The sequence below is a fragment of the Mycobacterium dioxanotrophicus genome, from assembly GCF_002157835.1.
In the GTDB taxonomy this organism is placed as follows: Bacteria; Actinomycetota; Actinomycetes; order Mycobacteriales; family Mycobacteriaceae; genus Mycobacterium; species Mycobacterium dioxanotrophicus.
The window spans coordinates 2391746-2449225 of sequence record NZ_CP020809.1 but is presented as its reverse complement, the minus strand read 5'-3'; the positions used below and the strand labels follow the sequence as shown (position 1 = coordinate 2449225).

At 66.4% G+C, this 57480-nt stretch carries 51 protein-coding genes and 3 tRNA genes (1 of these 54 running past the window's edge); 19 read left to right on the top strand and 35 right to left on the bottom strand.

Going from position 1 to position 57480, the window contains the following annotated elements:
- On the top strand, window positions 1–2194 hold the 3' portion of the coding sequence (locus tag BTO20_RS11880; protein ID WP_087076058.1) for a helix-turn-helix transcriptional regulator. Its footprint begins 425 nt before the window's first position; only the last 2194 of its 2619 coding nucleotides appear in the window; its start codon lies off the left edge, out of view; it ends in the stop codon at window positions 2192–2194.
- Between the two features lie 79 nt (window positions 2195–2273).
- Here the strand turns inward: BTO20_RS11880 and BTO20_RS11875 are convergent, their stop codons facing one another.
- The 4 genes from BTO20_RS11875 to BTO20_RS11860 form a co-directional block, all read right to left on the bottom strand.
- Complete coding sequence (locus BTO20_RS11875) at window positions 2274–3092, bottom strand: ATP-binding cassette domain-containing protein (protein WP_087076056.1); 819 nt, start codon at window positions 3090–3092, stop codon at window positions 2274–2276.
- A 4-nt stretch (window positions 3093–3096) separates the two neighbouring features.
- A complete protein-coding gene (locus tag BTO20_RS11870; protein ID WP_083159451.1) occupies window positions 3097–4155 on the bottom strand; it encodes an ABC transporter permease in 1059 nt (352 codons plus the stop codon).
- A gap of 2 nt (window positions 4156–4157) precedes the next feature.
- On the bottom strand, window positions 4158–5144 hold the full coding sequence (locus BTO20_RS11865; protein WP_087076054.1) for a sugar ABC transporter substrate-binding protein: 987 nt from the start codon (window positions 5142–5144) through the stop codon (window positions 4158–4160).
- Window positions 5145–5375: 231 nt separating this feature from the next.
- A complete protein-coding gene (locus BTO20_RS11860) occupies window positions 5376–6113 on the bottom strand; it encodes a GntR family transcriptional regulator (RefSeq protein WP_087076051.1) in 738 nt (245 codons plus the stop codon).
- A 212-nt stretch (window positions 6114–6325) separates the two neighbouring features.
- On the opposite strand from BTO20_RS11860, the gene iolC reads away from it, so the two are divergent.
- From iolC to fdhD, 7 genes are all read left to right on the top strand, one after another.
- Window positions 6326–7333, top strand: coding sequence for a 5-dehydro-2-deoxygluconokinase (iolC, locus tag BTO20_RS11855; protein WP_087076049.1), 1008 nt, complete (start codon window positions 6326–6328; stop codon window positions 7331–7333).
- Entirely contained in the window at window positions 7326–8201 is an 876-nt protein-coding gene (locus BTO20_RS11850) for a Cgl0159 family (beta/alpha)8-fold protein (protein WP_087076047.1), read from the top strand. Before iolC ends, BTO20_RS11850 begins: the two co-directional genes overlap by 8 nt.
- Before the next feature lies 1 nt (window position 8202).
- Window positions 8203–9072, top strand: coding sequence for a 5-deoxy-glucuronate isomerase (gene iolB, locus BTO20_RS11845; RefSeq protein ID WP_087076045.1), 870 nt, complete (start codon window positions 8203–8205; stop codon window positions 9070–9072).
- A gap of 2 nt (window positions 9073–9074) precedes the next feature.
- A complete protein-coding gene (iolD, locus tag BTO20_RS11840) occupies window positions 9075–11027 on the top strand; it encodes a 3D-(3,5/4)-trihydroxycyclohexane-1,2-dione acylhydrolase (decyclizing) (protein ID WP_087076043.1) in 1953 nt (650 codons plus the stop codon).
- 12 nt (window positions 11028–11039) lie between these two features.
- Window positions 11040–11960 (top strand): sugar phosphate isomerase/epimerase family protein, encoded by a 921-nt coding sequence (locus BTO20_RS11835; protein WP_087076041.1) that lies wholly within the window; start codon window positions 11040–11042, stop codon window positions 11958–11960.
- A gap of 7 nt (window positions 11961–11967) precedes the next feature.
- Entirely contained in the window at window positions 11968–12996 is a 1029-nt protein-coding gene (locus BTO20_RS11830) for a Gfo/Idh/MocA family protein (RefSeq protein ID WP_087076039.1), read from the top strand.
- Between the two features lie 180 nt (window positions 12997–13176).
- Window positions 13177–14001 (top strand): formate dehydrogenase accessory sulfurtransferase FdhD, encoded by an 825-nt coding sequence (fdhD, locus tag BTO20_RS11825; protein WP_087076037.1) that lies wholly within the window; start codon window positions 13177–13179, stop codon window positions 13999–14001.
- Window positions 14002–14075: 74 nt separating this feature from the next.
- Here fdhD and clpX read toward each other — a convergent pair whose 3' ends face one another.
- The 5 genes from clpX to BTO20_RS11800 form a co-directional block, all read right to left on the bottom strand.
- On the bottom strand, window positions 14076–15356 hold the full coding sequence (clpX, locus tag BTO20_RS11820) for an ATP-dependent Clp protease ATP-binding subunit ClpX (protein ID WP_018599227.1): 1281 nt from the start codon (window positions 15354–15356) through the stop codon (window positions 14076–14078).
- A gap of 230 nt (window positions 15357–15586) precedes the next feature.
- Window positions 15587–16246, bottom strand: a complete 660-nt coding sequence (gene clpP2, locus BTO20_RS11815; protein WP_087076035.1) for an ATP-dependent CLP protease proteolytic subunit ClpP2 — start codon at window positions 16244–16246, stop codon at window positions 15587–15589.
- On the bottom strand, window positions 16243–16845 hold the full coding sequence (locus BTO20_RS11810; protein WP_064942710.1) for an ATP-dependent Clp protease proteolytic subunit: 603 nt from the start codon (window positions 16843–16845) through the stop codon (window positions 16243–16245). The genes clpP2 and BTO20_RS11810 overlap by 4 nt, the downstream gene beginning before the upstream one ends.
- 106 nt (window positions 16846–16951) lie before the next feature.
- Window positions 16952–18343, bottom strand: coding sequence for a trigger factor (gene tig / locus BTO20_RS11805; protein ID WP_087076031.1), 1392 nt, complete (start codon window positions 18341–18343; stop codon window positions 16952–16954).
- Between the two features lie 41 nt (window positions 18344–18384).
- Window positions 18385–18458, bottom strand: a tRNA-Pro gene (locus tag BTO20_RS11800).
- 138 nt (window positions 18459–18596) lie between these two features.
- Between BTO20_RS11800 and BTO20_RS11795 the strand changes: the two genes are divergently transcribed.
- The 4 genes from BTO20_RS11795 to BTO20_RS11780 all read left to right on the top strand — a co-directional run bounded on the left by BTO20_RS11795 (window position 18597) and on the right by BTO20_RS11780 (window position 21528).
- A tRNA-Gly gene (locus BTO20_RS11795) sits at window positions 18597–18670 on the top strand.
- 126 nt (window positions 18671–18796) lie between these two features.
- Entirely contained in the window at window positions 18797–19057 is a 261-nt protein-coding gene (locus BTO20_RS11790; protein WP_087076030.1) for a hypothetical protein, read from the top strand.
- Between the two features lie 392 nt (window positions 19058–19449).
- A complete protein-coding gene (locus BTO20_RS11785) occupies window positions 19450–20634 on the top strand; it encodes a serine hydrolase domain-containing protein (protein WP_087076028.1) in 1185 nt (394 codons plus the stop codon).
- A gap of 51 nt (window positions 20635–20685) precedes the next feature.
- Window positions 20686–21528 (top strand): DUF1542 domain-containing protein, encoded by an 843-nt coding sequence (locus BTO20_RS11780; RefSeq protein WP_087076026.1) that lies wholly within the window; start codon window positions 20686–20688, stop codon window positions 21526–21528.
- Window positions 21529–21599: 71 nt separating this feature from the next.
- On the opposite strand, the gene BTO20_RS11775 is transcribed toward BTO20_RS11780, so the two are convergent.
- A complete protein-coding gene (locus tag BTO20_RS11775) occupies window positions 21600–23285 on the bottom strand; it encodes a cation:proton antiporter (RefSeq protein ID WP_087076024.1) in 1686 nt (561 codons plus the stop codon).
- 37 nt (window positions 23286–23322) lie between these two features.
- Window positions 23323–24117 carry an Fpg/Nei family DNA glycosylase gene (locus BTO20_RS11770; RefSeq protein WP_087076022.1) on the bottom strand — a complete coding sequence of 265 codons (795 nt, stop codon included), beginning with the start codon at window positions 24115–24117 and terminating at the stop codon, window positions 23323–23325.
- A 96-nt stretch (window positions 24118–24213) separates the two neighbouring features.
- Here BTO20_RS11770 and BTO20_RS11765 point away from each other — a divergent pair, with 96 nt between their 5' ends.
- Window positions 24214–24777 carry a hypothetical protein gene (locus tag BTO20_RS11765; RefSeq protein WP_157680202.1) on the top strand — a complete coding sequence of 188 codons (564 nt, stop codon included), beginning with the start codon at window positions 24214–24216 and terminating at the stop codon, window positions 24775–24777.
- Here BTO20_RS11765 and BTO20_RS11760 read toward each other — a convergent pair.
- The 4 genes from BTO20_RS11760 to BTO20_RS11745 all read right to left on the bottom strand — a co-directional run bounded on the left by BTO20_RS11760 (window position 24764) and on the right by BTO20_RS11745 (window position 28228).
- On the bottom strand, window positions 24764–25723 hold the full coding sequence (locus tag BTO20_RS11760) for an isopenicillin N synthase family dioxygenase (protein ID WP_087076019.1): 960 nt from the start codon (window positions 25721–25723) through the stop codon (window positions 24764–24766). The two genes, BTO20_RS11765 and BTO20_RS11760, sit on opposite strands and share 14 nt — an antisense overlap.
- Window positions 25720–26160 carry a nucleoside deaminase gene (locus tag BTO20_RS11755; protein WP_083159408.1) on the bottom strand — a complete coding sequence of 147 codons (441 nt, stop codon included), beginning with the start codon at window positions 26158–26160 and terminating at the stop codon, window positions 25720–25722. The genes BTO20_RS11760 and BTO20_RS11755 overlap by 4 nt, the downstream gene beginning before the upstream one ends.
- Entirely contained in the window at window positions 26157–27551 is a 1395-nt protein-coding gene (locus tag BTO20_RS11750; protein ID WP_087076017.1) for a purine-cytosine permease family protein, read from the bottom strand. The genes BTO20_RS11755 and BTO20_RS11750 overlap by 4 nt, the downstream gene beginning before the upstream one ends.
- Window positions 27552–27619: 68 nt before the next feature.
- A complete protein-coding gene (locus tag BTO20_RS11745; RefSeq protein ID WP_029372930.1) occupies window positions 27620–28228 on the bottom strand; it encodes a mycothiol-dependent nitroreductase Rv2466c family protein in 609 nt (202 codons plus the stop codon).
- A gap of 257 nt (window positions 28229–28485) precedes the next feature.
- Here BTO20_RS11745 and BTO20_RS11740 point away from each other — a divergent pair, with 257 nt between their 5' ends.
- Window positions 28486–28878, top strand: a complete 393-nt coding sequence (locus BTO20_RS11740) for a DUF732 domain-containing protein (protein ID WP_087076015.1) — start codon at window positions 28486–28488, stop codon at window positions 28876–28878.
- A gap of 38 nt (window positions 28879–28916) precedes the next feature.
- Window positions 28917–31502, top strand: coding sequence for an aminopeptidase N (pepN, locus tag BTO20_RS11735; RefSeq protein ID WP_087076013.1), 2586 nt, complete (start codon window positions 28917–28919; stop codon window positions 31500–31502).
- A 221-nt stretch (window positions 31503–31723) separates the two neighbouring features.
- On the opposite strand, the gene BTO20_RS11730 is transcribed toward pepN, so the two are convergent.
- Genes BTO20_RS11730 through BTO20_RS11720 form a run of 3 tightly spaced genes read right to left on the bottom strand, consistent with a single transcriptional unit; the run spans window position 31724 to window position 33123 of the window.
- The gene (locus BTO20_RS11730) at window positions 31724–32206 is read right to left on the bottom strand and encodes a DUF5130 domain-containing protein (RefSeq protein ID WP_083159401.1); all 483 of its coding nucleotides are present in this window, start codon (window positions 32204–32206) and stop codon (window positions 31724–31726) included.
- Entirely contained in the window at window positions 32193–32426 is a 234-nt protein-coding gene (gene ctaJ, locus BTO20_RS11725) for an aa3-type cytochrome oxidase subunit CtaJ (protein ID WP_029372926.1), read from the bottom strand. Before ctaJ ends, BTO20_RS11730 begins: the two co-directional genes overlap by 14 nt.
- A 52-nt stretch (window positions 32427–32478) precedes the next feature.
- Window positions 32479–33123, bottom strand: a complete 645-nt coding sequence (locus tag BTO20_RS11720) for an HNH endonuclease (protein ID WP_083159399.1) — start codon at window positions 33121–33123, stop codon at window positions 32479–32481.
- Between the two features lie 202 nt (window positions 33124–33325).
- Here BTO20_RS11720 and BTO20_RS11715 point away from each other — a divergent pair, with 202 nt between their 5' ends.
- Complete coding sequence (locus BTO20_RS11715) at window positions 33326–33730, top strand: globin (RefSeq protein ID WP_198344350.1); 405 nt, start codon at window positions 33326–33328, stop codon at window positions 33728–33730.
- Window positions 33730–35268 carry a glycoside hydrolase family 13 protein gene (locus BTO20_RS11710; protein WP_087076011.1) on the top strand — a complete coding sequence of 513 codons (1539 nt, stop codon included), beginning with the start codon at window positions 33730–33732 and terminating at the stop codon, window positions 35266–35268. The genes BTO20_RS11715 and BTO20_RS11710 overlap by 1 nt, the downstream gene beginning before the upstream one ends.
- A 74-nt stretch (window positions 35269–35342) precedes the next feature.
- On the opposite strand, the gene BTO20_RS11705 is transcribed toward BTO20_RS11710, so the two are convergent.
- From BTO20_RS11705 to BTO20_RS11665, 9 genes are all read right to left on the bottom strand, one after another.
- On the bottom strand, window positions 35343–36005 hold the full coding sequence (locus BTO20_RS11705; RefSeq protein ID WP_087076009.1) for a hypothetical protein: 663 nt from the start codon (window positions 36003–36005) through the stop codon (window positions 35343–35345).
- A complete protein-coding gene (locus BTO20_RS11700) occupies window positions 36002–36415 on the bottom strand; it encodes an acyl-CoA thioesterase (protein ID WP_157680201.1) in 414 nt (137 codons plus the stop codon). Before BTO20_RS11700 ends, BTO20_RS11705 begins: the two co-directional genes overlap by 4 nt.
- Complete coding sequence (locus BTO20_RS11695; protein ID WP_087081975.1) at window positions 36412–41196, bottom strand: NAD-glutamate dehydrogenase; 4785 nt, start codon at window positions 41194–41196, stop codon at window positions 36412–36414. Before BTO20_RS11695 ends, BTO20_RS11700 begins: the two co-directional genes overlap by 4 nt.
- A gap of 181 nt (window positions 41197–41377) precedes the next feature.
- Window positions 41378–43051 (bottom strand): energy-dependent translational throttle protein EttA, encoded by a 1674-nt coding sequence (gene ettA, locus BTO20_RS11690; RefSeq protein ID WP_087076005.1) that lies wholly within the window; start codon window positions 43049–43051, stop codon window positions 41378–41380.
- A gap of 106 nt (window positions 43052–43157) precedes the next feature.
- Window positions 43158–43652, bottom strand: a complete 495-nt coding sequence (locus tag BTO20_RS11685) for a single-stranded DNA-binding protein (protein WP_198344349.1) — start codon at window positions 43650–43652, stop codon at window positions 43158–43160.
- Window positions 43653–43804: 152 nt separating this feature from the next.
- Window positions 43805–45826, bottom strand: coding sequence for a cytochrome c oxidase assembly protein (locus tag BTO20_RS11680; protein ID WP_087076000.1), 2022 nt, complete (start codon window positions 45824–45826; stop codon window positions 43805–43807).
- A 40-nt stretch (window positions 45827–45866) separates the two neighbouring features.
- Window positions 45867–48266 (bottom strand): glycerol-3-phosphate 1-O-acyltransferase, encoded by a 2400-nt coding sequence (locus tag BTO20_RS11675; protein ID WP_087075998.1) that lies wholly within the window; start codon window positions 48264–48266, stop codon window positions 45867–45869.
- On the bottom strand, window positions 48263–49855 hold the full coding sequence (locus BTO20_RS11670; RefSeq protein WP_087075996.1) for an HAD-IB family hydrolase/lysophospholipid acyltransferase family protein: 1593 nt from the start codon (window positions 49853–49855) through the stop codon (window positions 48263–48265). Before BTO20_RS11670 ends, BTO20_RS11675 begins: the two co-directional genes overlap by 4 nt.
- Entirely contained in the window at window positions 49852–51336 is a 1485-nt protein-coding gene (locus tag BTO20_RS11665) for a wax ester/triacylglycerol synthase family O-acyltransferase (RefSeq protein ID WP_087075995.1), read from the bottom strand. The genes BTO20_RS11670 and BTO20_RS11665 overlap by 4 nt, the downstream gene beginning before the upstream one ends.
- 135 nt (window positions 51337–51471) lie before the next feature.
- Between BTO20_RS11665 and BTO20_RS11660 the strand changes: the two genes are divergently transcribed.
- Window positions 51472–51544 (top strand) — tRNA-Arg (locus BTO20_RS11660).
- 48 nt (window positions 51545–51592) lie between these two features.
- On the opposite strand, the gene BTO20_RS11655 is transcribed toward BTO20_RS11660, so the two are convergent.
- Window positions 51593–52759, bottom strand: a complete 1167-nt coding sequence (locus tag BTO20_RS11655; protein WP_087075994.1) for a site-specific integrase — start codon at window positions 52757–52759, stop codon at window positions 51593–51595.
- Between the two features lie 523 nt (window positions 52760–53282).
- On the opposite strand from BTO20_RS11655, the gene BTO20_RS11650 reads away from it, so the two are divergent.
- Window positions 53283–53618 (top strand): hypothetical protein, encoded by a 336-nt coding sequence (locus tag BTO20_RS11650; RefSeq protein WP_198344348.1) that lies wholly within the window; start codon window positions 53283–53285, stop codon window positions 53616–53618.
- A 192-nt stretch (window positions 53619–53810) separates the two neighbouring features.
- Here BTO20_RS11650 and BTO20_RS11645 read toward each other — a convergent pair whose 3' ends face one another.
- The 7 genes from BTO20_RS11645 to BTO20_RS11620 form a co-directional block, all read right to left on the bottom strand.
- On the bottom strand, window positions 53811–54182 hold the full coding sequence (locus BTO20_RS11645; protein WP_087081971.1) for a putative phage holin: 372 nt from the start codon (window positions 54180–54182) through the stop codon (window positions 53811–53813).
- Window positions 54182–54391, bottom strand: a complete 210-nt coding sequence (locus tag BTO20_RS11640; protein WP_087075992.1) for a DUF7620 family protein — start codon at window positions 54389–54391, stop codon at window positions 54182–54184. Before BTO20_RS11640 ends, BTO20_RS11645 begins: the two co-directional genes overlap by 1 nt.
- A complete protein-coding gene (locus tag BTO20_RS11635) occupies window positions 54391–54684 on the bottom strand; it encodes a hypothetical protein (RefSeq protein ID WP_087075990.1) in 294 nt (97 codons plus the stop codon). The genes BTO20_RS11640 and BTO20_RS11635 overlap by 1 nt, the downstream gene beginning before the upstream one ends.
- A complete protein-coding gene (locus BTO20_RS39270; protein ID WP_157680199.1) occupies window positions 54681–54842 on the bottom strand; it encodes a hypothetical protein in 162 nt (53 codons plus the stop codon). Before BTO20_RS39270 ends, BTO20_RS11635 begins: the two co-directional genes overlap by 4 nt.
- 150 nt (window positions 54843–54992) lie before the next feature.
- Window positions 54993–55193 (bottom strand): hypothetical protein, encoded by a 201-nt coding sequence (locus BTO20_RS11630; RefSeq protein ID WP_087075988.1) that lies wholly within the window; start codon window positions 55191–55193, stop codon window positions 54993–54995.
- Between the two features lie 123 nt (window positions 55194–55316).
- Entirely contained in the window at window positions 55317–56297 is a 981-nt protein-coding gene (locus tag BTO20_RS11625; RefSeq protein ID WP_087075986.1) for an alpha/beta hydrolase family protein, read from the bottom strand.
- Window positions 56294–57043, bottom strand: a complete 750-nt coding sequence (locus BTO20_RS11620; protein ID WP_087081969.1) for a peptidoglycan recognition protein family protein — start codon at window positions 57041–57043, stop codon at window positions 56294–56296. The genes BTO20_RS11625 and BTO20_RS11620 overlap by 4 nt, the downstream gene beginning before the upstream one ends.
- Window positions 57044–57480: the final 437 nt, after the last annotated feature.

Sequence of the window (57480 nt, the reverse complement as noted above, 5' to 3'; positions counted from 1 at the left end):
CGTCACATCGCTGTGGAAGGACGGCTACCTGGAGCGCTTCGAACTCCTGCCGTTCTCCAAACAGCAGAGCATCGCACTCGTGGAATCGGTGCTCGGTGGGACGTTGGAGGGTTTGAGCGCCGACGTCATGTGGGACGCATCGGGCGGAAATCCGTTATTCCTCAGGCATCTGGTCGAAGGCGCGTTGGAGGCAGGCACCCTGGCCGACGTCAACGGCGTCTGGCAGTGGCGCGGACGCACGGTGGTCCCTTCGGGTTTGGCCGCGCTGATGAAGACGAGGCTCGATCACGCGGGCCCGGACGTGGTCAATGCGTTGACGTTGTTGGCGCTGTGCGAACCGCTAGACATCGACGCGCTCTACGAACTGGCCGGTGAGCAGGCCGTAGACGCCGCCGAGGCGCAAGGTCTGATCCGGCTCGCCCCCGACGGCTCCCGCATCGTCAACGCGCGGTTCAGTCACCCGCTGTACGGAGACGTCATCCGCGGCCACGTGCGGACCGGGGTGGCGCGCAAGCTTCGAGGCCGCCTCGTGCAGGTCCTGCGCGACCGCAAACTGGACACACCCGTCAGCCGCATCCGACTGGCGCAGCTCTACGTCGACAGCGATCAGCCCGTCGACACCGACCTTGTCGTCGCAGCGGCCAAGGACGCGATGTTCCTGTCCAACTTGCCGCTCGGTCAAGAGCTGGCTCGCACGGCGCTCGAATGCGGTGGTGGTCTCCGCGCGGCTGCACTCTTGTCGCGGGCACTGCTGTGGCAAGGCCACCCGATGCAGGCCGACGAGATCCTCGCTCGGTTCGATCCTGCGAGCCTGGACGAATTGCAGCTCGTCCAGTGGGGCATACCCCGTCTCTCGCTGCTCTTCTGGTCGATGGGCGATGTCACGCGGGCGCACGAAGTGCTGGACGTGCTGTGCGCGCGGGTCACCAATCCCAGCCTCAGGTTGATCGTCGATGCGACCGCGTCGGCGTTGGCGGTGCACGAGAACCGAATTGCCGACGGGTTGGCCGCAGCCGAGCGCATCCTCGCCGATACCAGCGCACCCGACCAGGCATTCGAATTCGCCGCATTCAGTGCGGGATTGGCCATGCCGGTCGCGGGCCGCGGTGGCGACTTCGAACCGATCGCGGCGAGGTGCCGTGCCGAGCAGAAGGCCACCGACGGCATGATCCGCATCATGGTCCGGTACTGCGACGTGCTGGCACTGACCTATGTCGGCCAACTGGATCTGGCCGACCGCCGCGCAGCCGATTACGTCGATTTCTCCTCACCCGGCCAGTTCGCGGGATGGGCGATCGCGAAGATCATCGCCGGGCTGGTCGCCACGTATCGCGGACATTTCCCGCAAGCCATATCGTCCATCGAGCAGGCGCTGGCGGCGCTCACCGCCGAAGCTTCGTTGCCGTGGCGGCTACCTGCGCGGCTGCTGCTGGCCCGGGCCTATGCCGCGCTGGGCAGGTCGGAGCAGACCGAACGGGTCCTCGACGACGCGATGGAGCACGCCGGAGCGTTCATGGCACTGCACGAACCGCAACGGTTGATCGCCAGGTCGTGGTTGGCCGCCGCGAAAGGCCATGATCGTTCGGCTGTCGAATTATCCTGTGCTGCGGCTGATCTCGCAGACCAGTCCGGCCAGTACGCGGTCGCGGCCGAGGCGCTGCACCATGCCGCACGATTCGGTGACCGCACCGCCGCGACGCGCCTTGCGGCACTAGCACAGCGCGTCGACGGACCGGTGGCGACCATCTACGCCCGCCACGCCGCAGCCCTCGCGGCCTCGGACGGCCAGGCCCTCGACACGGTCAGTGCGCAATTCGAAAAGGCCGGCCTGCTGTTGTCCGCCGCGGATTCGGCCGCCCAGGCCGCGCCTCTGCACGACCGCGCCGGGCATCGGCGGCACAGCGTCGAGTCGGCAGCGCGGGCCCTGCGGCTGGCAGCCGAATGTGGCGGGGCCACAACGCCTTCGATCAGATCCGCCGCGCATCCGCTGCCGGTGACCTCCCGGGAGCGGGAGATCGTGGCACTGGTTGCCGAGGGCCTGTCCAACCGAGAAATCGCGAAGCGGCTGACGCTGTCGGTGCGCACGGTCGAAGGACACCTGTATCGCGCATGCACCAAGCTCGACGTCACCGACCGCGACGAATTGGCGAAGGTGGTCCTGCATCACGCGGGGACGGCGACCGAACCGAACTGACTCGCCGAGACGACGCTTTCTGGTGGGAATTGGGCCGAATCCCGACACAAACCGTAGTTTCGACGTGGCTATGACTCGGCTACTTGCGGCCCAGCTCGTGGCTGAGGGCCTCCAGCTCGTCGCCACCGGCCATCTGCTGGGTGAGGTGCTCGAGCGTGATCTCGTCGTAGGTGCAGTCCAGCTTCTGCCTGCCGCGATTGAGCAGCACGAAGTGGTCGCCCACCATATGCGCATGGTGCGGGTTGTGGGTGATGAAGATGACCCCGAACCCCTGCTCCTTGGCGGCGGTGATGTAGCGCAGCACCATGCCCGACTGCTTGACACCCAGCGCCGCGGTCGGCTCGTCGAGAATGAGCACCCGCGCACCGAAGAAGACCGCCCGCGCGATCGCCACACACTGGCGCTGGCCGCCCGACAGCGACCCGATCGGTGCGTCCACGTCCGGCAGGTCGATGCCCATCTTGTGCAATTCGGAGATGGTGGTCGCCCGCATGGCACTGATGTCCAGGGATTTCAGCAGGCCCTTCTTCCGTAGCTCGTTGCCGAGAAAGAAGTTGCGCCACACCGGCATCAGCGACACCACGGCCAGGTCCTGGTACACCGTGGCGATGCCGGACTTGAGCGAGTCCTTGGGCGAGTCGAACACCGTGGGCTTGCCGTCGATGAGCAGCTCGCCCTCGGTGGGCTTGTGCAAGCCGGCGATGATCTTGATCAACGTGGACTTGCCCGCGCCGTTGTCGCCGAGCACGCCCGTCACCTCACCGGCACCCACCCGCAGGTTGATGTCTTTGAGAGCGATGATGTTTCCGTAGCTCTTGCCGACGTGCTTGAGCTCGACCAGCGGCACCTCGCCACCCGACGGCGTCTCGGCGATCGGTGCCTCAGCAGTTGTGCTCATCTACTTACCTTTTCGCTGCGTAGTTACGGACGACGTTGTTGGCGATCACCGCGAACAGCAGCATGGCGCCAAGGAAGAACTTGAACCAGTCCGGGTTCCAGCCGGCGTAGACGATGCCCTGGTTGGTCATGCCGAAGATGAATGCGCCGATCAAGGTGCCGACTGCGGTGCCGTAGCCACCTGTGAGCAGGCAGCCACCCACGACCGCGGCGATGATGTAGAAGAACTCGTTGCCGATGCCCTGACCGGATTGCACGGTGTTGAAGGCGAACAGCAGGTGCATGCCCACGAACCAGGCGCAGAAGCTGACCAGCATGAACAGACCGATCTTGACCTTGGTGACCGGGACACCGACCGCACGGGCACTGTCCTGGTTACCGCCGACCGCGAAGATCCAGTTGCCGATCCGGGTTTTGAACAACACGTACGTGGCGATGACGGTGAACAGGATCCACCAGATCACGGTGATGCGCACGGACACCCCGAAGAGCGTGAACGACGACGCGAAAACAGCTCGGCCGGAATCGAATCCCTGCATGTCCGACACGCTGGGGGTGGCGACCTGGCCGGAGAGCAGCTTGGTCACGGCCAAGTTGATACCGGTGAGCATGAAGAACGAACTGAGCGTGATGAGGAACGACGGAATCTTGGTCCGCATCACCATATAGCCGTTGAAGAACCCGACGGACAATGCGATCACCAGCGACAGCGCCGCTCCGGTCCACAGATTGAGGTGCAGGTTGTAGCTGAGCATCGACGCCGACAGTGACGCGGTGGTGACCGCGACGCCCGAGGAGAGGTCGAACTCGCCGCCGATCATCAGCACACCGACGCCGACCGCCATGATCCCGATGGTCGAGCTGGCGTAGAGCACGGTGGCCAGCGCCTCGGGGGTGCGGAACGGCGGAGCCACGATGAGGAACAGCACGAAGATACCGACGGCGCCGACGAAGGCACCCATCTCGGGCCGGATCAGTAACCGCTGCAGCCGGTTCTGTTCCTTCACCCGTTCGTCACGGACGACCTTGTGAGTCTCGAGATTGAGATCTGCCTGGGTACTCATGGCTAGCGTGTTCCGTTCTTCGCGTACTCGGCGACCGCGTCGATGTTCGACTTGTCGATGAACGACGGCCCGGTCAGCGTCGGCTGGCCGCCGCCGATGACGTTGCCGTTGTTGATGTAGAGCCACAGCGAGTCGACCGACAGGTAGCCCTGCAGGAACGGCTGTTGGTCAATGGCCCACTGCACATCGCCGTTCTGGATCGCACCGACCAGCGCGGCGTTGGTGTCGAAGGTGCCGACCTTGGCCTTGCTGTTGGCGTTCTTCACCGATTGCACCGCGGTCATCGCGAACGGCGCGCCGAGGGTGATCACGTAGTCGATGCTCGGATCCTGTTGCAGTTTGGCGGTGATGGTGGATTCGACCGACGGCATGTCCTTGCCGTTGACGTTGAGCACCTCGGCGCCGGGGAACGTATTCTTCACACCGGCACAACGGGATTCGAGTCCGACGTGGCCTTGTTCCTGGATGACGCAGATGGCCTTCTTGGCGCCTTCGGCGGCGACGCGCTTCCCGGCGCCCTGACCCGAGATGTACTCGTCCTGCCCGAAGAATTCCTTGACGCCCATGGCCTGCCAGGCGTCGGCGCCTGCGTTGAACGCGACCACCGGTATGCCCTTGGCCGTGGCATTCTCGATCGCGCCCTTCATGGCGTCGGGCTTGGCCAGGGTCACCGCGATGCCCTTGACCCCGCTGTCGACGGCGGTCTGCACGAGATTCGCCTGGTTGGGGGCCTCGGGGTCGTTGGAGTAACGGAGTTCGATGTTGTCTTTCTTGGCGGCCGTCTCGGCACCCTTGCGGACCAGGTCCCAGAACGAGTCACCCGGCACCTCGTGAGTGATCATCGCGATGGTCGCCCGCGGGGTGTCGGCCGTGCCCGAGCCCATGCCTCCGCCGTTGCTGGCAGGCTTGCCGCCGGTGCTCGAACATGCGCTGGCGCCGAGCACGAGCACGCTCGCCCCGGCCGCCGCGATGAGCCGACTGAACCTCATTGCTTCTCCTCGTCCTCGACATCACCGCGGGCCTGTCAGGCTGGATTCCAGTGGCAAGCGACACGGTCTCGCCCATGATGTAATACCGCTCACATCTGAAAGTCAATACTTTGTTCGGACATTAGGACTGCATATCAAATGCTCGGCAGGGCATGGCAAAACCGCCCACCGCCACGGCTGAGGCCGAGCACGACGCGAAATGTGTTTCCGCAGAACCGTTCTGGCGAGGTATTAGCGGTCGACCAGCGTGGTGTCGAAGTAGTACCGCGACGCGCGGTACACGTGGCTGCCGTATTCGACGATGCGGCCGGAGTCGTCGAACGCCGTGCGTTCCATGACCAGCAGCGGCGCCTTCGGCTTCTCGTCGAGCAGGCGCGCCTCGTCGCGGTCGGCGGCCTTCGCGCCGATGCGCTGACGGGCCAACCGGATGTGAACCCCACGCGCACGCAGCGACTGGTACAGCCCGAAATGTTCCAGGTCCGCCTCGTCGGGCGCCACCGCGGCAGGCAGATAGTTGGTCATGACCGCCAGGGGCTGACCGCCGGAACTGCGAAGGCGACGCATCATCACCACCTCGCTGCCGGGCGCGAGATTCAGCCGTTCCGCGATGTCGTCGGCGGCGGGACCGGCCACGTAATCCAGCACCCTGGTGGCCGGTTCCTGACCCGCCCGCGCCAGGTCGTCGTACAGGCTGGTCAGCTCGACCGGCCGGTGCACGGGTGTCTGCACCACCTGGGTGCCGACCCCGCGCTTGCGCACCAGGAGTCCCTTATCCACCAGCTCCTGGATGGCGCGCCGCGTCGTCGGCCGCGACAGATTGAGCCGGCTGGCGAGCGCAAGTTCGTTCTCGAAGCGGTCCCCCGGCTTGAGTTGCCCGTCCAGAATGGCTTTTTCGAAGACCTGGGCCACCTGAAAATACAGCGGTATCGGACTCGAACGGTCGAGTTCGACGGACAGCGTCGGGGTCACTCTCGCTCCGATCCTCGGGGCCTCCGCGCGGGTTCGCTGGAGTGACTACACAGAGTACCTGCAAATGACGGAAAGTAAGAATGTCCGAACAAAGTCTTGACAGCATGCGGTGACGGGGCGCACAGTCGACACCGACAGCAGACGCAACCGATCGTCGTGCGCGCCGTCGCGCCGAAACCGCATATGCCCACACCACACTCGGGAGTTCCCTCGTGACCGATACCCCCAACCAGGCCTTCGATGTCGTCGCCATCGGCCGCAGCGGCGTCGACGTGTATCCCCTCCAGGTCGGAGTCGGTTTGGAACATGTGGAATCACTCGGCAAGTTTCTGGGCGGCAGCGCCGCCAACGTGTCGGTGGCCGCGGCCCGGTTGGGCAACCGGGCTGCGCTGATCTCCGGTGTCGGCGCCGATCCCTTCGGCCGCTTCGTCCGCAACGAACTCGCGAGGCTCGGCGTCGACAACCGGTTCGTCACCACCCACGGCGAATACCCGACGCCGGTGACGTTCTGCGAGATCTTCCCGCCCGACGACTTCCCGCTGTACTTCTACCGCAAGCCGTCCGCACCCGATCTGCAGGTCCGGGCCGACGAACTCGACCTCGATGCTGTCCGCACCGCCCGGTTGTACTGGTCGACGGTCACCGGCCTCTCCGAAGAGCCCAGCCGCAGTGCTCATTTCGCGGCGTGGGAGGCGCGTGGGGCGAGCGCAGCGACGGGGAATGACGCAGCACGCAAGCCGCTGACGGTGCTCGATCTCGACTACCGGCCGATGTTCTGGGCCACGCCGGCGGCTGCCACCGAGCAGGTGCAGCGTGCCCTGCAGTACGTCACCGTCGCGGTCGGCAACCGCGAGGAATGCGAGATCGCCGTCGGTGAGACCAACCCGCACAAGGCCGCCGACGCGCTGCTCGACCTCGGCGTCGAGCTCGCCATCGTCAAACAGGGACCGCGCGGCGTGCTGGGCAAGACCAAGCACAGCGCGGTCACCGTGCCGCCGAACCAGGTTGACGTGATCAACGGGCTCGGTGCAGGAGATGCCTTCGGCGGCAGCCTGATTCACGGGCTGCTGCACGATTGGCCGCTGGAGAAGACGCTGCGTTACGCCAACGCCGCCGGTGCCATCGTGGCGTCCCGGCTCGAATGCTCAACCGCGATGCCGACCGCCGCCGAGGTGGCCGATCTCGCCGAACAAACCGCCGTGGAGGCCGTCAATGTCTAAATGCCGAGACTATGCCGAGGTGACCCAGCTTCGGGCCACGGAGCCCGGTGCCGTCGCGAAAGCCTGGCAGGAACGCACCACCCGCCCGACCACACGTGGCGACGGCAGACTGATGATCGTCGCCGCCGACCACCCGGCCCGCGGCGCGCTCGGCGTCGGCCCCAGGCCCACGGCGATGAACAGCCGCACCGATCTGCTGGACCGGCTGCGCGCGGCGCTCGCCGTCCCCGGCGTCGACGGCGTGCTGGCAAGTTCCGACATCCTCGACGATCTGGTCCTGCTCGGGGCGCTCGAGGACAAGGTCGCGTTCTCCTCGTTCAACCGCGGCGGCCTGGCGGGCGCCTCGTTCGAGCTGGACGACCGGATGACCGGGGCCACCGCCGCATCGACCGCCGCGGCCCGGATGAACGGCGGAAAAATGCTGTGCCGCATCGCTCTTGACGATCCCGGTACGGTCTCCACCCTGACGGCCTGCGCACAGGCGATCGACGATCTGGCCGCGCACGGTCTGATCGCGATGCTCGAACCGTTCATGTCGTCCCGCGTCGACGGCAAGGTCCGCAACGACCTGTCCCCCGACGCCGTGATCAAGTCGGTCCACATCGGTCAGGGACTCGGATCGACTTCGGCCTACACCTGGATGAAACTGCCGGTGGTCCCCGAGATGGATCGGGTGATGGAAGCCACCACCCTGCCGACGCTGCTGCTCGGCGGCGATCCCGCCGATCCCGACGAGGCGTTCGCATCCTGGGAGAAAGCGCTGGCACTGCCGTCCGTGCGGGGCCTGGTGGTGGGCAGGACCCTGTTGTACCCCAACGACGATGACGTCAGCGGCGCCGTCGCGACTGCGGTCAAGATGGTGCGCTGACATGCAGGACAAGTTGTACATCCCCGCCAACAGTGCAACCGCCCCGTACACCGTCGACATCACTCCGGAATCGGCAGGCTGGGCGGAATCCAGCCTGCACGTGGTGGACCTCGACGGCGTCGAGTCGATCACCCGCAGCACCGGCGACACCGAGGTGATGATCCTGCCGCTCGCCGGCGGCGGCAGCGTGGGGTGCGGTGACGAGACGTTCGAATTGTCGCCCCGTGCATCGGTGTTCGACGGCCCCGCCGACATGGTCTATCTCGGTACAGATCAGACCTACACGCTGCGCGGCCACGGCCGGGTGGCGATCTGCGGCGCCCGCGCCACCCACTCCTACCCCAACCGGCGGGTCGCCGCCGCCGACGTCGCAGTGGAGTTGCGCGGCGCGGGTAACTGCAGCCGGCAGGTCCACAACTTCGGCACGGCGACGACGTTCGAGGCCGACTCGCTGATCGCCTGCGAGGTGATCACGCCGGGCGGCAACTGGTCGAGCTACCCCGCGCACAAGCATGACGAGAACACCGACGTGGAGACGCAGCTGGAGGAGATCTACTACTTCGAGATCGACGACAGCCCAGCCGGGACACCGGGTTTCGGCTACCACCGCGTCTACGGCACGCCGCAACGTCCGATCGAGGTGCTCGAGGAGGTGCGCTCCGGTGACGTCGTTCTGGTGCCACACGGCTACCACGGTCCGTCCATCGCCGCACCGGGCCACCACATGTACTACCTCAACGTGATGGCCGGGTCCGGTCCCGAGCGCGCGTGGCGGATCTGCGACGACCCCGATCACACCTGGCTGCGCAGCAGCTGGGAACACCAGTCCGTCGACCCGCGCCTCCCCTTCACTGCATCCGAAGGAGCCTGAACATGGTTTCGACCGCACCCAAGTCGACCGAGAAGTACACCGACACCGAACCCACCGTGCGACTCACCGTGGCGCAGGCGACCATCCGGTTCCTCGCCAACCAGTACGTCGAACGCGACGGCGAGCGCACCAAGTTCTTCGCCGGCTGCTTCGGGATCTTCGGCCACGGCAATGTGGCCGGGCTGGGCCAGGCGCTGCTGCAGGATGAGGTCGAAGCCCACGAGGCCGGGCGCGAGCCTGGTCTGAAGTACGTGCTCGGCCGCAACGAACAAGCCATGGTGCACAGCGCCGTCGCCTATGCCCGTCAGAAAGACCGGCTGCAGGCCTGGGCTGTCACCGCCAGCGTCGGCCCCGGTGCCACGAACATGCTCACCGGCGCGGCGCTGGCCACCATCAACCGCTTACCAGTGTTGCTGCTGCCCGCCGACACGTTCGCCACCCGGGTCAGTGCCCCCGTACTGCAGGAACTCGAACTGCCGTCCTCCGGGGATGTCACCGTCAACGACGCGTTCAAGCCGCTCTCCCGCTACTTCGACCGGGTGTGGCGACCCGAACAGCTGCCTGCGGCACTGTTGGGCGCCATGCGGGTGCTGACCGATCCTGTCGAAACCGGCGCTGCCACAGTGGCGATCCCGCAGGATGTGCAGGCCGAGGCGCATGACTGGCCGGAATCGCTGTTCGCCGAACGCACCTGGCATGTCGCCTGCCCGCTGCCCGAGCGGTCCGTCATCGCGCGTGCCGCCGAGGTGATCCGCTCGGCACGCAAGCCGCTGATCGTCGCCGGCGGCGGTGTGCACTACTCGTTCGCCGAAGACGCACTCGCTGCGCTCTGCGCGCAGACCGGTATCCCGGTGGCCGAGAGCCAGGCCGGTAAGGGATCCCTGCGCTACGACCATCCCCAGTCGGTCGGCGCGGTCGGCTCCACCGGAACCACGGCCGCCAACGCCCTGGCCGCCGAAGCCGATGTGATCATCGGCATCGGTACCCGCTACAGCGATTTCACGTCGGCGTCGCGCACCGCCTTCAACAATCCCGACGTGCGGTTCGTCAACATCAATGTGGCGTCGCTGGATTCGGTCAAGCAGGGCGGCATCAGTGTCGTCTCCGACGCACGGGAGGCCATCGAGGCCCTGGGCCTAGCACTCGGCGACTACACCGTCAGCGACGAATACCGTTCGCGGGTCACCGAACTGGCCGCTGACTGGGAGGACACGGTGTCGTCGGTGTACGCCACCTCCGACGACGGCGCCGCGCTGAACCAGAACCAGGTCATCGGTCTGGTGAACACGCTGTCGGATCCGCGCGACGTGGTGGTGTGTGCCGCCGGCTCGATGCCGGGCGACCTGCACAAGCTGTGGCGAACCCGCGACCGCAAGGGCTATCACGTCGAATACGGCTACTCCTGCATGGGATACGAGATCGCCGGCGGCATCGGTGTACGGATGGCTGCGCCCGACCGCGATGTGTTCATCATGGTCGGCGACGGTTCGTACCTGATGATGGCCAGCGAGATCGTCACCGCCGTGCAGGAGGGCGTCAAGGTCATCCCGGTGCTGGTCCAAAACCACGGATTCGCTTCCATCGGAGGGCTTTCCGAATCGCTGGGCTCGCAGCGGTTCGGCACCTCCTACCGCTACCGCGGCGCAGACGGTCGGCTCGACGGCGCACTGCTGCCGGTCGACCTGGCTGCCAACGCCGCGAGCTTGGGCGCTGACGTCATCAAGGTCGGCACCGCCGCCGAGTTCACCGATGCGGTCAAGGTCGCCAAGGCGGCCGACCACATCACCGTCATCCACGTCGAAACCGATCCGCTGATCTATGCGCCGGACAGCCAATCCTGGTGGGACGTCCCGGTGTCCCAGGTGTCCACGCTGGAGTCCACCCAGACCGCCTATGAACGGTATGCGGACTGGAAGAAAGTGCAACGCCCCCTCATCAACCCGTCAGATCGTTAGAAGGATCCCGTAGTGAGCAAGATTCTCGTTGGTTCGGCCCCCGACTCCTGGGGTGTGTGGTTTCCCGACGATCCCAAGCAGACGCCGTACCCGCGCTTTCTCGACGAGGTCGCCGAATCCGGTTACGAATGGATCGAACTGGGACCGTTCGGCTATCTGCCGACCGATCCCCAGCAGCTCTCCGACGAGCTCGCCAAGCGCAATCTGAAGCTCTCGGCGGGCACGGTGTTCGAGCACCTGCATCAGTCCGGATCTCGTGGGGATGACGCATGGAACTCTGTGTGGACCCAGATCGAAGACGTCGCGCGCCTCACCGCCGCAGTCGGCGGCAAGCACGTCGTCGTGATCCCCGAGATGTGGCGCGATCCGGCCACCGGCGCGGTGCTGGAGGACCGCACCCTCACCCCCGAGCAGTGGCGCAAGAAGACCCAGGGCATGAACGAACTGGGTAAGGCCATGTTCGAAAAGTACGGTGTGCGTGCGCAATACCACCCGCACGCCGACAGCCACGTCGACACCGAGGAGAACGTGTACCGCTTCCTCGACGGCACCGACGGTGAGTTCGTCAACCTGTGCCTCGACACCGGCCACATCAGCTACTGCGGCGGCGACAACATCGCGATCATCCGCCGCGCCCCCGAACGCATCGGCTACCTGCACCTCAAGCAGGTCGATCCCGAGGTGCGGGCCAAGGTCGAGGCCGAGGACCTGCCGTTCGGTGAGGCCGTCAAGCTCGGTGCGATGACCGAGCCGCCGCTGGGCATCCCGGAAATGCCGCCGCTGCTCGCCGAGATCGAGAAGCTCGGCATCGACGTGTTCGCGATCGTCGAGCAGGACATGTATCCCTGCGAGGTCGACGCACCCCTGCCCATCGCCAAACGGACCCAGTCCTACCTCGGGTCCTGTGGTGTTCCGTCTGTGAAGTTCCGCTAGGAGAACAATGTCCGACCTGCGTATTGCCGTCCTCGGTGTGGGCATCATGGGTGCCGACCACGTCGAGCGGCTGTCCTCGCGCATCGCCGGCGCGCGGGTGGCCGTGGTGAACGATTTCCTCACCGAGAAGGCCGAATCCGTCGCCGCGGGAATCCCCGGTTGCCGTGCAGTCGGCGATCCACTCGACGCGATCGCCGACCCCGACGTGGATGCGGTGGTGCTGGCCACTCCCGGGCCCACCCACGACAAACAGCTGCTGGCGTGCCTGGATCACCGCAAGCCGGTGCTGTGTGAGAAGCCGTTGACCACCGACGTGGAGTCGTCGCTGGAGGTGGTCAAGTGGGAGACAGAACTCGGTGTGCGGCTGATCCAGGTCGGGTTCATGCGGCGGTTCGACGACGAGTACATGCAGCTCAAGGCGCTGATGGACGCCGACGAGTTCGGCAGGCCGCTGATGCTGCACTGCGTGCACCGCAACCCGGCCGTGCCGCCGAGTTTCGACAGCTCGATGGTGGTCAAGGATTCGCTGGTTCACGAGGTCGATGTGGCCCGGTTCCTCTTCGACGAGGAGATCACCTCGATCCAGATCATCAAACCGGCGACCAATCCCGGTGCACCGCAAGGTATTCAGGATCCGCAGATCGCGATCATGCGGACCAGTTCGGGCAAGCACGTCGACGTCGAACTGTTCGTCACCACCGGCGTCGCCTACGAGGTGCGCACCGAGCTGGTCGGCGAAAAGGGTTCGGCCCTCATCGGACTCGACGTCGGGCTCATCCGCAAACAGTCAGGGAGGTGGGGTGGCCAGATCACGCCCGGCTTCCGGGAGCGATTCGGCCGGGCGTATGACACCGAGTTCCAACGCTGGGTCAACGCTGTGCACCGCGGGCAGACCACCGGGGACTACACCGACGGGCCGGTCGCGTGGGACGGTTATGCCGCTGCCGCGGTCTGCGCCGCAGGCGTCGAATCCCTGCAGTCCGGCCGGCCGGTCGACGTGTCCATGGTCGACCGCGTCTCCATCCCCCGCGCCTGACGCGCTGCCCGCTCTGCCCCCTTTGCACCGCTCTGCCCCTTTGCACCGCGAACGTGCGTGTCTGTCCCTCGACACGCCGCTCGCGGTCGGCATTTTGCGCACGCTCGCAAGCGCCGACGGTCGCGGCCGGGCCCGGCGCGCGAAGGACTAAGTTGGAGCCATGAGCGGGAGGCGGCAACCGTGGGCCGGGTGACCACACGACGCCGGGCCACCCATCTGAACGCGACCGGGGTAGAGAAGCGGCCGGAGACGCTCGTCGTCGAAGAGCCGTTGGAGATTCGGCTCAACGGGACGCCCATCACCGTCACCATGCGCACACCCGGCTCGGATGTCGAGCTGGCGCAAGGCTTTCTGCTGACCGAAGGCGTCATCGGCACTCGCGACGATCTGCTGACGGTGCGGTACTGCCGCGGTGCGACGGAGAACGGCACCAATACCTACAACGTGCTCGACGTGACCTTGGCCCCCGACGTGCCTGCACCGGCGGTCGATGTCACGCGCAACTTCTACACCACCTCGTCCTGCGGGGTGTGCGGCAAGGCATCGCTGGAGGCGGTGCGGCTGATCAGCCGCTACTGCCCGGGTGACGATCCGTCGACCGTTGCGGCCGATACCCTCTCCGCCCTGCCGCCCCGGCTACGGGAAGCACAGAAGGTTTTCGCCAGTACCGGTGGCCTGCACGGGGCCGGCCTGTTCGCGACCGACGGCACCTTGCTGGTGGTACGCGAAGACATCGGCAGGCACAACGCGGTCGACAAGGTGATCGGCTGGGCGCTCGAACAGAACCGGATACCGCTGACCGGCACCGTGCTCTTGGTCAGCGGCCGTGCCTCGTTCGAACTCACGCAGAAAGCCGTCATGGCGGGCATCCCGGTGCTGGCCGCCGTGTCGGCACCGTCATCGCTGGCCGTGGACCTGGCCGCGCAATCCGGTCTCACCCTGGTCGCGTTCCTGCGGGGCGACTCGATGAACGTCTACACCCGTCCCGACCGGGTTACGCCCTGAATACTTCGTCGAAAATGCACTGAGGGTCGTGATCCGGCTGGGATCACGACCCTCAGTGCAAATTCGATGAACAGCTAGGCGCTCTTGTCGCGGCGCTCCGCCCGCGAGGGCTTGCGCGGCACGATGGTCGGCAGAACGTTGTCCTGCACGGTCTCCTTGGTGACAACCACCTTGGCGACATCGTCGCGGCTGGGGATGTCGTACATGACCGGCAGCAGCACCTCTTCCATGATGGCGCGTAGGCCACGAGCGCCGGTGCCGCGGTGGATCGCCTGGTCGGCGATGGCCTCCAGCGCCTCGTCGGTGAACTCCAACTCGACGCCGTCCATCTCGAACAGTCGCACGTACTGCTTGACCAGCGCGTTCTTGGGCTCGGAGAGGATCTTGACCAACGACTCCTTGTCGAGGTTGGTCACCGACGCCACGACCGGCAACCGGCCGATGAACTCGGGGATGAGCCCGAACTTGATCAGGTCCTCGGGCATGACCTCGGCGAAGTGATCCTGGGTGTCGATCTCGGCCTTGGACCGCACCTCGGCGCCGAAGCCCAGGCCGCGCTTGCCGACCCGGTCGGAGACGATCTTCTCCAGGCCGGCGAAGGCACCCGCGACGATGAACAGCACGTTGGTGGTGTCGATCTGGATGAATTCCTGATGCGGATGCTTGCGACCGCCCTGCGGGGGCACCGAGGCCTGCGTGCCTTCGAGGATCTTCAGCAGTGCCTGCTGCACGCCCTCACCGGAGACGTCGCGCGTGATCGACGGGTTCTCGCTCTTACGGGCGATCTTGTCGACCTCGTCGATGTAGATGATGCCGGTCTCGGCCCGCTTGACGTCGTAGTCCGCGGCCTGAATCAGCTTGAGCAGAATGTTCTCGACGTCCTCGCCGACGTATCCGGCCTCGGTGAGCGCCGTCGCGTCCGCGATGGCGAACGGGACGTTGAGCATCTTGGCGAGGGTCTGCGCCAGGTAGGTCTTGCCGCAGCCGGTGGGTCCCAGCATGAGGATGTTCGACTTGGTCAGCTCAACCGGCTCCGAGCGGGAGTCGCGGGACTTCTCGCCGGCCTGGATGCGCTTGTAGTGGTTGTAGACAGCCACCGCCAGGGTCCGCTTCGCGGTGTCCTGGCCGATCACGTAGCCCTCGAGGAACTCGCGGATCTCCGCAGGTTTGGGCAGCTCGTCAAGCTTGACGTCGTCAGCGTCGGCGAGCTCCTCCTCGATGATCTCGTTGCACAGGTCGATGCACTCATCGCAGATATAGACGCCGGGACCCGCGATGAGCTTCTTGACCTGCTTTTGGCTCTTTCCACAGAACGAGCACTTCAGCAGGTCACCGCCGTCTCCGATGCGCGCCATTCGGGGGGTCCTACTTCCTGTTCGCGGTCAGTCGTTTCGCCATTTCGAGGGTTTCCCCGGGCGTTAAACCCGACGCTACCCGTTCGCTCCTCCGCGGTGCGACCGATAAAGCCGAATCGCGTTGGTGATATTTACCTGTGCAGGAGAACATATCGTCTCCGGCGGCTCACGACCCGTCAGTGCGCTGACTGTTACACGGGCGTGTCGCTGCCGGAGACGATCGGTCTGGCCTACGACTTCTGCGCCGACAACTTCCGGTACTCCAGCACCGTGTCGATGATGCCGTAATCCTTGGCTTGCTCGGCGGTCAGAATCTTGTCGCGGTCGGTGTCCTTGCGGATGACCTCGGGATCCTTGCCGGTGTGCCGCGCCAGCGTGGTCTCCATCAGGGTACGCATGCGCTCGATCTCGGCGGCCTGGATCTCCAGGTCGGAGAACTGGCCCTGGATGACGCCACCCAGCGAGGGCTGGTGGATGAGCACCCGGGCGTTGGGCAGTGCGAGACGCTTGCCGGGGGTTCCGGCGGCGAGCAGCACCGCGGCGGCCGACGCGGCCTGACCCAGGCACACGGTCTGGATGTCGGCCCGCACGTACTGCATGGTGTCGTAGATCGCCATCAGCGAGGTGAACGAGCCACCCGGCGAGTTGATGTACATGGTGATGTCGCGGTCGGGATCCAGCGACTCCAGCACCAGCAGCTGCGCCATGATGTCGTTGGCCGACGCGTCGTCCACCTGCACGCCGAGGAAGATGATGCGTTCCTCGAACAGCTTGTTGTACGGGTTGGATTCCTTGACGCCGAAGCTGCTGTGCTCGATGAACGACGGCAGGATGTAGCGGGCCTGCGGCTGCACGCGGGCGTCCAATGACGGATGAATCTGGTCGGTCATTTGTCTAGTCCTGCTCCCGGTCCGGTGCCGTTGACGTTGGCGCTGGTGATGATGTGGTCGACGAACCCATACTCCAGGGCTTCCGGTGCGGTGAACCAGCGGTCGCGGTCCGAGTCGGCCTCGATGCGCTCGATCGTCTGACCGGTGAACTCAGCGTTGAGCCGGAACATCTCCTTCTTGATGACCGCGAACTGCTCGGCCTGGATCGCGATGTCGGCCGCGCTACCCGTGACACCGCCGAGCGGCTGGTGCATCAGGATGCGGGCGTGCGGCAGCGCGTAGCGCTTGCCCTTGGTTCCCGCGGCGAGGAGGAACTCCCCCATCGACGCGGCCATGCCCATCGCGTAGGTCGCGATGTCGCACGGCGCCAACACCATGGTGTCGTAGATCGCCATGCCCGCGCTGATGGAGCCGCCGGGCGAGTTGATGTACAGGTGGATGTCCTTGGTCGGATCCTCCGCCGACAGCAGCAGAATCTGCGCGCACAGCCGGTTGGCAATGTCGTCGTCAACTTGGGAGCCCAGGAAGATGATCCGCTCGGAGAGCAGTCGCTCGTACACCGAGTCGACAAGGTTGAGCCCTGCCCCGGCGCCACGCATGTCAGTCACGACTGGATACCTGCTTTCTCTTACGTCTTGGTACTGACGACATTAACCAACCTGCAACGCCGCGCACTCCCAGACAGGGGCGCGTTCGCTCACAGCGTCACTCGGCGCTGTCGGCGTCCTTGTCGGCCTCGTCGCTGCTGTCCTGCTCACCCTCGGCTTCGCCGTTGCCGACCGGGCCGAAGAGCTCGGTGGTGTCGACGACCGTGCCGTCGGTGTCGGTGACGGTGGCGGCGTGCACGACGGCGGCGATGGTCAACGCGCGCCGCACATCGGCGAACATGGCCGGCAGCTGGTTGTTCTGCTGCAGGAGCTGGATGAGCTGCTGCGGCTCGATGCCGTACTGACGCGACATCAGCACCAGGCGCTCGGTGAGGTCGTTCTGGCCCACCTGGACGTCGAGCTTGTCGGCGAGCGCGTCCATCAGCAGCTGGGTCTTGATGGCCTTCTCCGCGTGGGTGCGGTTGTCGGCGTCGAATTCCTCACGGCTGCTGCCCTGTTCGGTCAGCTGCTCGGCGAACTTGTCCTCGTCGTGGTCGAGGGCGTGGATCCGGTTGTGCAGGGTGTCGTCGACCTGGGCCTGCACGATGTTCTCCGGCAGCGGAACCTCGGTCTGCTCGAGCAGTTCCTCCAGCGCCTTGTCCCGGATCTGCTCGGCCTGCTGCACGCTCTTGACGCGCTTCACCTGCTCGACGAGGCTTTCCTTGAGCTCTTCGAAGGTGTCGAATTCGCTTGCCAGCTGGGCGAATTCGTCGTCCGCCTCGGGCAGCTCGCGCTCCTTGACCGACTTGACGGTGACGGTCACCTCGGCGTCCTTGCCGGCGTGCTCGCCTGCGGCCAGCTTGGTGGTGAACACCTTGGACTCACCTGCGGTCAGGCCGGTGATGGCATCGTCGAGACCGTCGATCAACTGGCCGGAACCGACCTCGTGCGAGAGCCCCTCGGTCTTGGCCTCGGGCACATCCTCGCCGTCGACGGTGGCCGACAGGTCGATGGAGACGAAGTCGCCCTCCTGCGCGGGACGCTCGACGCCGGTCAGGGTGCCGAACCGGGCGCGCAGCGACTGCAGCTCGGCGTCGACCTCTTCGTCGGTGACCTCGATCGGGTCGACGGTGATCTTCAGCGCCTCCAGGTCGGGCAGCGTGATCTCGGGGCGGACGTCCACCTCGGCGGTGAACACCAGCTCCTCGCCGTCCTCAAGCTTGGTGACCTCGATCTCGGGCTGGCCGAGCGGCTTGATGTCGGACGTCGACACGGCCTCGCTGTAGCGGCTGGGCAACGCATCGTTGACGACCTGCTCCAGCACGGCACCGCGGCCGATGCGGGCCTCCAGCAGCTTGCGGGGAGCCTTGCCGGGACGGAAGCCGGGCAGGCGGACCTGCTTGGCCAGCTCCTTGAATGCCCGGTCGAAGTCCGGCTCCAACTCGGTGAAGGGCACCTCCACATTGATGCGCACCCGGGTGGGGCTCAGCTGCTCGACCGTGCTCTTCACTCTTGTTGCTCCTAGATAGTTCTGTCGTTCTGGCGGGTGAGTCGGGGTGACAGGATTTGAACCTGCGGCCTTCCGCTCCCAAAGCGGATGCGCTACCAAGCTGCGCTACACCCCGTGTGCATCGTTTGTCTGCGTGGCCGATCGCAGGTGCGAAACCCACAAAAGGACCACGCGAGATACTACGGCCTGACCACCTGAAGCCTTCAATTGGATTTGATTGGGGGCACACCGGTACAGTGCTGATGCTGCACATGCGGGCGTAGCTCAATGGTAGAGCCCTAGTCTTCCAAACTAGCTACGCGGGTTCGATTCCCGTCGCCCGCTCCACAAGGACCGCCCTGTTAGGGCGGTTTTTTTGTGTACCGCCCTGCGCCCTGTGAGGCAGCTGCGTATCAGAGTTGCCAGTGTTGCGCGTCGTCAGGTTCCGGTGGCATAGGCCGACGGACAGTATTGATGGGGCTCGGGACACAGGTGGGGGGCGCGGGCGATTCCGGCGCGCGCAGCATCTCCTCCCAGCGCAGCCTGGTCTTGCTGCTCTGGTTCACCGACAGCGTGACCGTGTTGGGGCATACGGTGGCGGGCTGCACGGCCGCGGCGGGTGACAAGTGCCGGCCCCATGGCTACGTCACGTTCCTGGTGGTTCGCGCCGACGACAGCCAGGTGTTCTACGCGATTGATGTTCGAACTGCAGCGTCTTCGACCAGGGTCCAATGAGTCTGTGTCGATCCTGCCGCGGTTGCCGTTTCCCCTGAGACACAAGCGTATTCATCCGCACCCGATTTGTTACGCCGCGCCGGTTACCACCGACCCGAGCAGGCGCGTTGGTGAATCGGTTCCGCTGGCCGGAGTTCATTTGTGCCAGTGGGCAATTCGACGCCATCGCGAAATCGGCGACGTCGACGCCGACAGCGCACTGTGCCACAGGAAATTGACGCCGAGAACGACAATGGCGAACGCCACCTGAACCTGAGAGCCTGATCACGGCCCGGTCTCGAATTGCTTCCAATCGATTTCGGCCGTTGTGGTGGTCACAGCTCCGGCCCGTACATTGGTGCTCGACCCCAACTCACCGGCCAACGGCTCCGGTCCAACCCACAGGAGCCAGCATGATCACAACCGCTGCCCCGATAGCGGGCACATGCCTGCCGCAATTCGCTCGGGTACGAGACGCGTTCGAACGCAACTTCGCCGAGCGTGGCGAGGTCGGCGCCGCCGTCGCGGTCTGGGTCGAGGACGAGCTGGTGGTCAACCTGTGGGGTGGGTCGGCCGACGCGGCAGGCACGCGCCCGTGGCGAGAGAACACCCTCGCCAGCGTCTTCTCCGGATCCAAGGGACTGTTGAGCAGCTGCGTGCATCTGCTGGCCGATCGCGGTCAGATCGACCTTTACGCACCGGTCTCCCGGTACTGGCCGGAGTTCGCTCAGGCCGGCAAGCAGGACATCACCATCGCCATGGTGCTTGGGCACCGGTCCGGGGTGATCGGCCCGCGCGAACCGATGGACTGGCGAGACGTGACCGACTGGGACGGTGTCTGCGCACGGCTGGCCGCGGCCGAGCCGTGGTGGGAACCCGGCACCGCGCAGGGCTATCACGTGGTCAGTTTCGGCTTCATCCTCGGCGAGGTGGTCCGGCGGGTGACCGGCCGCACGTTGGGCCAGTACCTGCGCACCGAGGTCGCCGAGCCGCTGGGCATCGACGTCCATATCGGCCTGCCCGCCGACGAGCACCATCGCTGCGCCGAGATGCTGAACAAGCCGACCGTGCGCAGCGTGCTGGCGCAGAACAGGGTATGCACTCCGCCGCAGCACCTGAACGACCATCCGTGGGCCGCATTCGCGGTGTCGATGGACTTCGTGCCGGACGACGAGCTCGGCGCCCACGCCCTGAGCACGTGGCGGTCCGCCGAATTCCCCAGCACCAACGCTCATGTGTCCGCACTGGGCATGGCGACGTTCTACAACGCCCTGGCCCAGGAGAAGCTGATCAGCCGCGAGCACCTGGAGCGGGCCCGGGTGTCCCAGGGCGGTTTCGACCCCGACGTGGTGCTCGGCCCACGCGTCGCCGATCACGGCTGGGGCCTGGGCTACATGCTCAACCAGCGCGGCGTGGCCGGCCCGAACCTACGGATCTTCGGCCACGGCGGGTCCGGCGGCTCGTATGCGTTCGTCGACCTCGAACACCGCATCGGGTACGCGTACGTGATGAACTTTTTCGACGCGACCAAGTGCAATGCCGACCCGCGCACGGTCGCGCTCTCGGACGAGGTGTACTCCGCTCTCGGCGTAATCTGACGCCCGCTCCGACGCGCGGAAACGCCGTTTCTGCTCGGTACCCTGGACGCCATGAACAGCGTTTTGCTGGTACTCATCGTCCTGGTCATCGCCGCCATCGCGTTCGCGGTCTACAGCTCGTCGAAATCCGCCGGACGACGGTCCGCCGAATCCCTCGCCGACGCCAAGGCTGACGCGCGTCGCATCATCGAACGGCTCGGTGGCCAGGTGCTCAACCTGACCGGCACCGACGACGCTTCCAAGCAGGCGCTGGCCGACGCATCGGAGCGCTACACCGCCGCGTCCTCGCAGATCGACCAGGCGACCACTGCCAAGCAAGCCGCGCTGGCCAAGGAAAGCGCCATCGAGGGCCTGTACTACGTCCGCGCCGCGCGCACCGCGATGGGCATGGATCCCGGTCCCGAACTCGAGACCTTGACCGGCCAGCGGTCGGCGGGCGCGGTCACCGAGGACCGCACCATCAACTTCGAGGGCCGTCAGCTCGAGGCCTCCCCAACCCCGTCGCAGCGCACGCCGAACTATTACCCCGGCGGCCGCGTGGCCGGCCGGCCCGTGCCAGCCGGGTGGTATTCCGAGCCGTGGTGGAAGACCGCCTTGGTGGCCGGCGCCTGGGGCGTCGGTTCGGCGCTGCTGTTCGACTCGTTGTTCAGCGGCATGCACGGGGTCAACTACGGCGCGCAGGGTTTCGAGAGCGGCTACGGCGACGGCTACTCCGACGGATACGCCGCGGGGCAGGACGCCGGCGGGTACGACGGCGGTGGCTACGACAACGCCGGCTACGACAGCGGTTCCGGCGACTGGGGCGGCACCGACGCCAGTGGCTGGGACAGCGGCGGATTCGACGGCGGCGGCTTTGACGGCGGCGGATTCGACTTCGGCGGCGGGGACTTCTGACCCAGCGCGAGCAGACGCGAAGGTCCGCGACACGCCGCGGTTCGGGGACTTTCGCGACTGCTCGCCAATAGTCAGAACCGGCTGTCGAGCCGCGCCGAAACGCCGGCCTCCTGCAGGTCGAGCCGCTCGAGCATGGCCCGCACCGCCTCGTCTTCGATTCCGCCCGCGTCCCGCTCGGCGATCAGCGCCTGCCGCTGAGCCGCCAGCACATCGCGGTACAGCGCCGAGAACACCTCCGACCGCCTGGTGTGGGCCTCGGGGTCGGGCATTTCGTCGGCATCCTGTGAATGCCGCGCGATGATGCCGCGGATCTCGGTCAGCACCCTCGGGTTCATCCCCGGCGGTGCCTCGAAGTTCGCCAGCACTTCCTCGGCCGCGTCGTGCACCAACCGCTCAGCCTTGAGTTCCTCGGCCCGGTCGACCTCGTGGTCGTCGCAGAACCGCGACAGATGCAGCCGCCGGATCAGCAGCGGCAGCGACCAACCCTGGATCAACAGGGTGCCGACGCTGACGACGAAGGCGATGGCCTGAATGGTGGCCCGCTCGGGGAACGGTTCACCGGTGATCGTCGTCGCCGGGATCGCCGCGGCCGCAGCCAAGGTGACCACCCCGCGCATGCCGGTCCACGAGACCACCACGCTCTCACGCCAGGACAGCGGCCTGCGGTCCACCCGTGAGCGCCACTTGCCCATCGGCTTACGGCGCACCTTCGTGCCCAGCGCCCCGCGGCCACCACGCTCGGGCACCGGCACGCTCAGCCGGCTCTCGACATGCCGGAACAGTTTGTTGCGGCCGAACATCACGAACACCGACAGCGGCCGGATCACCAGGACGATCAGCAGCACGATCGCCGACGCGACGGCCACCTCCATCAGCGATTCATGCGCGTCGTTCAGATGCTCCAGCACGAACCGCAGATGCAGACCGATGTAGGCGAAGACGAACGCCTCCAACAGCACGTCCACCGAGTTCCACACATAGCGTTCCTGCAAGCGGGTCTGATATCCGGCGCCCAGCGAGCCGTGGCCCACGACGAAGCCGGCGACGACGACCGCCAGCACACCCGAGGCATGCAGTTCCTCGGCAGCGATGTACGCCGCGAACGGCACCACCAGCCCCTGAACGGTCTCCAGCCCCGGATTCGCGAGCCGCCGCCGGATCCACAGCGTGACGTAGCCCAGCAGTGCCCCCACCAGTGGCCCCACCAGGGCGCTGAAGATGAACAGCAGGAAAGGATCCTCGATGAAGGTATGGGTGCCCGCGACCTGGGCCACCGCGATGCTGAACAGTGTCAGCGCCGCAGCATCGTTGATGAGGCTCTCCCCGGTCAGGATCGCCATCACCCGCTTCGGCAGGCCGAGTTTGCGGCCCACTGCGACCGCGGTGACCGCGTCCGGAGGCGCCACGATCGCACCGAGGATCAACGCCAGGCCGAAAGTCAGCGGCACCAGCACCAGCCAGGCCGACACCGCGGCCACCGTGAACGCGGTCACCACCACCAACCCGACCCCGAGACCCAGGATCGGCCGGATGTTGCGCAGGAACGTCGGGAACGAAAATCCCAGCGCCGCCGAATACAGCAGCGGCGGCAGCACCACCGTCAGCAGGATGTGCGAATCCAGTTCGGGCGGCTCGAAATCCGGAAAGAAGGACACCGCGATGCCGACGACCACGATGATCAGGGCGGGTTCCAATCCGCGCCGGTGGGCAATGGCTGTGACGACAATGGCTCCGACGACGACGAGGATCAATTCCACTCGTCAATTGTCCCGTGCCGAATGCGATCCCGCCGCACTACCTCTGGCAGGCCGGGCACCAGAACAGGTTGCGCCCCTCCAATTCGGCCGTGCGCACCGAGGTTCCGCACACCCGGCATGCGTCGCCCGCCCGCCGGTACACGTAGGTGCGGGGCCGGCCGGGTCCGTAGGACGGGGCGCCGTGGTCATGCTCGGGCCGCACCACGACGATCTTGCCGCGCCGCACGCCGACCTTCATCAGCGCCACCAGATCGGTCCACATGTCGGCGAATTCGTCCTGGCCGAGGTGAACGCCGAGCCGGTAGGGGTCCATGCGATGACGGAACAACAGCTCGCTGCGGTACACGTTGCCGACCCCGGCGATCACCGACTGATCCATCAGCAACGCGCCGATCGATCTGCGCGACTTGGCAATCCGCTTCCAGGCGACTTCGGGATCGGCGTCGCCGCGCAGCGGGTCGGGGCCGAGTTTGGCGACGACGTCGGCGATCTCGGGTTCGCCGATCACTTCACACACGGTCGGACCGCGCAAGTCGGTGCCGTACTCGGCGCCGACCATGCGCATGCGGACCTGACCCACCGGCAACGGCAACGGCACGGCCGCTTCGGTGAACGTGCCGTACAAGCCCAGATGGATGTGGACGACGCGACCGCCGTCGTAGTGATGGAACAGATGCTTGCCCCAGGCATCGGATTTGCGCAGCACCCGCCCGCTCACGTCGGCCGCACCGTCGACGAACCTGCCCTGCGGGCTCGACACCACGACGGGGCTGCGGCCGAACCGGCGTTGATGCAGCCGGGCCAGCCGGTGCAGAGTGTGGCCTTCAGGCATGGCTCGGGCGGGACGGCTCGGGACCGAGGTTGACACACATGCCGGTAACCCTAACGAGTGCGGCGTGCCCGTTTGCCGATGGCGCAAGATGGCGGCATGCAGATCGACGTCGACCAGATCTACCCGTACCTGGTTCCCGACGACTATCCCGACGCGCCGTCGAGCGGCGCGCAGGCACAGCGTCGAGTCGGCCACGGTCTGTCGCTGGCGCTGGTCACGCCGACCGGTCCCCCCGATGCCCAGATCCTGGCCGCGGTGGGCGCCGCGCAGCTCGCGGCCGCCCGGATCGATCTGCCGACGGCATATGCCCACGCGGACCGGGCGTTGTCCCAGGCCCTGTCGGCCGGACGGATCGCGATGGAGTTCTTCGAGCGCGGACCCGCCGGGGCACCGACGGTGGTGATGAGCGGAAGCTGGCTGGCCGCAACCACACTGGTGGCCTCAGGGCTTCACGAGCGCATGGCTCGGCTCGTCGGCGACGACATCGTCGCCGCCGTGCCGCACCGGGACCTGCTGTTCGTGTTCGGCGCTGAGGCCTGCGCAGGCATGGTCGAGGTCATCGAAGCCGAATACCGCACCGCCCGAAAGCCGTTGACCACCGCGCTCTTCACCCTCAGTCGCGACGGTCCGGCGCCCAGGCCGTCGCTCAGCCGACCGTGATGGCGTCGAGGCGCTCCTTGATGAAGTCCGACGATGTGACGGGAGTCAGCCCAGCGACCCGCCCGATCGGCGGATCCAGCGGCGTCACCAGCGCGTCATGGTTGGCCTCGTAGAAGTAGATCAGCGACACCAGATCCTCTTCGGGGGCGTGCGGTTGCGGTGGCAGCACCCGGTGGCGGCCGGACGGCCAGCGCTTGCCACTCCAGTACTCCAGCAGATCCCCGATGTTGACCGTCAGCGCACCGGGTTCCCACGGCGCGTCCTCCCAGCCTTCTGCCTCCGAATACACCTGCAGCCCACCTGCTCCCGGCTCGCGGTCCAGCACGGTGACGGTGCCGAAATCGGTGTGCGGGCCGATGCGGAACTGACCCGGCTCCGGCTCGCCCACCACGCTCACCGGCGGGTAGTGGTTGATGTTCATGGTCCAGGTCGGTCGGTCGGCCAGCGTCGCAAAGGGATTCGCCGGCAGTCCGAGTGCGTGGGCGAACAGCGCGAGCAGATCGTCGGACAGCTTGCGCATCGCCGCGGTGTATTCACTGACCAGCGGCTGCAGTGCCGGCACCTCGGCCGGCCAGACGTTGGGCGCGAACCAGATCCGGTCCACCTCCGGGTCGCCGGTTGCCGTCTCGGCACCCAGGCTGTAGCTCTCCTTGAGGTCCGGCGGGGTCTCGGTGCCCTCGGCGTAGCCGTTGGCTTCGGCGCCGGGGCCGATCCAGCCGTGGCCGCCGACCGGTACCGAATAGCGCTGCTTGACCTCATCTGGCAGAGCGAAGAACTCGCGGCTGGCCGCACGCACCCGCGCCGCCAGATCGGGATCGACGCCGTGGCCGGTGATGACGATGAAGCCGGCCCGCTGCAGGCCCTCGTCGACCTCGGCGGCCACCGCGTCGGCGTCGGCCCCACCGCGGTACCACCGCGAAATATCCACTGTCGCAATGGCGCTCATTCGCCGATATCCTCCGCCCACAGCTCCGGCCGGTCGGCGATGAAGTCCTCCATCATCGCCACACAGCGCTTGTCATCCAGCAGCGTAACGGCAACCCCATGTTCAGACAGCCAATCGTGGCCACCCGAGAAGGTACGAGCCTCCCCGATCACCACGGCACCGATGTTGAACTGCCGCACCAGCCCGCTGCAGTACCAGCACGGCGAGAGCGTGGTGACCATGATCGTCGAGCGGTAGCCGCGCTGACGGCCCGCGGCGCGGAAGGCGTCGGTTTCGGCGTGAATCGACGGATCGTCGTTCTGCACCCGCCGGTTGTGTCCGGCGCCCAGCAGCTCGCCGGTGTCCCGGAACAGGGCCGCCCCGATCGGTATACCGCCCTCGGCCAAGCCTTTACGCGCCTGCTCGACCGCGACGTCGAGCATCTGTTCGGGGGTCATGCCGCCACCCTTTCTGTTGCGAGCTTGGACCGGCACAACACGAGGTAGCAGCCGCCCGCGATGAGGAATCCGACGAAGAAAGTGATGTCACCGAGTTGGGGCACCGCCCGGGCCACGTAGCCGACGAAGTTCGTCTGATTGCAGAACAGCGCCACCGACACCACCAATCCGATCAGGAACGACAACAGGCCCGGCCAGTTACTGTAGGTCCGGTCGTAGAGGAAGTGCGCCACCGGCTGGTCGCCCCGCAGATACTGGTCGGCGAACACCACGCCGAGCCACGGCCCGATCCAGTAAGCGATGATCAGCAGGAACGCCTCGTAGCTCGCGGCCGCGTCGGCCAACGCCCACCATGCGATGAGGAATCCGACCACCCCGAAGAACACCGTCGCCGCCGCTCGCGCGACGTGATGCGGCAGCTTGACCCCGATGGTCACGAAAGCCATTGCGCCCGAATAGATGTTGATGGCATTGGCGGCGATGGCGCCGATCGCGATGGCCAGCAGCGTGAGGTTGGCCAGCAACGGTGCCAGCTCGGCGGTGAAGGCCGCTGTCGGGTTGTCGGAGACGGCCGGCCCGATCGTCACCGACGCCGCACCGACGACCTGCAGCACCAGGCAGGACACGAACAGCCCCGCGGCTGCGAAGAATCCTGTCCGTGCGGTGGCGTCCGACTTGGGCAGGTAGCGGGTGTAATCGGCTGCGTAGGGAGCCCAGCCGGCGACATATCCGAACGCGGTGCCGACGGTCAGCAGAAAGCCACCGGTCCCGCCCACCCCGCCGGCCACCGCCGGGGCGCCGAAGTCGGCCTTGCTCAAGATCACCACCGAAGTGACCGCGAAGATCACCGCCAGCACCGGGAAGGCCCACCGCTCGAAGGCCTGTACGAGGTTGTGTCCGAACACCGCGAGCGCCGTCTGCACCACGACGACGAACACCAGGGCCAGCACCGGCGCCACCCCGACCAGAGTCGACAACGCGAACGCGCCGCTGACGCTGTTGGTCGCGAACCAGCCGATGCCCGCGGTCACCGTCATCAGCAGCGACGGCACCGCATTGCCCCGGAACCCGAAGGCCAGCCGGCCCAACACCATCTGCGGCACACCGTGGCGCGGTCCGCGTTTGGACAGGAAGTAGTGCGCGAGCGCTCCGAGCCCGGTCCCGACGGCCATGCCCGCCAGCGTCTGCCAGAAGGTCATGCCATAGACGGAGACTGCGAGCACGCCGAGGAAGATGGTGGCGAATTCCAGGTTCGGCGACGTCCAGGTCCAAAACAGCTGGCTGGGCTTTCCGTGTCGGTCGGCCTCGGCGATGAACTCGTTGCCCCCGGGTTCGATGGCCGCGATGCGATCCCGATAAGAACCGTCGGTACTGGGCTCAGCCGCTGTCATGCGTTACACCGTGGCGTGAACCGTGGTGTAACGCAAGCGGAATGAGAATATTCGGCGGGCAGTACCGCTCAGTCGAATTGCGGCGCCTCGGTGCGGCTGCGCTTGAGTTCCCAGAAATGCGGATACGACGCGAACGTCACCGAGGCGTCCCAAAGCTTGCCTGCTTCTTCGCCACGCGGGATCTTCGAGAGCACCGGGCCGAAGAACGCCACGCCGTTGACGTGGATGGTCGGGGTGCCGACGTCGTCACCAACGGCGTCCATGCCCTCGTGATGGCTCTTGCGCAGCGCCTCGTCGTACTTGTCGGTGGTGGCCGCCTCGGCCAGTTCGGCGGGCAGCCCCACCTCTTCGAGCGACTCCTTGATGACGGCGTCGAAGTCCTTGTTGTCCTGGTTATGGATCCGGGTTCCCATCGCGGTGTAGAGCGGGGCGAGGATCTCCTGGCCCTTGAGCTGCTCGGCGGCGATGGCGACCCGCACCGGGCCCCAGGCCTTCTTCATGAGCTCGACGTAGTTCTCGGGAAGGTCGCGGCCTTCGTTGAGCACCGCCAGGCTCATCACATGGAACTGCACGTCGATGTCGCGGACCTTCTGTACCTCCAGGATCCAGCGCGAGGTGATCCAGCACCATGGGCACAGCGGGTCGAACCAGAATCCTGCAACGTCTTTCTGAGTCATCAATGCGTCCTCTCGATGGTCTGGGCCACAGCCCCGTTCAGCACAACTGCGCGCCCACATAGAGTGTTCCCCGAGTCGGTGGTAACCATCTCACCGCGTGTTCCGATAAGCATGTCGACGTCACGGAAGTGGCACAGGAAACGCATAGTGTGCAGATTTTTATCGAACCGTGTTGTTCCTGTGACCCTGGTGAACCACTGTTTCCCAAGTGAGTGGGGCGCTGCAAGTGTCCTACGTGACAGCTGAGGAGCTGAATTATGGCCGCACGTGCCCTCCTGACGACCATGGGCGTCGTCGCCGCTGCCGGCCTTGCGCTGGCCGTGCCCGCCCAGGCCGACACGAACGACTCGTTCCTGAACGCCCTGTCCAACGCCGGTATCGGCTACAACGACCCGGGTTCGACCGTTCAGCTCGGGCAGCAGGTGTGCCCGATGCTCGTCGAACCCGGAAAGAACTTCGCGTCGGTGGCGTCCCAGATGCGGGGCAACAACGGCATGTCCCCCGAGATGGCGTCGTTCTTCACCGGCATTGCCATCCAGATGTACTGCCCGCAGATGATGTCGTCGATCACTGACGGCTCCATCCTGAACAACCTGGGCGGCCTGAACGCACTGAGCGGGATCGCCGGCTTCCCCGGCTTCGGGCAGTAGCCCGGGACTCTCACGCGGCCAGCCGTTAGGTTGGACGCGTGGCTCTTCCGAATCTCACCCGCGACCAGGCCGTCGAGCGCGCCGCCCTGGTCACCGTCGGCAACTACCGCATCGAGCTCGACCTCACCGACGGTGAGGGCCGGCCCGGCGACCGCACCTTCCGGTCCACCACGACGGTGGAGTTCGATGCGCTTGCCGGCGCCGACACCTACATCGACATCGCCGCCGAGGCGATCCGCAGCGCGACCCTCAACGGCGTCCCGCTCGACACGTCCACCTACGACGAATCCACCGGCATCGCCCTGCCGGGCCTGGCCGCACACAACGTGCTCGTCGTCGACGCGGACTGCCTGTACTCCAATACCGGTGAAGGGCTGCACCGCTTCGTCGACCCGGTCGACGACGAGGTGTACCTGTACTCCCAGTTCGAAACCGCCGACGCCAAGCGGATGTTCGCGTGCTTCGATCAGCCGGATCTCAAGGCGACCTTCGACATCCAGGTCACCGCGCCGTCGCACTGGGAGGTGATCTCCAACGGAGCACCGGTTTCCGCCGAAACCTCCGGCGGCGCAACGGTTCACGTCTTCGCCACCACGCCGAAGATGAGCACCTATCTCGCGGCGCTCATCGCCGGGCCCTACGCGGTGTGGCGTGACGAGTACTCCGACGACCACGGCACGATCCCGCTGGGCTTGTTCTGCCGCAAGTCGCTGTCGCAGTTCATGGATGCCGAGCGGCTGTTCACCGAGACCAAGCAGGGATTCGGCTTCTACCACAAGAACTTCGGCACGCCGTACGTGTTCGGCAAGTACGACCAGCTGTTCGTCCCGGAATTCAACGCGGGCGCGATGGAGAACGCCGGCGCGGTGACCTTCTTGGAGGACTACGTCTTCCGCTCCAAGGTCACCCGGTATTCCTACGAACGCCGCGCGGAGACCGTCCTGCACGAGATGGCCCACATGTGGTTCGGTGACCTGGTCACCATGCAGTGGTGGGATGACCTGTGGCTCAACGAATCCTTCGCGACGTTCGCGTCGGTGCTGTGCCAGGCCGAGGCCACCGAATACACCGCGGCATGGACGACGTTCGCCAACGTCGAGAAGTCGTGGGCCTACCGGCAGGACCAGCTGCCGTCGACCCATCCCGTGGCCGCGGACATCCCCGACCTGGCGGCCGTCGAGGTCAACTTCGACGGCATCACCTACGCCAAGGGCGCTTCGGTGCTCAAGCAGCTGGTCGCCTACGTCGGGCTCGAACACTTCCTGGCCGGTCTGCGGGACTACTTCCGCGACCACGCATTCGCCAACGCCACCTTCGGAGATCTGCTGGGCGCGCTGGAGAAGTCGTCGGGGCGGGACCTGTCCGGCTGGGGCCGGCAGTGGCTGCGGACAACGGGGCTGAACACGCTGCGCGCCGATTTCGATGTCGACGAGTCGGGCGCATTCACCCGCTTCGCCGTCACCCAGTCCGGTGCTGCGCCGGGCGCAGGCGAGACCCGAGTGCACCGCCTGGCCATCGGCATCTACGACGACGGTGGCTCCGGCAGGCTGACGCGCGTGCATCGCGTGGAACTCGACGTCGACGGCCCGGTCACCGAAGTGCCCGAGCTGATCGGGATTTCACGCGGCCAGCTGATCCTGGTCAACGACGACGATCTGACCTACTGCTCGCTGCGGCTGGATCCGGTGTCCCTGCGGACCGTGCTGTCCCGGATCGCCGACATCGCCGATTCGCTGCCCCGGACGCTGGCCTGGTCGGCAGCGTGGGAAATGACCCGCGAGGCCGAGCTGCGGGCCCGCGACTTCGTGGCCCTGGTGATGAGCGGGCTGCACGCCGAATCCGAAGTCGGCGTGGCACAGCGGCTGCTGCTGCAGGCCCAGACCGCGCTCAGTTCCTACGCCGACCCCACCTGGGCCCACGAAATCGGATGGCCGGCATTCGGCGATGCGCTGCTCGATCTGGCGCGGGACTCCGCCCCGGGTTCTGATCATCAGCTGGCCTTCGTCAACGCGCTGTGCTCATCGGTGCTGGCCCCCAATCACGTCGCCGTCCTCTCGACGCTGCTCGACAACGAACCGGCCGCGGTCAACATGGCCGGTCTGGTGATCGACACCGATCTGCGGTGGCGGATCGTCACCGCGCTGGCCCGCTCCGGGCATCTCGACGCCGACGGCCCCGAAACGCCGTTCATCGACGCCGAGGCTCAGAACGACCCGACTGCCGCCGGCAAGCGCCACGCCGCCGCGGCGTCGGCCGCCCGGCCACAGGACGTCGTGAAGACGGCCGCGTGGGAAGAGGTCATCGAAGACGACGCCCTGGCCAACATCACCACCCGCGCGATCGTCGGTGGATTCGTGCAACCGGGCCAGGAAGAGTTGCTCACGCCGTTCACCACGCGCTACTTCGCGGCGATCTCCGGAGTGTGGGAGCGCCGGACGAGCGAGGTCGCGCAGACCGTCGTCATCGGCCTGTACCCGTCGTGGGACATCAGCCAGAACGGGTTGGATGCGGCGGACACGTTCCTGTCCGACCCCGAGGTGCCGCCTGCGCTGCGCCGCCTGGTTCTGGAAGGCCGTGCCGGGGTGGAGCGCTCACTGCGCGCCCGCGCCTTCGACGTCAGCTGAGTCCTTTGCACCTTTTGCACCGCGAGCGTGCGTGTCTGCCGGCCGACACACCGTCACTGGCCGGCAGTCTCCGCACGCTCGCGGTGTGTGGGCTGACCTGAAAAGCAGAAATCCCGGTATCGAAACCGTGGTCTCGATACCGGGATCTACGCACGAGTGTGCGCGTAATGCTGATCGTCAGCGGCGTGTCGGGCAACAGACACGCACGCTCGCGGTGCAGGTCAGGCGGGGGCAACGCCGGCGGACAGCACGCGCACCGCGCTGATCAGCCCGTCGATCAGGTTGCCTTCCTTGAACGAGGCGGCAGCCGCAGAGACACCCAAGGGGGCGGCCTCTTCGATGCCACGGCCCTTCACGTCGGCTCCGTAGACGACCTCGATCGCGTGCTGGTCGGGCGATACCGCCAACAGCACCGCGTTGTTCGGGGTCGGCACCTTGGCCAGGATCTCGCGGGCCGTGGCGGCGGTGTCGGCACCGAGCCCACCGATGTAGACCGCGAAGCGGGCCTTGGCGGCGCGCGATCCGTACTTCAGCGCGTCGTCGAGGACCACGAGATCCATCGTCGGGAACGGGTAGTGCACCGACAGCTCGCCGGGCTCGGTGACGCCGGAGATCCGTCCGCTGGACGTGATGGCGTAGCCGTACGGCAGGTCGAGTTCAGTTGACGAGGTAGTCGCGACAGTCGCGACCTCACCACTTGCCACTTGCGCCCCCTCCAATGGTGACTCCATGCGAATCGTGGCCGCCGTGCCCATGGTCGGCAGGCTCGGCAGCTGCCCACAGGATCGGCTCGTGGGTCCACGAGTCCGACATCTTGTAGGTGGCCGGGTGCGGTCCCCTGCGGGTCAGGAAGATCAGCGCCAGGATCACGAACAACAACAGCGGAACCCCTCCGAGGAGGGAATGGGTAAGTGCTGTGCTCACGGCCAAACCGTATCAGCCGCGCGCACCCGACGCGCCGACAGTTAACACTCCGCTACGCCGCGCCCTCGCCCAGGTAGCGAACCCAGGCCGGATCGAGCTCCTTGATGGTCGACAACAGCCGCCAATGCTGGCCTTTCGGCGGCATCGGCACCGTGCGCAGCGACCAGCCGAGCTCGGCCAACAGCTTGTCGGCCTTGCGGTGATTGCATGCCGCACAGGCAGCCACACAGTTCTCCCACGAGTGCTCGCCGCCACGGCTGCGGGGCACCACGTGGTCGACGGTGTCCGCCCGGCCCCCGCAGTAGGCACAGCGGAAGCGGTCGCGGTGCATCAGCGCAGCCCGGGTCATCGGAATGCGCGCGCGGTACGGCACCCGCACGAACGTCCGCAGCCGGATCACCGACGGCACGACGATGGTGCGGGTCGCGGAGTGGATCACCGGCCCGGCCGGGTCGTCGTGCACGACGTCGGCCTTGCCGCACATCAGCATGATCACCGCCCGGCGCAGCGGCAGCGCGGTCAGCGGTTCGTAGGTCGAGTTGAGCAGCAGAACCCTGCGGCGACCCCACACCGAGGCGTCGGGGCTGGCCGGGGCCAGTGTCTCGACACTGTGCAGCGGCCGATTTGGCGCGTGAGGCCCCGAAGGGCCGGATATGTGACCGGTCCGTCGTGAGTGGCCTTTTTTGCTGTGCGCCATAGAGCCTCCGAGCACACAGTCCACCACGGATCGGGTGCAATAGCACGACAAATTTGAGTGAGTTCACTGGTCGGGTTGGTGAACAGCGCATGACAATGCCGTTAGACCAGCTAAGTGCCGGTCGTCTGACCTGGGCTCATTCGAGCGTCACGGACACCCAGGTCGTCGGCCCGCCGCCGGTGCACGGCGGTTGGTCTGCACAATGGAGGGCGTGACGCAGGCTCAACAAACCTTCTACGACGAGGTCGGTGGCCACGACACCTTCCAAGCCATCGTGTCGCGGTTCTATCAACTGGTCCGCGACGACGAGATCCTGCTGCCGCTGTACCCCGAGGACGACATCAATGGGGCCGAGGAGCGGCTGCGGATGTTCCTCGAGCAGTACTGGGGCGGCCCCAGGACGTACTCCGACCTGCGCGGACACCCGAGGCTGCGGATGCGGCACGCACCCTTCCGCATCGGCCTGCTGGAACGCGACGCGTGGCTGCGGTGCATGCACACCGCGGTGGCGTCGATCGACTCGGCAACGCTGGACGACCCACATCGCAAGGCGTTGCTGGATTACCTGGACATGGCCGCAGACGCGATGGTCAACTCGGCGTTCTGATGGCCACGTGGTGGGAGCACGCGGTGTTCTACCAGGTCTACCCGCGCTCGTTTCGCGACAGCAACGGTGACGGGGTCGGCGACCTCGACGGGGTGACCGCGGGCCTGGACTATCTGAGCTCCCTGGGCGTCGACGCGCTGTGGCTCAACCCCGTGATGGTCTCGCCGATGGCCGACCACGGCTACGACGTCGCCGACCCACGCGATGTGGACCCCCTCTTCGGCGACCTCGAGGCGCTCGACCGGCTGCTGGACGCGGCGCACGCACGCGGTATCCGGATCACGATGGATCTGGTGCCCAACCACACCAGCTCTGCGCATCCGTGGTTCGTCGAGGCGCTGGCCAATCCGGCCCGCCGGGACCGCTACATCTTCCGCGACGGCGGCGGCCCCGACGGATCGCTGCCCCCCAACAACTGGATCTCGATATTCGGCGGCCCGGCCTGGACCCGCGTCACCGAACCCGACGGCACGCCCGGGCAGTGGTACCTGCACCTGTTCGACGCGGCGCAGCCCGATCTGAATTGGGACAACCCCGAGGTGTTCGACGATCTGGAGAAGACGCTGCGGTTCTGGCTGGACCGCGGGGTCGACGGCTTCCGCATCGACGTGGCGCACGGCATGGCCAAACCGCCGGGCCTGCCCGACATGTCGGTCGTCGACACCGCCGTGCTGCGCAACAGTGACGACGACCCGCGGTTCGACAACGACAGCGTCCACGACATCCACCGGTTCATCCGGACCGTGTTCGACGACTATCCCGACGCGGTGGCGGTCGGAGAAGTGTGGGTGCGAGGCAACGAGCAGTTCGCCAAGTACCTGCGCCCCGACGAGCTTCACCTGGGCTTCAATTTCCGCCTGGTACAAGCGGATTACGACGCCGACGAGATCCGCGACGCGATCGACAACGCGTTGGCCGCGGCCGCACTGGCCGGTGCCACGCCGACCTGGACGCTGTCCAACCACGATGTCGAGCGCGAGGTCACCCGTTACGGCGGCGGCGCCCGCGGGCTGGCCCGGGCCCGGGCCATGGCGCTGGTGATGCTGGCCCTTCCGGGTGCGGTGTTCATCTACAACGGTGAGGAACTCGGCCTGCCCAACGTCGAGCTGCCCGATGCGGTGTTGCAGGATCCCGTGTGGGAACGCTCCGGTCACACCGAACGCGGACGCGACGGCTGCCGCGTGCCGATGCCGTGGCAGGGCTCCGAGCCGCCGTTCGGCTTCTCCGGCAATCCCGATACGTGGCTGCCCATCCCGGCCGATTGGGCCACGCTCACGGTCGACCGTCAAGAGCCCGACCCCGATTCCACGCTGACGTTCTATCGGCGGGCAGTGCAATTGCGCGGCAGCCGAAGCGAATTCGGCGGCAACGGCATCGACTGGCTCGACGGGCTGACGTTCCGCCGACCCGGCGGGCTGGTGTGTGTGCTCAACGCCGGCGCCACTGCCCTACCGCTGCCTGCCGGTGAGGTGCTGCTCGCCAGTGGACCGCTCGGCGACGGCACAGTGCCCCCGGACACCGCGGTCTGGCTGGTCTAGTCCTGCCGCGAGCAGACATGAAAGTCCGCGACACGCCGCGGTTTCGGTACCGCCGTGACTGCTCGCGGGATGGTCTAGCCCAGCACCAACGCGGGGGCGCCGCGCCTGCGGTACACCGAGCCGAACCGGGCATCGATCCGCAGCCACGCGGCGTGCGCGCGGACCCGCACCATTTCCCCGGCACTGACCGACTCGCCCGACGCCGGCAGGAAACCCATTGCTGTCAAAGCGAATACGCAGCGCATCGGGATGCCGACAGTCAGCTCGTCGGAGCTGACCACCACCACCTCCTGATCGAGCAGCGACGTCGGCGGACCGTGCGCACCACCATGTTCCTTCGCCAGCGTCGTCCCCTGCTCCGCGAGATCGAGCATCACCCGTGCCGGAACATCGTCGACGTGCACGAAACCGGTGTCCGGCGGCAGTCCCCCACGCCAGGCCGAATCCATGGGCATCCCGGTGTCGACGTAGCCACCGTGCGACACCGAGAGCCCGGCACGCAGCGCGTCGGCGCCCGCGGACAGATCACCGGGGCGCAGCCGGGCGGAGAGCACCCGGCTGGCCAGGACATCGAATCCCGTTGCGACCCAGGCCACTACCTGCTCACCGTCACCACCCCTGACGCGCAGCCGCACCACCGCCGCGTCGTCGAGTCGCAGCGCCCGGTCGACGAACGTCACGAGGTCGTCGCGTTGGTGCGCATCGTCGACCCATAGCCCGCGTTCCGGACCGGTCATCGCAGATAGCGCTCCAGATACGCCCGCTGGTCAGGCGAAAGCCGTTGCAGCCGTTGCTCTTCGATATGGACGGCAGCCAGCTGTGTCTCGGCGATGACCGACGGCTTGCAGTCGGGGTCGGCGTGCACGGGCCGCACCTCATAACCCACGGTGAAGTCCACCGCACGTACCCGCTTGGACCACATCGTGACCTGCAGCGGCGAATCCACCAACCGCAGCTGTCCCTTGTAGACGATGTTGACCTCGGCGATCAGCAGACCGATGGTGGTGATCTCGGCGCCGAACGGCTCACGCAGGAACGGGATCCGTGCCTCTTCGAGAATGGTCACCATGGTGGCGTGATTGATGTGCTGGTACATGTCGATATCCGACCAGCGCACATGCACCGGCGTCGTAAAGCCTGATGTCACCCGGTTGTTCCCGTCCCACTCGTCCTCGTCATGCTGCGGATCTGGCGGGCCGCCACCGACAGCGTCGCCAGGTCCTGCAGCTCTCCCTGATAGATCTCGGCCAGTGTGCGGCGGGCACGGGCGACCCGGGAGCTGTTGGTCAGCTCCCACTCGGCGATCTTCTGTTCACCGGTCTCGTCCGGCTCGCCGACCGCCATCACATCGAAGCACAACGCCCGCACCGACCCGTAGATGTCATCGCGAATGGCCAACCGCGCCAACGAATGCCACCGGTCGTCGCGTCCCAGCATCGACACGGCCGTGAGCAGCCCGTCGGCGCCAAGGTGATCCATCAACGCGAAGTAGGCATCGGCCACCTCGACCGGGTCCCGCTCGATGATGTCGGCGATGTCGATCACGTCGAGCAGGCTGTACTGGTACAGCCCGGTGGCCACCAAATAGGCCAGCTCTGGGGAGACTCCGTGCGAGACGAGCTCGCCGGCCTCCTGGTTGACGATGGCCTTGTCGGCGCCGCGCAGCCACTCCCCGATGCGCGGCGTCAGCGTGGCGACCTTGTCGGCGAACCGGTTGATCTCGGCGCCGACGGCCAGAGGCTGGGGCCGGTAGTTCAGCAGCCATCTGCCCGCGCGGTCGACCAGCCGGCGCAGATCCAGTGTCATCCGGTCGGTCACCGCGACAGCGACGCCCTGCTCACCGGCCGCGCGGATCTGGCGCCAGACATCGCCGATCCGGAAGATCGCGTTGGTGGCCACGTAGCTGCGTGCCGCGTCCACCGGCCCGACCCCGACGTCCTCGGTGATGCGGTAGGCGTAGCTGATGCCGCTGGTGTCGACCAGATCGTTGACCAGCATGGTGGTGATGATCTCGCGGCGCAGCTGATGCGATCGGATCTCGCTGTGGAACTCGTCGCGCAACCTGGCCGGGAAGTACCGCGGCAGCCGGGAGGCGAACACCTCCTGGTCGGGCAGGTCGCTGGCCAGTACGTCCTCTTTGAGAGCCAGCTTGACGTGTGCCATCAGCGTGGCCAATTCCGGTGAGGTGAGGCCGATTCCGGCTTCCGTGCGACGCCGGATCTCCTTCTCCGACGGCAGTGCCTCCAGCTCACGGTTGAGCCCACGATCGGCCACGAAGTCCTTGATCATGCGGGCGTGCACCGAGAGCATGCTCGCCGAGTTGGCCCGGCTGGTGCCCATCAGATCGTTCTGGTCGCGGTTGTCGGTCAGCACCAGTTCGCCGACCTCGTCGGTCATCGACAACAGCAGGCCGGTGCGCTCCTGGGGGCTGACCCGGCCCGCGGTGACCAGCGAGTCGATCAGGATCTTGATGTTGACCTCGTGGTCCGAGCAGTCCACCCCGGCGGAGTTGTCCAGCGCGTCGGTGTTGATCCGGCCACCGGCCAGATCGAACTCGATACGGCCCAGCGAAGTCACGCCGAGGTTGCCGCCCTCGCCGATCACCTTGGCCCGCACCTGGTTTCCGCAGACCCGGATCATGTCATTGGCCCGGTCGCCGACGTCGGCGTCGGCTTCGGTCTCAGCCTTGACGTAGGTGCCGATGCCACCGTTCCACAGCAGGTCCACCGGGGCCTTCAGGATGGCCTTCATCAACGCCGGCGGGGTCAGCTCGTCGACGTCGCCCTCGATGCCCAGCGCGGCGCGCACCTGCGCACTGATCGGGATCGCCTTCTGATCGCGGCTGTACACGCCGCCGCCCTCGCTGATCAGCGACTTGTCGTAGTCGTCCCAGCTCGACCGCGGCAGCTGGAACATCCTGCTGCGCTCCGCCCAGGACGTCGCGGCATCGGGGTTGGGGTCGAGGAAGATGTGCCGGTGGTCGAACGCGGCGACCAACCGAATGTGTTGGGACAGCAGCATTCCGTTGCCGAACACGTCGCCGCTCATGTCCCCGACACCGACCACCGTGAAGTCTTGCGTCTGGGTGTCGACGCCCATCTCCCGGAAGTGCCGCTTGACCGATTCCCAGGCGCCCTTGGCAGTGATGCCCATCGCCTTGTGGTCGTAACCGATGGAGCCGCCGGACGCGAACGCGTCACCCAGCCAGAAGCCGTACGACTTGGCGACCTCGTTGGCGATGTCGGAGAACGTCGCGGTGCCCTTGTCGGCAGCCACCACCAGGTAGGCGTCCTCACCGTCGCGGCGCACGACGTCGGGCGGGGTCACGACGGCACCGGTCGCCTTGTCGACGTTGTCGGTGACGTCGAGCAGACCGGAGATGAAGAGCTGGTAGCACGCCACGCCTTCAGCCCGCGTCGCGTCGCGGTCGACCGCCGGGTCGCCGGTGGGTTCCGGGGGATGCTTGACGACGAAGCCGCCTTTGGCCCCGACCGGCACGATGACGGCGTTCTTGACCGCCTGCGCCTTGACCAGACCGAGGATCTCGGTGCGGAAGTCCTCCCGGCGATCCGACCAACGCAGCCCACCGCGGGCCACGAACCCGAACCGCAGATGCACACCCTCGACGCGCGGCGAGTACACGAAGATCTCGAATTTCGGCCGAGGCAACGGCAACTCGTTGATCAGCCCGGGGTTGAGCTTCATCGCCACCACGCCGCGCTGACGCGCCGAATCCGGCCGCTGCACATAGTAGTTGGTGCGCAGCGTGGCCTGGATCAGGCTGGCGAACGCGCGAAGCACCCGGTCGGTGTCGAGGCTGACCAGGGCATCGATGTCGGCAGCCACTGCCGCGGCCGCGCTTTGGGCGTCGCGGGGTGCCGCGGCGTCGCGTTCGGTGCCGGGCGGAGTGAACAGGGCCTCGAACAGCTCGACGAGTGATCGCGCGGTGTGCGGGTTGTCGTTGAGCACCGATTCGATGTGGTTCTGGCTGTAGGGGAAGCCGGCCTGCCGCAGGTATTTCGCGTACGCCCGCAGGATCACCACCTGCTGCCAGGTCAGCCCGGCGCGCAGCACCAGCTGGTTGAACCGGTCGATCTCGGCATTGCCCTGCCAGATGGCGGTCACCGCGTCGGCGAAGCGCTGAGCGGTGGCGGCCTGGGCTTCGGCGTCGGGCGCGTCGGGCATGTTGCGCTGCCGCGAGACCTTGAACTGGTAGATCCAGACCGGCAAACCGTCCGCGCGGGTGACGGTGTACGGCCGTTCCTCGAGCACGACGACGCCCATGGACTGCAGCATCGGCAGCAGCTCGCTCAACGACGCCGAATGCCCGCCGAGGTACCAGGTCAGCTGGGCGATGCGGTCGGCGCCTTCGCTGAACACCAGCTTGACCGAATTGTCCTGCAGCTCTTCGATGATCGCGATGTCGGTGATGGCGTCGGCCGGTGTGACCGCCTGCTTGTAGTCCTGCGGGAAGGCGGTGGCGTAGTGCTCGACAGCGGCAGGGTTGAGGCCCTTGGCCGAACCGATCAGCCGGTCACCCCAGTTCCGGGTGGCCTCGGTCAGCAGATTCTGGATCCGCGACTCGTTCTCGATCGAGGTGTCGACCCGGTGCGCACGTTCACCGTCGGGCAGTCTTACGGTGAAATGGACTACCGCCCAAGGGGATTCACTGACACGCGCGGAGTAGTCGATGCTCACGCCACCGAGCTCGCGGACCAGGATGTCCTGCATCTCCAGGCGTACCGCGGTGGTGTAGCGATCACGCGGCAGGTACACCAGGCACGAGACGAAATGGGCCAGTTGATCGGCACGCAGAAACAGCAGGGTGCGCCGCCGGGAGCCCAGATCGACCACGGCCATGGCCATTTCGAGGAGCTCTTTGGAGCTCAATGCGAACAGCTCCGGCCGCGGAATGGTCTGGATGATGTCACGCAGCAGCTGCCCCGGATGGCTGGGGTCGCGGTGGGCCATCGCCAAGGCTTCCTCGGCGCGCCGCGAGACCAGCGGGATCTCAAGCACATTGGCGTTCATCGCCGCGATGGTGAACAGCCCCACGAAGCGGTGTTCGATCGCACCGGCAGGGCTGCCGCTTTCGCGGACCACCACCAGGTACGGATAGGCGCCGTAGCGCAGGTAGCTCGGGATGGTCGCCTGGGCCAGCACCAGCAGATCGTCGGGATTGGTCAGCGGCGGCAGGACATCCTGCCGCAGCCGCAGCACACCCAGCCGGCTCGCCGGGTCGACCACGGCCTGGCCGTCACCCACCGCACACTGCTGGTAGCCCAGGAGCACGAAGTGTCCGTCGGCCAGCCAGCGCAGCAACGCCGCCACGTCCTTACGATCGGCGTTGGGGAAATGTCCCTCGACGTCGGTGGCCAGGTCGTTGGCCAGACCGTGCAGCGCGGCGGCCATGGCACCGGTGTCCAGGCCGACCTGGCGGGCATCGGCCAGGATTCCCGGCACCAGGCGCGTGGCCTCGGTGAGGGCGCCGCCGTCCGCCGCGCCGGTCACGGGAATGAGGATCCAGCATTCGTCGACGCCGTCTCCGGGCACCGCGTCGGCCACCGGCCTGATGTCCTGCAGCTGCCCGTCGGCATCCCGACGGACGCGGAACACCGGGTTCATGATGGCGCTGTAGGCGACGCCGAGACGGTGCAGCAGCACCGTCACCGAATCGACCAGCATCGGTGCCTGATCGGTGACGATCTGCAGAGCGGGCCCGGTCTCGGCGTCGCCGGGGTAGACCGCGACGTTGGTCTCACCGGGTGCGCGCCGGGCGCCCAACTTGTAGTGGGCCGCCACGGCGCCATCCGACACGAGCCGTTCGGGCACGCTGATGGCGATCGGCCCGGTCGTGATGGCGCCCGGCGCGTCGGCCTGCGGCCCCCGATAGGTGGACAGCAGAGCTACTGCAAGGCGTTGGGTGATGTCGGGCGTTGGCTCCGGACCTCCTGGGACGCTGTTGGTCTGGTGTCCCTGAGATTGCGGCCATGCCGTCATACCGAATACTCCTGACTCACGCCCACACACCGGCACTGGTGCGTAGGAGCGACACTAGTCGTACCCCGACTTGCTGCGCTCGATCCTCGCGAACTATCCCGTCTACTGGTCAGTCGCGGGTGAGGCGGCGATGCGTGACCCGGTGCGGGCGAGCCGCTTCGGCGCCGAGCCGGTCGATCTTGTTCTCCTCGTAGGCGCCGAAGTTGCCCTCGAACCAGAACCACTTGGCGTCGTTGTCGTCATCACCTTCCCACGCGAGGATGTGAGTGCAGGTGCGGTCGAGGAACCACCGGTCGTGCGAGATGACCACCGCACAGCCGGGGAAGTTCTCCAGCGCATTCTCCAGCGACGACAGGGTTTCCACGTCGAGGTCGTTGGTCGGCTCGTCGAGCAGGATCAGGTTGCCGCCCTCTTTGAGGGTCAGTGCCAGGTTCAGGCGGTTGCGTTCACCACCGGAGAGCACCCCTGCCGGCTTTTGCTGATCCGGGCCCTTGAAGCCGAACGCCGACACGTAGGCCCGCGACGGGATCTCGTTCTGGCCGACCTCGATGTAGTCGAGCTTGTCGGAGACGACCTCCCACACCGTCTTCTTCGGGTCGATGCCCGCACGGCTCTGGTCGACGTACGACAGCTTGACCGTGTCACCGACCCTGACCGTGCCACTGTCCGGTTGCTCCAGGCCGACGATGGTCTTGAACAGGGTGGTCTTGCCGACGCCGTTGGGCCCGATCACGCCGACAATGCCGTTGCGCGGCAGGGTGAACGACAGATCCTTGATCAGCTGGCGCCCGTCGAAGCCCTTGTCGAGGTGCTCCACCTCCACGACCACATTGCCCAGCCGCGGCGGAGTCGGGATCTGGATCTCCTCGAAGTCGAGCTTCCGCGACTTCTCCGCTTCGGCGACCATCTCCTCGTACCGGCCGAGGCGGGCCTTGTTCTTGGCCTGGCGCGCCTTGGCGCCCGAACGGACCCACGCCAGTTCGTCCTTGAGCCGCTTCTGCAGCTTCTGGTCCTTCTTGCCCTGGACCTCGAGCCGCTCGGCCTTCTTCTCCAGGTAGGTCGAGTAGTTGCCCTCGTACGGGTAGGCCCGGCCCCGGTCGAGCTCGAGGATCCATTCGGCGACGTTGTCCAGGAAGTACCGGTCGTGGGTGACGGCCAGGATGGCGCCCTTGTAAGCCGCCAGGTGCTGCTCCAACCACAGCACGCTCTCGGCGTCGAGGTGGTTGGTGGGCTCGTCGAGCAGCAGCAGGTCCGGCTTGGACAGCAGCAGCTTGCACAGGGCGACGCGACGGCGCTCACCACCGGAGAGGTGCGTCACGGGCTCGTCGGCAGGCGGGCAGCGCAGCGCGTCCATCGCCTGCTCGAGCTGGGAGTCGATGTCCCAGGCGTCGGCCGCGTCCAACTCCTCCTGCAGGTGGCCCATCTCTTCCATGAGCTCGTCGGTGTAGTCGGTGGCCATGAGCTCGGCCACCTCGTTGTACCGGTTGAGCTTGGCCTTGATCGCCACGCCGTCTTCGACGTTCTCGCGGACGGTCTTGGTTTCGTCGAGCTGCGGCTCCTGCATCAGAATGCCGACCGTGGCGCCGGGGGCCAACATCGCGTCACCGTTGTTCGCCTGGTCGAGCCCGGCCATGATCCGCAAGACGCTCGACTTGCCCGCCCCGTTGGGACCGACGACGCCGATCTTCGCGCCCGGAAGGAAATTCAGCGTGACGTCGTCGAGGATGACCTTGTCGCCGTGCGCCTTGCGGACCTTCCGCATCGTGTAGATGAATTCGGCCATGCCGTGATGTGCCTTTCTGAAGCTGTCCAGTCTTTCTGACGAGGCCCGCGCGGGGAGAGCACAAGTCCTGTCACTCGCGGCCCATCCTAGGCGTGACCGAGCGACGTCAAGCCGACAGTGGCAGCGCCTCCGCCTCCAGCGCCGCTACCTCCGACTCATCGATGTCGTCGTCACCGGTGTCGGGACGTTCGCCGTCCGGCGCCACCGGCTGGTCCGCGTCGGGCGCCGCACCGGCGCCGCCCGCCTTGGGCAGCAACTCGACCTTGGCGCTGCACCGGGACAGGTCAGGCCCGACGGCGGTGGCGCGGACCTCCACCGACGACCGTCGCACACCTTCTTTGTCCTCGTACTCATTGGTGTAGAGGTGCCCCACGACGACCACGGCGTCACCCTTGCCGAGCGAGGCGCTGACCCCACGGGCCAGGTTTCCCCAGCAGTTGACCGTCACGTACAACGAGTTTCCGGGCTCCCAAGTTCCGCCGGCGCTGCGGCGGCGCGAGTTGCTCGCCACCCGGAACTTGAACAGTTCCTGATCTCCGAACCGGAGCCGGACCGGATTGGTGACGATGTTGCCGACGATGGTGAACGGTGTCTCGAACATTGCTGATTCCCTTTCGCTGGTGATGTGGGCGCCGGGCCGCAAAGCCGCGATGCCTGACACCGCCATTGACCGCCGCGGCACCGACAAGGGACGGCCCACGGGGGCAGCCGGAAGGGAAGGCTGTGGATGAACTCCAGGTTGGGGATAACTCGTCAGTCCGCGGGCTTGTCGCGACGGGCCATCTCGGCGAGCATCGCGTTGTACGCGGCCAGCTCGGCGTTGTCGTCGCGGTCGGCGGCCCGGTCGAGGCGCTTGGCGGTGCGCTGATCGCTGCGCCGCCATTGGATCAGCAGCGCCAGCATCACGATGACAAGCGGGACTTCCCCTGCCGCCCAAGCGATTCCACCGCCAAGGTGCTGATCGCCGATCAGGTCGGTGTGCCAGGGCAGCTGCAGGGACCGGTAGAAGGTTGCGCCGAGCACCGTCTGCATGCCCATCATCACCACACCGAAGAACGCGTGCAGCGGCAGCGACGCGAACACCATCCCCATCTTGGCCAGATGCGGGATGGGCCGCGGGGTGGGGTCCACACCGATCACCACCCAGTAGAACAGGTAGCCCGACACCAGGAAGTGCACGTTCATCAGCAGGTGTGCGGCGTGATTACTCACCGCCGCGTCGAAGATGCCGCCGAAGTACAGGCCGTAGAACCCGGCCACGAACAAGACCGTCGCCACCACCGGTTGGGTGAGGACCTTCGACACCGGGGAATGCAGAGCCGTGAGCAACCACTCGCGTGGCCCCGGGGCGGCGCCGCGGCCCGCGGCAGGCAACGCGCGCAACGCCAGGGTGACCGGCGCCCCGAGCACAAGCAGGATCGGCACCAGCATCGAGAGCAGCATGTGCGCGATCATGTGCATGCTGAACATCGCCGGCATGTACCTGCCGAGCCCCGATGACGTGGTGAACAGCAACGTCGCGCAGCCGAGCAGCCACGCCGCGGTCCGGCCCACCGGCCAGGCGTCTCCTCGCTTGCGCAGCCGGCGCACCGCGAGCAGGTACACGACCGCGCCGATGATCGCTGCGGTGCCGAAGATCAGGTCGAAACGCCAGTCGAACAGCACGCGGGCGACTGTCGGCGGTCCGGAGAAGTCGTACCCGATGGCCACCTCGGTGGCGCTGGGAACCCTGGTCTCCGGTGGTGGCGGCGTGCGGCCCAGCCCGACGGCGATCCCGAACGTCGCCCCGAACAGTGCCGCCTCCCCCAGCGCCAGCCGGATCAGGGGGCGCCGGGCGTGCGGGTCGGCCTGCAGCGCGGCCACCCCGCTGCGGCGCTGCGCCCAGCCGAGTACCCCGAGCAGACCGAGGGCCACCATCTTGGCGACGACCAGCAGACCGTATGGCGTGCGCACCAGATCAGCCGGTTGAATGCGCACCAGCGCGTTGATCACACCGCTGAGCGCCATCGCGACGTAGCACCACAGCGCCATGGCCGAGAACCGACGCGCGGCCAGGGCGGTGTGTTCGCCGAGCTGACCGCGCAGCGCATGCACCAGCAGTGCCAGCAGCCCGCCCGCCCACAGCGCGGCGGCCATGAGATGGATGAACAGGCTGTTGGTGGCCAGGTCGTGCGCGCCACCGGCCGACGAGTGACCGGTCAGCGCCAGCGGCACCAAGGTGAGCATCGACCCGGCGAGCAATACCGGTGTCCAGCCCCAGCGCAGCACGGGCAGGCTGGCGATCGTCACCGCGGCGGCGAGGATCGCTGTCCACCGCCACGCCCCTGCGGTGTCGATCAGGCTGGCCACCGACCACACATCGGTCGGGCTGAGGTGGTCGAGCAGCGGTTGACCGGACACGTCCGACACGGTCAGCGGAACCAGCAATGCGGCGCACACCGTCCATACCGCCGACGCCGCCGACCCCAGCCGCAGGGCGCGGTAGCCGGACACGTCGAGTACGCCGTTGGCCTGCGGCGGCACCAGGAACGCCGCGAACAGGAACGCACCGACCGCGACCACCGCGGCGATCTCGCCGGCCGCCCGCACGAACGGCAGGCCGTAGGTGGTGATGGGGCCGGGGTTGGGCAGACCGGTCGCCGTCAGCGCGTCGGCCAGCGCGAGCGCCCCGATCCAGGCGGCGATGAGTCCGGCCAGCACCCCGACGCCGACGAGTACGGGCCACACAGCGCTGGTGCGCACGCCTGATACGGCCGGCGCGCCGGGAGAAGTCATGTTCCCAGCGTATGGCGTGGGCCGGCCCACTCTTCGTGGGCTAGGCCGAACCGGCGCGCTCCCGGTGGCGGCGCCGCTCCTCGGTGAAGAAGCGATCGCGGGCGATCTGTTCGACCTGGGTCATGTCGGCCAGGATGGCGCGGATCTCGTGCAGGAACGCCTTGCGGCGCTCGGTGAGGTCGGCTGCGGGCGTCAGCAGGTTCTGGTCGGCGGCGACCTGACGTGCCGTGGCGAACAGCAGGGCCGACACCGCCTCGTTGCTCTGGATCCGGCCTTGCGCGACCTGCTGTGCACCCAGGCCCAGCGCGCGCTTGGTGAGTTCTTTCTCGGAGATCTCGGCGGGTGCGTCCCGCAGTACGTCCGCGACGATCTCGTCGGCTTCGAAGAACGGCCGCAGCATGGCACCGGCGATCAAGGGTCGCTTGGCGCGCAGCAGTTGGAAGATCTCCTCACCGCCGGCCGACACATGCGCCTCCCAGCCCGAGTCGCCTTGTCCTCCTCGCGTGCGGGGCTCGCCTTCTCCTCCTCGCGTGCGGGTATGCCAGGACATCTCCTCGGCGATGTTTTCCCGGAACGCGGCCGAATCGGCGAAGTAGAAGTCGAACTTGAGCAGATCGCGCAGCCGCATGACCTGATCCCAGAACGCCTGCAGCGGATCGTGCGCGGCGTGCGCGGCGTGCACGAGGGCGAGTTCGACGATCGACGTCTCGAGGAACGCGTGGATGAGCGAGTTGCGGTAGAACGCCGCTTCCAATTCGTTCTCCGGGGCGATCCGCCACACCGGCTCGCGGCCACCGTCGACAAGCGTCACCGGGTGCCCGTTGGACAACGCGTCCACCGCCGAGCGCACCCCCTCCAGGGTCCGCAGCCGCAGTGCGCTGTTGGTCACCGGGGTGTTCTTGCGCTCCAGGTAGTCCAGCGAGTCCTGCAGGGTGTGGTGCAACTGCTCGAGGGTGAGCGCCACCCCCTTGGTGGTGAGCAGCAGCGCCGACACCAGCCCGGTCGCGTTGACGGGCGTGACCCGCAGGATGCGCCACGCCACCTCGAAGGCCATCTTCTGCATGGCCAGCCGCTTGGCGGCCTCGTCCTCCACCATCGGGCCGTGCGGCTCGCCGAGGTACTGGCGCATCGAAACCGCTTCGGGGAACCGCACGTAGATCTTGCCGTAGTTGCGTTCGCCCTGAGCCTTGACGAAGTCGTAGAGCCAGCTGAAGCTCTCCGGCCTTTTCTCGCCGCCGCGGGCATAGGCCGCGTACTCGGCGGTCTCGTGCAGCTGATCGAAGCTGATCGACACCGGCTGCAGCAGGATGTCGTCGCTGCGACCGTCCAGGTAGGCGTCGGCCACGTAGGCGAGCAGACCGAGCTTGGGCGGCAACATCTTTCCGGTGCGAGAACGCGTGCCCTCGATGGCCCAGCTGAGATTGAACCGCTTCTCGACGATGTAGCCGACGTACTGTCGGAGCACGTATTTGTACAGCGGGTCGTCGAGTTTGCGGCGCAGGAAGATCACCCCGGAGTGGCGCAACAGCGGACCCATCACCCCGAAGGACAGGTTGATCCCGGCGAAGGTATGCACCGGGGGTAACCGGTTCTCCTGCATGGCCAGTGGAACGATGCCGCCGTCCAGGTAGGACCGGTGGGAGAACAGCAGAACCGCCGGGTGGGTCTCCAGGTTGTGCCGCATCTTCTCGACCTGGTCGCGGTCGTAGTCGATACGCGGGTCGAATCCGCGGCTGAACAGCCGGCCCAGCGCGGGGATCAGATCGACCGAGAACCGGCTCCACCCGGTGGACAGCTCGTCGAGCATCTCGCCGGCCTTTTCCACGGTGGCGCCGGGGATCTTGTCCAGCCCCTCACGAAATCGCGCCGAGGCCAACATCTCCGGCTTGATCAGGCGCGGCGACTTGTACTCCGGTCCCAGCAGCCGCAGTTCCACGCGCTCGATCGCCAGCGCCGCCCGCCGTAACACGAAACGTGCGAATTCCCTTGGGCTTTCGGCTGTCGTCTGCTCACTCCACTGGCGGTGCAGCTCGGACACCTTGGCCGGCTCGCCGGCGACCACCCGCGCGCGGGACGGGTCCTTGCGCAGGATCCGACGCTGCAGGATCTCCGGTGGCCGGTAGGTGTCGCGGCCCGAGATCAGCCCGACCACCTTGAGCCGGGTGGGCAGACCGGCGGGCACCCAGAACACCCGCACCGGCACCACCAGCCGGTCCTCGTCGGCCTCCAACTCCTCGACCAGGCTGGCCAGCACGCCGGGCGCCGGTTCGTCGGTCGCGGGGAGCTGCAACACGTCGATCTTGGAATCGGGATGCTCGCGGCGGTGCGTCCTGAGCCAGTCGTTGAGCAGTTCGAGCTCCGCCGGTGATGACACCGACGCGAGCACCAGGGCATCGTCGGCGGTGCTGAAACTGGCGAAGTAATCCTCGGGCGCTGTCACGGCCGACCCTTCACAACCCGGCCGGTACCCGAATTGGTCCCTGCCGCACCGGTTTTGTTGGGAACGCTGCGGATCTTCGGTTTGCGGGTGCGGGGCCGCTCGTAGATCGGAAAGGACGGCAGCTCGTCATCGGGCCACGACTTGAGCGTGTCGAGGAAGATCTGCCGTACCTCGGCGATGCGTTCCGGCAGTTCGTCGAGCGTCCAATCGTCCACTGGGATAGGTGGGTATACCGCGACATCGACCGTCCCGGGGTTGAACGTGCTGGAATCGCGGGCCGCGATCACCTCGGCGTTGCGGATGACGATCGGGACGACCGGGATGCCTGCGGCCATGGCGATCCGGAACGGCCCCTTCTTGAAGGGCCCCACCTCGGTGGTGTCCAGCCGGGTGCCCTCCGGCGCGATGAGGACTGAAAGTCCTTTGCGGGCAAGCTCTTCGATCTTGTGCAGGCTCTCGACCGCCTTCTCGGGGTCATCCCGGTCGATGAACGCGGTGTCCATCACCTTGCCGAGCGTGCCGACCAGCGGGTCGTTGGCGAGCTCCTTCTTGCCGACCCCGGTGAAGTTGTCGCTGACCAAAGTTCCGGCGATCACCGGGTCGGCCTGGTTGCGGTGGTTGAAGATGAAGACCGCAGGCCGCTTGGCGGTGAGGTTCTCCTTGCCGAGCACGTTGAGGTTGACGCCGGTGACGCCCAGCAGAACCCGGCCCATCAGCGACGTGAAGAGATTGACGCCGCTGCGCTTACTGCGGTTGAGCAGGCCCCAGCTCACGGCACCTGCGGCCAGCGGCATCATCGAGGCGAAGCCTGCGGCGGTGCGCAACTGCGACACCGGGCTGCTGCCGCTGCGGCTGCTGAACCGCAGGATCGGCCAGCCGCGTTTCGCGGCGACGGCAGCCAGTTTGCCCGCCGGGTTGGTCGGCCGCGGATTGCCCACCAGGTACATCAGGGCGACGTCCTCGTCACCGTCGGCGTAGAAGTAACTCTTCGCCAGGTCGACGTCGTTCTCCGCCGAAAACTTCTGCACTGCATGGGCTTTGCCGGGACCCCAGATGACCGGTGTCTGCACTTCGCCGGTGATGAGGCCGTCGTCGTCGGTTTGGAACTTGTTGCACAGCACGTTGTCGATGCCGAGGAATCGTGCGACGGGCTCGACCTGGACCGTCAACGCCGACGAGCTGAGCACCACGGTATGGCCGCGATCCATGTGGGCCCGCACCATGGCCCGCATCTCGGGGTAGATCCGGTCGCGCACATGCTGGACGAACAACCGCTCCCCCAGCTCGTCGAGATCGCTCATCGAATTGCCGCGCAACATGCGGGCGCCCTTGCCGATCAGATCCTCGAATTCGGACCGTCCGAGCTGATGGTTCAGGCCCGCCTGGACCATCCCGATGAACTCACCCACACTCATCTGCCCGCGCCGCAGCCGGTCCTGGGTCATCAGCACTCCGGTGAACCCTGCCACCAGCGTGCCGTCGAGATCGAAGAACGCACCGATCTCGGGACCTGCTGGGCTCGCCTCGATTTCGGCCAACGAGCCCGGCAGCCGCTGCTTCAACTTTTCTGACCGCCCTGGTGACGTCACTGTGCTGTGCTCCCATTCGACGCGGTTTCGGCCGGAGCAGGCGCCTCGGCGGTGAACGTGGCCGGGGCGGCGCGACCGTCGCCGCCGAGCGCGAGCACCTCGTCGAAGCCGTCGAGCAGGCATTGCGCGAACAGTGACTCGTTGGTGATGGACGCGCGGTCGTAACGCGTCGTGACAGTCACGTAGCCGCCCCGCGAAATCAGCACGGCCATGATCGCGACGCCGGGCAGCGGGCCGATGCCGTAGTGGCGCAGGATCTTCGCGCCCGCGATGAACGTGTCACCCGGATACATCGCCACATTGCTGGCCTGCACGTCGGAGTGCACCACGTTGCCCGCCACCGATTCCAGGAAGTTGTCCGGCAGGAAGCTGAGCACCGGGGCGATCGCGCCGACCATGTCGATGGCACGTTCTTCGCGCTTGCTCGTCATCTGGGTGCGAACCGCTTTCATGCGGTGCTCCGGATCGACGATGCCGACGGGCGCGGCGATGTTCACCCCTGCAAAGCGGTTGCCGCCTGCCGGATCATCCTCCGAGCGCAGGTTCACCGGCACCGCCATCGGCAGGTTCTGGATCGGTATCCCCATCGCGTCGTGATAGAGCCGGAGCGCACCGCACAGTCCAGCCAGGTACGCGTCGTTGATCGAGCCGCCGACGGCTTTGGACGCCCGGTGCAGGTCACTGAATTTGATGTCGATCGCCTCGGTCCGCGACGAAAGGCTGCGCCGACGCAACAGCGGTGACGGGTCGGCCGCCGGGCCCATTACCCGCGCACCCGACATGGCGTAATCGACCACACCGCTGACCGCAGAGACCGGGTCGCGCACCACCCGCGTCGCGGCGCGTACGCCCGCGCCCAACGCCCCGAGCACGCCGCCGGCGATGGCGGCCGGAAGCCGGTTGAGGCCTTGGCGCATCAGGTCATTGGGCGACAGATCCTGCGGGATGGGCAGCGGCGGAGCCGGACTGGGCTCAGGGTCGCGTTCCAGGTCGTAGATGCTGGCGAACATCTCGATGCTGCCGACGCCATCGGTCACCGCGTGGCTCAGATGCAGGATGGTCGCGGCGCGGCCACCTTCGAGGCCTTCCACGAGCGTCGCACTCCACAACGGCCGGGAGATGTCCAGCGGCGACTGCATCGCCACCTCGGCGACGTCGAACAGATCACGCAGCGTGCCCGGAGCAGGCACCCGCAGCCGGCGCACGTGGTAGTCGAGGTTGAAATCGGGGTCCACCACCCAGCGCGGTGCTGCCGTCGGAAGCGACGGCATGACCACCTTCTGACGCAAGCGCAGCACCTTGCGCGACGCGTTCTCGAAGCGTGTGCGGAACCGCGCCCAGTCAGGGGTGGTGTCGAGGATCTCGACGCCCATGATCCCGGAGCGGGTACGCGGATTGGCCTCGCCGCGGTGCAGGAGCTGGTCGACGGCACTCAGTTCCTCGGGCAATCCGGCCGCGTCCAATTCCGGCACGTCACTCATAACGCGATCCCTCTTCCTCCCCGGCTGCCAAGTGCAGCGTCCACGCTAGTCCGCCGCCGATGACCGCGGGACAGCTTTGCCGGGTGTCACGATTGGCGGTCCACCCGGGCAGGGAAGATACACTTCAGCCGCGTTGCCTCCGTAGCTCAGCGGATAGAGCAGCCGCCTTCTAAGCGGTTGGTCGCAGGTTCGATCCCTGCCGGGGGCGCAGGTCAGAAGTGTTATTTAGTTGTTCTTCCGAACGGCAATCCATCGCTTATTCATCGCTAACGTCACCAACCGTCTTGTCCAGTATGTTCGCCACGATGGTGTGCGTACGGCCGCGCGCCATGTAGCGGTCCTGCGTCATCGAGATCTTGGAGTGCCCCAGGTGATCGGCCGCGATGCGCGCAGACAACCCCTCGTCATCGATCAGGGTTGCTACAGACTTGCGGAAACTGTGGCTCGTCACGTCAGGCGCCTTGAGTTCCTCGCGCACCCGGCGCCACTGCTTGCGGAAGTTGTCGGGGTCGCGCCACGTCCCTGCCGTCGACGGGAAGATCATCTTCTGCTGCCCGTAGAACGGCGTCTTGCGGCGCGCATCCAGCACGGCCACAGCAAACAACGGGACTGGCAGCGTTCGCGTGCCGGCATCCGACTTCGTCTCATCGATCCGAAGTAGGCCCTTGCCGCGAGCCCTGACGATCTTGCCCGTGATCGCGAGAGTGGAATCGGCGCGATTGAAGTCCGTCCACCACCAACCCAACACTTCCGAGATGCGGCCACCGGTGCCGATGAATAGCGTCATCGGGTCAATGAGGTCGGACTCCTGGCAGTACTCTGACGCGCGGATCCGGGCGAGTAGTTCGCGCAGTTCGTCGCCGGTCAGGCTCGGCGCACCCTTGGGCTTCTTCCGCTGCAGGGGGTCGACATCGCGTGCCGGGTTTGTGGTGAGCACTTCGGCGCGGACGGCGAGCTGCAGGCCGCCCTTCATGATCGTCTTGGCTTGAGCCGCAAGGGTGTCCCCGTGAGCATTGCGCATCGAGCGCATGGCGGCATCGATACGACCTGGTGTGCATTCCCGGACGCGGACTCCGGCTATCTGCTTGCGCAGTTGCAGTGCGCAGTATTTGTAGGTGTCGATGGTGCGCATTGCCCGGCCGTCTTCCTCTAGCCGTTCGATGTGCTGGTCCACCAGATCAATGAGTTTCGTCTCGGGCGTGATCTCCCCGGCGCCGGGAGCCTTGCGGGTGGCAAGCGACGCTACGAGTTCGTCTTCCGCGAGCTTGCCGTGTTGGTCGCGCCGCGGACTCTTGCGTTCAACGATGCGGGTAACCCCGTCGGTGTCGCGGTATCGGCACCGGGCGATCCACACACCGGGTTCCACCTCGATGCGTTTCACCTTGCCGTGCTGCCCGATACGCAGCGGTGGCCTGCCCGCCATGCATAAATGGTAGTTGACCTGCACGCTGGAACCGTCCGACTGTCTGCTGCGTCTAACCACACATGCGGACTATCGAGGTGATCGACACAGAGTTACGCCTGTTGGCGGTGTATCGGCGGGCGTGTGTTGAGGATGGGCGGCCAGTGACATCGACTGCGGTGGTCGACCAGCTGCTCGATGAACGGCTCGCGACACCTGGCCAAAGTGGTCCATGATTGCGGACCACTTTTCGCGCAGCCCGTCGAGCTCGGTGCACACCGAAAACCAGTTCGATACCCAGTCGAGACCGCTATCGGCTACCGTCAGCGGTAGTGGGAAAGCATGACAAAGACGTCAGGGACCTTGTCGATCAGATCCTGGCCCAGGGTTGGATCGAGGTCACCCGAAACGGGTACCGGAAATTCCTGTGCCCATGCGGTGAGCACCGCAAGACGGTGCACAAGTCGCCCAGTGACCCCAACTACTTCAGGAACACACTGGCGTGGTTTCGACGTCAATCATGTTGGAAGGAAGGTGAGACACGATGACCAGCTACTACGTCGAGCTGATCTTCGACATGGGCGCTCCCTTCGATGAAGAGATGGACAACCATCTCGATCAGATCGCCGAAGCGCTCACACAGATCCCCGATGTTGATGGCGATGTCGGCTCGCACGCCAACGCCGGCCGAGTCGAGATCTGCATCACGGTCGATGCCGTCGACCGCCCCGATGCGATCGCGAAAGCCTTCGTGGCCGCGCGTACAGCTGTCCACGCGGCGGGTGGTGGTACGCACGGTTGGGAGAACTGGCTGCCGAAACTGCTGGAGGCTGACGACTTCACCACGAGCGTTTCGCGTAGCTCAGTCGCCGCCTGCTGACACCTCGACATACAAAAAGTGCCGCCCCCGAATCTTCGGGGGCGGCTCTATGCCCTTGGAGTGGCGCGGCTGAGCGTACAGCGGGGCTACGACAGGCCCGCTACATCATGAGCACAGCGGTCATCAGCACGGCACACATGCCGATGACGACCGCGATGTAGACGGTCCGGTGCAGCTCTAATTGTGGGTCGGTCATCGCCGCTGCCTATCCCGACGCTGCTCACGCCACAACGTCACCAGCATCGGCACATACACCACAGCGCCCAAGCTGTAGATGATGAACCGGATGATCTGCCGGCCCGGATAGTCGTCCTGCCACCACACCGACAACACCGCCTGCGTCAACACCAAAGCCAGGATCGCTGACTTCGCCAAGTACACCTTCCCGATGCGGTTGGTCCACCACTTCGACCAACCCGCATAGCGGACCGCGAACACCGCCGACAGGACAGCGATGTAGATCAGGGAAACGTTGGCGGCGATCTCATAGTCGATGTCACACCAAATGTCGGAGACGATGGTTCCAGTGATGCCGAAGAGTCCAAGGAAGTACAACCAGCGCATCAGCGCGCCCCCCACGCGTTTTGCAGCAACTCAGTCCATCCGTTCTTGTCGATTTCGAAACGCAGCCGCGCGGTGACGGTGCGGGATTGCGCCGCCAGCTTCTTCGCCGCTTCCCGCTGCACCTCCGCAGCGTTCGCTTGGGCTGCGGCGATCTCCCGGTCACTGCGCGCTTTCCGCCGTTCGGCGCGGTGCCGCTGCCAGGGCCACATCACGCCCGCCCCTCCGCCAACTCCCGGAACGCCGTGAGCAGTTTCGTGGTGGTGTCATCCGTGGCGTTCTTCTCGATCAACGCCCGAGTCAACACATTGTTCGTTTCAGTGGATGCGGCGAGTGCTTTGCGGAGTTCAGCGTTCTCAGAGTCCCGGTCAGCGACGGTGGCGCGGTAGTAGCGGCCGATGACCAGCCACTCCCGCATCAGGGCCATGACGAAGAACCCGGCGGTGATCACGGCGAGGCCGACGACGCCGATGTTGTCCCACAACTCGGGGTTGAACCAGTTCACAGGTCACCGGGTCCTTTCTCACCGCACAGTCGCCGCCACACCCGGCGCAGCAGGATGAACGGCATCAGCGGTAGCAGTGCGGTGCGGTGCCGCCAGGTGCGAACGTGGTGGGGCCAGTAGGTGATTTGTCCGCGGCACAGCCAGCAGACGTCACCCACCGGGGATCCTGCATGGTGTGCCGGCGCGCCGCTCCTCGCATTGGGCGCCGAGCGCCCGGCAGCTGGCGCGTGAGCAGTCCCGCTGCACCGTGGTATTCGCCGGGGAGTTCGCTGCCGAATGGGTGGGTGGCCCCGACTGGATGGGCGCGCTCATGCCGCTGGCTCATCCTTGGGTGCGTTGCTCTTCCGGTACACCAGCCACGTTCCGCCGATGGTGGTGATGGCGAACGTGATCCAGTCCTTACCGGTCTCGGGCAGTGGTTCGCCGTTGGTGACCAAGCGTGTGGCGACATTGGTCGCCAGCAGGGCGACGAACGCGAGGATGGACTTCCAGTAGTGCTGCCAGTTCATGACGGTCCCTTTCAGGCGAGGTAGAAGATGCGAGCGACGAACAGGGTGAAGCGATGCCGCCACGTGCGGGCATGGGCCGGCCAGTCGGTGTAGGTGTCTTTGCAGAGGTCGCAGGTGCTCACGTCAGCTCCGGAGGAAGTCGATCGCGGGCCCGATGTTGTAGCCGTGGGCGGTGGAAGTGAAGAACCCGCCAGCGTCGACGATCGCTTTGAACATGGCGATGGTCTCCGGGATGGGACGCTGCACCAGTTCGAAGATCTGCGCGAGGATGGAGTCAGAACCGCCAAGGACGTTGTTCCACATGATGATTTTGGCGATGGCGCGTTCGTCTTCACCCATGTCATCGAACGGGCAGGATGCGTACATGTCTTGTTCGTGCGCGTAGTCCCGCACCTGGAATGGCGCGGTGTCGAGCCCTTCGAGACGGTCCTCGAGGATGCCCCCGGTGTCGGGGGGTGCGATGGGGTGGATCCATTCGTCGAACGCTTGGATGCCGGGTTGCCGCATGGGGTTTCCCCAGAACACCACCTTGGTCAGGTCCCCGAGTCGGTGATGCAGAGAGCCCTTGGGGTCCATGATGTGATGCTTGAGCACCTGCCCCACCACGACAGCGCCTTGCGAGTATCCGGCGAGTGCGAACTTGCCTGCCTTGCCGTTGATCTGGGCGATCAACTCGGCGACGCCTTGCAGGATGGATGGCCACATGGGGAATGCTGTGGCGGGGTAGTTTCCGATGGGCTGCCACTGGTACAGATCCAGGACCGCGCGCGCGGTGTCAGCGGGGAGGCCGGACCCGAGCGGGTCGGGTTGCCCGGTGCCGTGGACGGTGAACAGCCACGGCTTCACCGGTGGGGCAGGTTTGATGAACCCGCACTTGACCTTGAGTTCGTAGTTGAGAACACCGGATGCCGGAAATTGGTATCGACGCTGCAGTTCCATCACGACATCAGTGAGGGTGACGTCGAATGTTTCTGAGGCTCCGATGGATACGGGCCAGTCGCGCACCCATTGGAACTTCTTCAGCAGGAACGCTTTGAAGGCTGCGACTTCGGGTGAAGTGTCCCCTAATCCGAGTCCGATCCACTTGCCGTCGGGGCCGTTCATTTTCCGGCCTTCCAGTCGGCGTAATCGGTGACGCCGCAGACCTTGTCGCGAATCTCCCCGATGGCGTTGACGAGGGTTTGGCCGCCGAGCTGCGGCCACTCGATACGCAGCTGGTCCCACACCTCTTTGGCGTAGTCGGGCGGCAGGGCCGGTCCGGGCTGGGTGGACTTGTCGAACTCGCCGCGCATGTCCTTGGCTACTTCGCCGCGGAACCATGGCATGTCGAGGTTCCCGGGGTCCCACTTGCCTTGTGCCGCTCCGGCGTATTCCTTGTGGCCGATGACCCGAGTAGCGGGGACGCCGAGCTTCAACGCGAGAGCTGCGCAGGTGTCGCGCATCGCGATGATCTGCGCGTCGGGCCAGCGTTGAGCCTTGTCGAACGTGCCGTCTGGGCGGATGTCGGGCCAGGCGCATTCGATGCCGATCATGTGCCAGTTGGCGTTGTCGGTGGGTAGCCACGGGTATGAGCCCGCGCCGGCGTGCCAGCAGACGCCGACGGCGACGATGGTGACGGTGCCGTCGGGTGCGATGTGCAGGTTGGACAGCGGGCCCTCAAGGTCAGGGCGGCCGTCGGCGATGGATTGCGCTGTCTCGCGGCTGTTACCGGTGTGGTGCACCATGACACCACGGATGTCTTTGAAGTCACCGTGGCCGCGGTCCTGCCAGCCGGGCAGCGTCTTGAGCCGGTCGCCGAGTGCGGGGCGTAGGACGTCTTCGAGCCAGACGGGGTCGCCTGTCCATCCCATGGGTTCCTCCGGTGTGGTTGGGGTTGATGGCTGATCGGCCAGCGCGCGGTGCAGGACAGTCCAGGCTTCGTCCCACTTGCCCGCGTAGCGGTCGGGGAAGGCTGATCCCTGGACTCGTTGAACGAATTGGCCTGCGAGAGCGGGATTGTTGGCAGCGCGGCCGTAGTCGTCGGCGAGGCGTTCGAGGAACGTGTTCGCTGCTCGTGGCAGGGTCATCATGTCTTCGGGTGTGCCCCACCACGGTTCGCCGTTCGGGCCGGGCTGCTGCTGCAGATAGCCCGATGAGCGGTTGTCGTCGGACTTCGAGTCGAACGGGTAGTTCTTGGTGGCGGGTACGCGGTCGTTGGCTGGGCACCACCACTGCCGTTCCTCACCGGTGCCGGTGCCGACCTCGGTGGAGATGCCCATGAGGCACAGCACGGTTGCGAGTTCGTCGA

Bases quoted from the DNA above. Each gene is read 5' to 3' on its own strand.
- BTO20_RS11665 (WP_087075995.1), bottom strand. From the start codon at position 51,336: ATGAGTGACGTGCCGGAATTGGACGCGGCCGGATTGCCCGAGGAACTG.
- BTO20_RS11705 (WP_087076009.1), bottom strand. From the start codon at position 36,005: ATGACCGGTCCGGAACGCGGGCTATGGGTCGACGATGCGCACCAACGC.
- BTO20_RS11760 (WP_087076019.1), bottom strand. From the start codon at position 25,723: ATGAGCGCCATTGCGACAGTGGATATTTCGCGGTGGTACCGCGGTGGG.
- BTO20_RS11830 (WP_087076039.1), top strand. From the start codon at position 11,968: ATGTCCGACCTGCGTATTGCCGTCCTCGGTGTGGGCATCATGGGTGCC.
- BTO20_RS11770 (WP_087076022.1), bottom strand. From the start codon at position 24,117: ATGCCTGAAGGCCACACTCTGCACCGGCTGGCCCGGCTGCATCAACGC.
- BTO20_RS11680 (WP_087076000.1), bottom strand. From the start codon at position 45,826: ATGACTTCTCCCGGCGCGCCGGCCGTATCAGGCGTGCGCACCAGCGCT.
- BTO20_RS11650 (WP_198344348.1), top strand. From the start codon at position 53,283: ATGACCAGCTACTACGTCGAGCTGATCTTCGACATGGGCGCTCCCTTC.
- BTO20_RS11865 (WP_087076054.1), bottom strand. From the start codon at position 5,144: ATGAGGTTCAGTCGGCTCATCGCGGCGGCCGGGGCGAGCGTGCTCGTG.
- BTO20_RS11785 (WP_087076028.1), top strand. From the start codon at position 19,450: ATGATCACAACCGCTGCCCCGATAGCGGGCACATGCCTGCCGCAATTC.
- BTO20_RS11720 (WP_083159399.1), bottom strand. From the start codon at position 33,123: ATGGCGCACAGCAAAAAAGGCCACTCACGACGGACCGGTCACATATCC.
- BTO20_RS11740 (WP_087076015.1), top strand. From the start codon at position 28,486: ATGGCCGCACGTGCCCTCCTGACGACCATGGGCGTCGTCGCCGCTGCC.
- BTO20_RS11850 (WP_087076047.1), top strand. From the start codon at position 7,326: ATGTCTAAATGCCGAGACTATGCCGAGGTGACCCAGCTTCGGGCCACG.
- clpP2 (WP_087076035.1), bottom strand. From the start codon at position 16,246: ATGACCGACCAGATTCATCCGTCATTGGACGCCCGCGTGCAGCCGCAG.
- BTO20_RS11625 (WP_087075986.1), bottom strand. From the start codon at position 56,297: ATGAACGGCCCCGACGGCAAGTGGATCGGACTCGGATTAGGGGACACT.
- BTO20_RS11870 (WP_083159451.1), bottom strand. From the start codon at position 4,155: ATGAGTACCCAGGCAGATCTCAATCTCGAGACTCACAAGGTCGTCCGT.
- BTO20_RS11685 (WP_198344349.1), bottom strand. From the start codon at position 43,652: ATGTTCGAGACACCGTTCACCATCGTCGGCAACATCGTCACCAATCCG.
- BTO20_RS11620 (WP_087081969.1), bottom strand. From the start codon at position 57,043: ATGGGATGGACAGGCGACCCCGTCTGGCTCGAAGACGTCCTACGCCCC.
- BTO20_RS11655 (WP_087075994.1), bottom strand. From the start codon at position 52,759: ATGGCGGGCAGGCCACCGCTGCGTATCGGGCAGCACGGCAAGGTGAAA.
- iolD (WP_087076043.1), top strand. From the start codon at position 9,075: ATGGTTTCGACCGCACCCAAGTCGACCGAGAAGTACACCGACACCGAA.
- BTO20_RS11710 (WP_087076011.1), top strand. From the start codon at position 33,730: ATGGCCACGTGGTGGGAGCACGCGGTGTTCTACCAGGTCTACCCGCGC.
- BTO20_RS11780 (WP_087076026.1), top strand. From the start codon at position 20,686: ATGAACAGCGTTTTGCTGGTACTCATCGTCCTGGTCATCGCCGCCATC.
- BTO20_RS11765 (WP_157680202.1), top strand. From the start codon at position 24,214: ATGCAGATCGACGTCGACCAGATCTACCCGTACCTGGTTCCCGACGAC.
- BTO20_RS11640 (WP_087075992.1), bottom strand. From the start codon at position 54,391: ATGTGGCCCTGGCAGCGGCACCGCGCCGAACGGCGGAAAGCGCGCAGT.
- BTO20_RS11630 (WP_087075988.1), bottom strand. From the start codon at position 55,193: ATGAACTGGCAGCACTACTGGAAGTCCATCCTCGCGTTCGTCGCCCTG.
- ettA (WP_087076005.1), bottom strand. From the start codon at position 43,051: ATGGCCGAATTCATCTACACGATGCGGAAGGTCCGCAAGGCGCACGGC.
- BTO20_RS11875 (WP_087076056.1), bottom strand. From the start codon at position 3,092: ATGAGCACAACTGCTGAGGCACCGATCGCCGAGACGCCGTCGGGTGGC.
- BTO20_RS11715 (WP_198344350.1), top strand. From the start codon at position 33,326: ATGGAGGGCGTGACGCAGGCTCAACAAACCTTCTACGACGAGGTCGGT.
- BTO20_RS11810 (WP_064942710.1), bottom strand. From the start codon at position 16,845: ATGCGTGGCGCCGGGGCAGGGCTCAACCTTGTCGACTCGGTGTACGAG.
- BTO20_RS11745 (WP_029372930.1), bottom strand. From the start codon at position 28,228: ATGACTCAGAAAGACGTTGCAGGATTCTGGTTCGACCCGCTGTGCCCA.
- BTO20_RS11790 (WP_087076030.1), top strand. From the start codon at position 18,797: ATGGGGCTCGGGACACAGGTGGGGGGCGCGGGCGATTCCGGCGCGCGC.
- BTO20_RS11750 (WP_087076017.1), bottom strand. From the start codon at position 27,551: ATGACAGCGGCTGAGCCCAGTACCGACGGTTCTTATCGGGATCGCATC.
- iolB (WP_087076045.1), top strand. From the start codon at position 8,203: ATGCAGGACAAGTTGTACATCCCCGCCAACAGTGCAACCGCCCCGTAC.
- BTO20_RS11645 (WP_087081971.1), bottom strand. From the start codon at position 54,182: ATGCGCTGGTTGTACTTCCTTGGACTCTTCGGCATCACTGGAACCATC.
- clpX (WP_018599227.1), bottom strand. From the start codon at position 15,356: ATGGCGCGCATCGGAGACGGCGGTGACCTGCTGAAGTGCTCGTTCTGT.
- BTO20_RS11755 (WP_083159408.1), bottom strand. From the start codon at position 26,160: ATGACCCCCGAACAGATGCTCGACGTCGCGGTCGAGCAGGCGCGTAAA.